At 27.9% G+C, this 56,952-nt stretch carries 68 protein-coding genes (1 of these 68 only partly in view); 43 read left to right on the top strand and 25 right to left on the bottom strand.

Features of this window, described 5'->3' with window-relative positions:
- The 4 genes from KJR01_RS06310 to KJR01_RS06295 all read right to left on the bottom strand — a co-directional run.
- A protein-coding gene (locus KJR01_RS06310; protein ID WP_214117823.1) for a RelA/SpoT-related domain-containing protein crosses the window boundary here: on the bottom strand, positions 1–515 show its 5' portion. It extends 523 nt beyond the left edge of the window; 515 of the gene's 1,038 nt are visible here — the first part of the coding sequence; it begins with the start codon at positions 513–515; its stop codon lies beyond the left edge, outside the window.
- Positions 516–738: 223 nt separating this feature from the next.
- The gene (locus tag KJR01_RS06305; RefSeq protein ID WP_250325156.1) at positions 739–1,179 is read right to left on the bottom strand and encodes a type II secretion system GspH family protein; all 441 of its coding nucleotides are present in this window, start codon (positions 1,177–1,179) and stop codon (positions 739–741) included.
- Between the two features lie 14 nt (positions 1,180–1,193).
- The gene (locus KJR01_RS10235; RefSeq protein WP_250325155.1) at positions 1,194–1,721 is read right to left on the bottom strand and encodes a type II secretion system protein; all 528 of its coding nucleotides are present in this window, start codon (positions 1,719–1,721) and stop codon (positions 1,194–1,196) included.
- Between the two features lie 79 nt (positions 1,722–1,800).
- Entirely contained in the window at positions 1,801–2,277 is a 477-nt protein-coding gene (locus KJR01_RS06295; RefSeq protein ID WP_214117821.1) for a type II secretion system protein, read from the bottom strand.
- Positions 2,278–2,552: 275 nt separating this feature from the next.
- Here KJR01_RS06295 and KJR01_RS06290 point away from each other — a divergent pair, with 275 nt between their 5' ends.
- The 3 genes from KJR01_RS06290 to KJR01_RS06280 are packed head-to-tail and all read left to right on the top strand — an operon-like array spanning position 2,553 to position 3,962.
- Positions 2,553–3,353 carry a ferritin-like domain-containing protein gene (locus tag KJR01_RS06290; RefSeq protein ID WP_214117820.1) on the top strand — a complete coding sequence of 267 codons (801 nt, stop codon included), beginning with the start codon at positions 2,553–2,555 and terminating at the stop codon, positions 3,351–3,353.
- Between the two features lies 1 nt (position 3,354).
- On the top strand, positions 3,355–3,594 hold the full coding sequence (locus KJR01_RS06285) for a hypothetical protein (protein WP_214117819.1): 240 nt from the start codon (positions 3,355–3,357) through the stop codon (positions 3,592–3,594).
- Positions 3,594–3,962: a hypothetical protein gene (locus KJR01_RS06280; RefSeq protein WP_214117818.1), complete on the top strand. Its 369-nt coding sequence runs from the start codon at positions 3,594–3,596 to the stop codon at positions 3,960–3,962. Before KJR01_RS06285 ends, KJR01_RS06280 begins: the two co-directional genes overlap by 1 nt.
- Before the next feature lie 17 nt (positions 3,963–3,979).
- On the opposite strand, the gene KJR01_RS06275 is transcribed toward KJR01_RS06280, so the two are convergent.
- Genes KJR01_RS06275 through pgp3 form a run of 3 tightly spaced genes read right to left on the bottom strand, consistent with a single transcriptional unit; the run spans position 3,980 to position 5,974 of the window.
- A complete protein-coding gene (locus KJR01_RS06275) occupies positions 3,980–4,270 on the bottom strand; it encodes a hypothetical protein (RefSeq protein ID WP_214117817.1) in 291 nt (96 codons plus the stop codon).
- A 1-nt stretch (position 4,271) separates the two neighbouring features.
- Positions 4,272–5,192, bottom strand: a complete 921-nt coding sequence (locus KJR01_RS06270) for an SAM-dependent methyltransferase (protein WP_214117816.1) — start codon at positions 5,190–5,192, stop codon at positions 4,272–4,274.
- Entirely contained in the window at positions 5,189–5,974 is a 786-nt protein-coding gene (gene pgp3 / locus KJR01_RS06265; RefSeq protein ID WP_214117815.1) for a peptidoglycan metallopeptidase Pgp3, read from the bottom strand. The genes KJR01_RS06270 and pgp3 overlap by 4 nt, the downstream gene beginning before the upstream one ends.
- 150 nt (positions 5,975–6,124) lie before the next feature.
- Between pgp3 and KJR01_RS06260 the strand changes: the two genes are divergently transcribed.
- The 7 genes from KJR01_RS06260 to KJR01_RS06230 all read left to right on the top strand — a co-directional run bounded on the left by KJR01_RS06260 (position 6,125) and on the right by KJR01_RS06230 (position 12,680).
- Positions 6,125–6,427 (top strand): HMA2 domain-containing protein, encoded by a 303-nt coding sequence (locus KJR01_RS06260; protein WP_214117814.1) that lies wholly within the window; start codon positions 6,125–6,127, stop codon positions 6,425–6,427.
- Positions 6,420–6,860 carry a hypothetical protein gene (locus KJR01_RS06255; RefSeq protein WP_214117813.1) on the top strand — a complete coding sequence of 147 codons (441 nt, stop codon included), beginning with the start codon at positions 6,420–6,422 and terminating at the stop codon, positions 6,858–6,860. The genes KJR01_RS06260 and KJR01_RS06255 overlap by 8 nt, the downstream gene beginning before the upstream one ends.
- A 12-nt stretch (positions 6,861–6,872) precedes the next feature.
- Positions 6,873–7,091 (top strand): hypothetical protein, encoded by a 219-nt coding sequence (locus KJR01_RS06250; protein WP_214117812.1) that lies wholly within the window; start codon positions 6,873–6,875, stop codon positions 7,089–7,091.
- A gap of 5 nt (positions 7,092–7,096) precedes the next feature.
- Positions 7,097–7,681 (top strand): YtxH domain-containing protein, encoded by a 585-nt coding sequence (locus KJR01_RS06245; RefSeq protein WP_214117811.1) that lies wholly within the window; start codon positions 7,097–7,099, stop codon positions 7,679–7,681.
- Positions 7,656–9,731: a heavy metal translocating P-type ATPase gene (locus KJR01_RS06240; protein ID WP_214117810.1), complete on the top strand. Its 2,076-nt coding sequence runs from the start codon at positions 7,656–7,658 to the stop codon at positions 9,729–9,731. Before KJR01_RS06245 ends, KJR01_RS06240 begins: the two co-directional genes overlap by 26 nt.
- Before the next feature lie 128 nt (positions 9,732–9,859).
- Positions 9,860–11,233, top strand: coding sequence for an anaerobic C4-dicarboxylate transporter (locus tag KJR01_RS06235; protein WP_214117809.1), 1,374 nt, complete (start codon positions 9,860–9,862; stop codon positions 11,231–11,233).
- 64 nt (positions 11,234–11,297) lie between these two features.
- Positions 11,298–12,680: a sodium-dependent transporter gene (locus tag KJR01_RS06230; RefSeq protein ID WP_214117808.1), complete on the top strand. Its 1,383-nt coding sequence runs from the start codon at positions 11,298–11,300 to the stop codon at positions 12,678–12,680.
- Positions 12,681–12,720: 40 nt separating this feature from the next.
- Here the strand turns inward: KJR01_RS06230 and KJR01_RS06225 are convergent, their stop codons facing one another.
- Positions 12,721–13,077 (bottom strand): hypothetical protein, encoded by a 357-nt coding sequence (locus KJR01_RS06225; RefSeq protein ID WP_214117807.1) that lies wholly within the window; start codon positions 13,075–13,077, stop codon positions 12,721–12,723.
- A gap of 187 nt (positions 13,078–13,264) precedes the next feature.
- Here KJR01_RS06225 and KJR01_RS06220 point away from each other — a divergent pair, with 187 nt between their 5' ends.
- The 8 genes from KJR01_RS06220 to KJR01_RS06185 are packed head-to-tail and all read left to right on the top strand — an operon-like array spanning position 13,265 to position 21,332.
- Complete coding sequence (locus KJR01_RS06220; RefSeq protein WP_214117806.1) at positions 13,265–15,346, top strand: FTR1 family iron permease; 2,082 nt, start codon at positions 13,265–13,267, stop codon at positions 15,344–15,346.
- Positions 15,343–15,879, top strand: a complete 537-nt coding sequence (locus KJR01_RS06215; RefSeq protein WP_214117805.1) for an iron transporter — start codon at positions 15,343–15,345, stop codon at positions 15,877–15,879. Before KJR01_RS06220 ends, KJR01_RS06215 begins: the two co-directional genes overlap by 4 nt.
- Before the next feature lie 59 nt (positions 15,880–15,938).
- Positions 15,939–17,336 (top strand): Fe-S-containing protein, encoded by a 1,398-nt coding sequence (locus KJR01_RS06210; RefSeq protein WP_214117804.1) that lies wholly within the window; start codon positions 15,939–15,941, stop codon positions 17,334–17,336.
- Positions 17,337–17,344: 8 nt separating this feature from the next.
- Positions 17,345–18,646 carry an ABC transporter permease gene (locus KJR01_RS06205; protein WP_214117803.1) on the top strand — a complete coding sequence of 434 codons (1,302 nt, stop codon included), beginning with the start codon at positions 17,345–17,347 and terminating at the stop codon, positions 18,644–18,646.
- Positions 18,633–19,772 carry an ABC transporter permease gene (locus KJR01_RS06200; RefSeq protein ID WP_214117802.1) on the top strand — a complete coding sequence of 380 codons (1,140 nt, stop codon included), beginning with the start codon at positions 18,633–18,635 and terminating at the stop codon, positions 19,770–19,772. Before KJR01_RS06205 ends, KJR01_RS06200 begins: the two co-directional genes overlap by 14 nt.
- Positions 19,773–20,423 carry an ABC transporter ATP-binding protein gene (locus tag KJR01_RS06195; RefSeq protein WP_214117801.1) on the top strand — a complete coding sequence of 217 codons (651 nt, stop codon included), beginning with the start codon at positions 19,773–19,775 and terminating at the stop codon, positions 20,421–20,423. It begins immediately after the preceding gene.
- Positions 20,416–20,877, top strand: a complete 462-nt coding sequence (locus KJR01_RS06190; protein ID WP_214117800.1) for a TlpA family protein disulfide reductase — start codon at positions 20,416–20,418, stop codon at positions 20,875–20,877. The genes KJR01_RS06195 and KJR01_RS06190 overlap by 8 nt, the downstream gene beginning before the upstream one ends.
- The gene (locus tag KJR01_RS06185) at positions 20,874–21,332 is read left to right on the top strand and encodes a TlpA family protein disulfide reductase (RefSeq protein ID WP_214117799.1); all 459 of its coding nucleotides are present in this window, start codon (positions 20,874–20,876) and stop codon (positions 21,330–21,332) included. The genes KJR01_RS06190 and KJR01_RS06185 overlap by 4 nt, the downstream gene beginning before the upstream one ends.
- A 161-nt stretch (positions 21,333–21,493) precedes the next feature.
- Here the strand turns inward: KJR01_RS06185 and KJR01_RS06180 are convergent, their stop codons facing one another.
- The 9 genes from KJR01_RS06180 to argF form a co-directional block, all read right to left on the bottom strand.
- The gene (locus KJR01_RS06180) at positions 21,494–24,952 is read right to left on the bottom strand and encodes an acyl-[ACP]--phospholipid O-acyltransferase (protein ID WP_214117798.1); all 3,459 of its coding nucleotides are present in this window, start codon (positions 24,950–24,952) and stop codon (positions 21,494–21,496) included.
- Between the two features lie 370 nt (positions 24,953–25,322).
- The gene (locus KJR01_RS06175) at positions 25,323–25,799 is read right to left on the bottom strand and encodes a GNAT family N-acetyltransferase (RefSeq protein WP_214117797.1); all 477 of its coding nucleotides are present in this window, start codon (positions 25,797–25,799) and stop codon (positions 25,323–25,325) included.
- A gap of 29 nt (positions 25,800–25,828) precedes the next feature.
- On the bottom strand, positions 25,829–26,185 hold the full coding sequence (gene rplS / locus KJR01_RS06170; protein WP_214117796.1) for a 50S ribosomal protein L19: 357 nt from the start codon (positions 26,183–26,185) through the stop codon (positions 25,829–25,831).
- The gene (gene trmD, locus KJR01_RS06165) at positions 26,175–26,891 is read right to left on the bottom strand and encodes a tRNA (guanosine(37)-N1)-methyltransferase TrmD (protein ID WP_214117795.1); all 717 of its coding nucleotides are present in this window, start codon (positions 26,889–26,891) and stop codon (positions 26,175–26,177) included. Before trmD ends, rplS begins: the two co-directional genes overlap by 11 nt.
- Entirely contained in the window at positions 26,891–27,409 is a 519-nt protein-coding gene (gene rimM / locus KJR01_RS06160) for a ribosome maturation factor RimM (RefSeq protein WP_250325154.1), read from the bottom strand. Before rimM ends, trmD begins: the two co-directional genes overlap by 1 nt.
- Entirely contained in the window at positions 27,402–27,647 is a 246-nt protein-coding gene (locus KJR01_RS06155; RefSeq protein WP_214117793.1) for a KH domain-containing protein, read from the bottom strand. The genes rimM and KJR01_RS06155 overlap by 8 nt, the downstream gene beginning before the upstream one ends.
- Positions 27,647–27,871: a 30S ribosomal protein S16 gene (rpsP, locus tag KJR01_RS06150; RefSeq protein WP_214117792.1), complete on the bottom strand. Its 225-nt coding sequence runs from the start codon at positions 27,869–27,871 to the stop codon at positions 27,647–27,649. Before rpsP ends, KJR01_RS06155 begins: the two co-directional genes overlap by 1 nt.
- A gap of 92 nt (positions 27,872–27,963) precedes the next feature.
- The gene (locus KJR01_RS06145) at positions 27,964–29,295 is read right to left on the bottom strand and encodes a signal recognition particle protein (protein WP_214117791.1); all 1,332 of its coding nucleotides are present in this window, start codon (positions 29,293–29,295) and stop codon (positions 27,964–27,966) included.
- A 74-nt stretch (positions 29,296–29,369) separates the two neighbouring features.
- A complete protein-coding gene (gene argF, locus KJR01_RS06140) occupies positions 29,370–30,305 on the bottom strand; it encodes an ornithine carbamoyltransferase (protein ID WP_214117790.1) in 936 nt (311 codons plus the stop codon).
- Between the two features lie 218 nt (positions 30,306–30,523).
- On the opposite strand from argF, the gene KJR01_RS06135 reads away from it, so the two are divergent.
- Complete coding sequence (locus KJR01_RS06135; protein ID WP_214117789.1) at positions 30,524–31,231, top strand: substrate-binding periplasmic protein; 708 nt, start codon at positions 30,524–30,526, stop codon at positions 31,229–31,231.
- Between the two features lie 14 nt (positions 31,232–31,245).
- Here the strand turns inward: KJR01_RS06135 and KJR01_RS06130 are convergent, their stop codons facing one another.
- Complete coding sequence (locus tag KJR01_RS06130; protein ID WP_214117788.1) at positions 31,246–32,808, bottom strand: amidohydrolase; 1,563 nt, start codon at positions 32,806–32,808, stop codon at positions 31,246–31,248.
- Positions 32,809–33,040: 232 nt separating this feature from the next.
- On the opposite strand from KJR01_RS06130, the gene KJR01_RS06125 reads away from it, so the two are divergent.
- From KJR01_RS06125 to KJR01_RS06100, 6 genes are all read left to right on the top strand, one after another.
- On the top strand, positions 33,041–33,748 hold the full coding sequence (locus tag KJR01_RS06125; RefSeq protein WP_214117787.1) for a transporter substrate-binding domain-containing protein: 708 nt from the start codon (positions 33,041–33,043) through the stop codon (positions 33,746–33,748).
- A 67-nt stretch (positions 33,749–33,815) separates the two neighbouring features.
- On the top strand, positions 33,816–34,961 hold the full coding sequence (locus KJR01_RS06120) for an MFS transporter (protein ID WP_214117786.1): 1,146 nt from the start codon (positions 33,816–33,818) through the stop codon (positions 34,959–34,961).
- Positions 34,962–35,020: 59 nt separating this feature from the next.
- The gene (gene rpmI, locus KJR01_RS06115) at positions 35,021–35,215 is read left to right on the top strand and encodes a 50S ribosomal protein L35 (RefSeq protein WP_214117785.1); all 195 of its coding nucleotides are present in this window, start codon (positions 35,021–35,023) and stop codon (positions 35,213–35,215) included.
- 80 nt (positions 35,216–35,295) lie between these two features.
- Positions 35,296–35,649 carry a 50S ribosomal protein L20 gene (gene rplT / locus KJR01_RS06110; protein ID WP_214117784.1) on the top strand — a complete coding sequence of 118 codons (354 nt, stop codon included), beginning with the start codon at positions 35,296–35,298 and terminating at the stop codon, positions 35,647–35,649.
- Between the two features lie 452 nt (positions 35,650–36,101).
- Entirely contained in the window at positions 36,102–36,737 is a 636-nt protein-coding gene (locus KJR01_RS06105) for a tetratricopeptide repeat protein (RefSeq protein ID WP_214117783.1), read from the top strand.
- 289 nt (positions 36,738–37,026) lie between these two features.
- Positions 37,027–37,641, top strand: a complete 615-nt coding sequence (locus KJR01_RS06100; protein WP_214117782.1) for a M48 family metallopeptidase — start codon at positions 37,027–37,029, stop codon at positions 37,639–37,641.
- A 7-nt stretch (positions 37,642–37,648) separates the two neighbouring features.
- Here KJR01_RS06100 and KJR01_RS06095 read toward each other — a convergent pair whose 3' ends face one another.
- From KJR01_RS06095 to KJR01_RS06085, 3 genes are read right to left on the bottom strand one after another with little or no spacing between them, the layout of a single operon-like run.
- Complete coding sequence (locus tag KJR01_RS06095; protein WP_214117781.1) at positions 37,649–38,860, bottom strand: Y-family DNA polymerase; 1,212 nt, start codon at positions 38,858–38,860, stop codon at positions 37,649–37,651.
- The gene (locus tag KJR01_RS06090) at positions 38,860–40,584 is read right to left on the bottom strand and encodes an EAL domain-containing protein (protein WP_214117780.1); all 1,725 of its coding nucleotides are present in this window, start codon (positions 40,582–40,584) and stop codon (positions 38,860–38,862) included. The genes KJR01_RS06095 and KJR01_RS06090 overlap by 1 nt, the downstream gene beginning before the upstream one ends.
- A gap of 5 nt (positions 40,585–40,589) precedes the next feature.
- On the bottom strand, positions 40,590–41,156 hold the full coding sequence (locus KJR01_RS06085; protein WP_214117779.1) for a hypothetical protein: 567 nt from the start codon (positions 41,154–41,156) through the stop codon (positions 40,590–40,592).
- Positions 41,157–41,198: 42 nt separating this feature from the next.
- Here KJR01_RS06085 and gltX point away from each other — a divergent pair, with 42 nt between their 5' ends.
- From gltX to KJR01_RS06065, 4 genes are read left to right on the top strand one after another with little or no spacing between them, the layout of a single operon-like run.
- Positions 41,199–42,599 (top strand): glutamate--tRNA ligase, encoded by a 1,401-nt coding sequence (gltX, locus tag KJR01_RS06080; protein WP_239803736.1) that lies wholly within the window; start codon positions 41,199–41,201, stop codon positions 42,597–42,599.
- The gene (locus KJR01_RS06075) at positions 42,596–43,843 is read left to right on the top strand and encodes a malic enzyme-like NAD(P)-binding protein (RefSeq protein WP_214117777.1); all 1,248 of its coding nucleotides are present in this window, start codon (positions 42,596–42,598) and stop codon (positions 43,841–43,843) included. The genes gltX and KJR01_RS06075 overlap by 4 nt, the downstream gene beginning before the upstream one ends.
- Positions 43,830–44,453 (top strand): uracil phosphoribosyltransferase, encoded by a 624-nt coding sequence (gene upp / locus KJR01_RS06070; protein ID WP_214117776.1) that lies wholly within the window; start codon positions 43,830–43,832, stop codon positions 44,451–44,453. The genes KJR01_RS06075 and upp overlap by 14 nt, the downstream gene beginning before the upstream one ends.
- Before the next feature lie 2 nt (positions 44,454–44,455).
- Entirely contained in the window at positions 44,456–44,848 is a 393-nt protein-coding gene (locus tag KJR01_RS06065; RefSeq protein WP_214117775.1) for a rhodanese-like domain-containing protein, read from the top strand.
- 37 nt (positions 44,849–44,885) lie between these two features.
- Here KJR01_RS06065 and KJR01_RS06060 read toward each other — a convergent pair whose 3' ends face one another.
- The 3 genes from KJR01_RS06060 to KJR01_RS06050 are packed head-to-tail and all read right to left on the bottom strand — an operon-like array spanning position 44,886 to position 46,473.
- Positions 44,886–45,140 (bottom strand): heavy-metal-associated domain-containing protein, encoded by a 255-nt coding sequence (locus KJR01_RS06060; protein ID WP_214117774.1) that lies wholly within the window; start codon positions 45,138–45,140, stop codon positions 44,886–44,888.
- Positions 45,137–45,409: a hypothetical protein gene (locus KJR01_RS06055; protein ID WP_214117773.1), complete on the bottom strand. Its 273-nt coding sequence runs from the start codon at positions 45,407–45,409 to the stop codon at positions 45,137–45,139. The genes KJR01_RS06060 and KJR01_RS06055 overlap by 4 nt, the downstream gene beginning before the upstream one ends.
- Positions 45,406–46,473: a transglutaminase family protein gene (locus KJR01_RS06050; RefSeq protein WP_214117772.1), complete on the bottom strand. Its 1,068-nt coding sequence runs from the start codon at positions 46,471–46,473 to the stop codon at positions 45,406–45,408. The genes KJR01_RS06055 and KJR01_RS06050 overlap by 4 nt, the downstream gene beginning before the upstream one ends.
- A 117-nt stretch (positions 46,474–46,590) precedes the next feature.
- Here KJR01_RS06050 and infA point away from each other — a divergent pair, with 117 nt between their 5' ends.
- The 13 genes from infA to KJR01_RS05985 all read left to right on the top strand — a co-directional run bounded on the left by infA (position 46,591) and on the right by KJR01_RS05985 (position 54,488).
- Positions 46,591–46,809, top strand: a complete 219-nt coding sequence (infA, locus tag KJR01_RS06045; protein ID WP_214117771.1) for a translation initiation factor IF-1 — start codon at positions 46,591–46,593, stop codon at positions 46,807–46,809.
- A gap of 95 nt (positions 46,810–46,904) precedes the next feature.
- Positions 46,905–47,726, top strand: a complete 822-nt coding sequence (locus KJR01_RS06040) for a hypothetical protein (protein WP_214117770.1) — start codon at positions 46,905–46,907, stop codon at positions 47,724–47,726.
- A gap of 1 nt (position 47,727) precedes the next feature.
- Positions 47,728–47,952: a hypothetical protein gene (locus KJR01_RS06035; RefSeq protein ID WP_214117769.1), complete on the top strand. Its 225-nt coding sequence runs from the start codon at positions 47,728–47,730 to the stop codon at positions 47,950–47,952.
- Positions 47,953–48,374: 422 nt separating this feature from the next.
- Entirely contained in the window at positions 48,375–48,488 is a 114-nt protein-coding gene (rpmJ, locus tag KJR01_RS06030) for a 50S ribosomal protein L36 (RefSeq protein WP_214117768.1), read from the top strand.
- 3 nt (positions 48,489–48,491) lie between these two features.
- The gene (rpsM, locus tag KJR01_RS06025; RefSeq protein WP_214117767.1) at positions 48,492–48,857 is read left to right on the top strand and encodes a 30S ribosomal protein S13; all 366 of its coding nucleotides are present in this window, start codon (positions 48,492–48,494) and stop codon (positions 48,855–48,857) included.
- 9 nt (positions 48,858–48,866) lie between these two features.
- Positions 48,867–49,259, top strand: a complete 393-nt coding sequence (rpsK, locus tag KJR01_RS06020) for a 30S ribosomal protein S11 (RefSeq protein ID WP_214117766.1) — start codon at positions 48,867–48,869, stop codon at positions 49,257–49,259.
- A gap of 29 nt (positions 49,260–49,288) precedes the next feature.
- On the top strand, positions 49,289–49,915 hold the full coding sequence (gene rpsD / locus KJR01_RS06015; RefSeq protein WP_214117765.1) for a 30S ribosomal protein S4: 627 nt from the start codon (positions 49,289–49,291) through the stop codon (positions 49,913–49,915).
- A 13-nt stretch (positions 49,916–49,928) separates the two neighbouring features.
- Complete coding sequence (locus KJR01_RS06010; RefSeq protein ID WP_214117764.1) at positions 49,929–50,930, top strand: DNA-directed RNA polymerase subunit alpha; 1,002 nt, start codon at positions 49,929–49,931, stop codon at positions 50,928–50,930.
- Between the two features lie 3 nt (positions 50,931–50,933).
- The gene (gene rplQ, locus KJR01_RS06005; RefSeq protein WP_214117763.1) at positions 50,934–51,284 is read left to right on the top strand and encodes a 50S ribosomal protein L17; all 351 of its coding nucleotides are present in this window, start codon (positions 50,934–50,936) and stop codon (positions 51,282–51,284) included.
- A 29-nt stretch (positions 51,285–51,313) separates the two neighbouring features.
- A complete protein-coding gene (gene cheQ / locus KJR01_RS06000) occupies positions 51,314–51,790 on the top strand; it encodes a cheVAW transcriptional regulator CheQ (protein WP_214117762.1) in 477 nt (158 codons plus the stop codon).
- 9 nt (positions 51,791–51,799) lie between these two features.
- A complete protein-coding gene (locus KJR01_RS05995; RefSeq protein WP_214117761.1) occupies positions 51,800–53,506 on the top strand; it encodes a M24 family metallopeptidase in 1,707 nt (568 codons plus the stop codon).
- 48 nt (positions 53,507–53,554) lie between these two features.
- Positions 53,555–54,022: a Cj0814 family flagellar-dependent secreted protein gene (locus KJR01_RS05990; protein WP_214117760.1), complete on the top strand. Its 468-nt coding sequence runs from the start codon at positions 53,555–53,557 to the stop codon at positions 54,020–54,022.
- Positions 53,967–54,488: a hypothetical protein gene (locus tag KJR01_RS05985; RefSeq protein WP_214117759.1), complete on the top strand. Its 522-nt coding sequence runs from the start codon at positions 53,967–53,969 to the stop codon at positions 54,486–54,488. Before KJR01_RS05990 ends, KJR01_RS05985 begins: the two co-directional genes overlap by 56 nt.
- Here KJR01_RS05985 and KJR01_RS05980 read toward each other — a convergent pair whose 3' ends face one another.
- Complete coding sequence (locus KJR01_RS05980; RefSeq protein WP_214117758.1) at positions 54,489–55,139, bottom strand: DNA alkylation repair protein; 651 nt, start codon at positions 55,137–55,139, stop codon at positions 54,489–54,491.
- Between the two features lie 177 nt (positions 55,140–55,316).
- On the opposite strand from KJR01_RS05980, the gene KJR01_RS05975 reads away from it, so the two are divergent.
- Positions 55,317–56,952: hypothetical protein (locus KJR01_RS05975; protein ID WP_214117757.1), on the top strand; the 1,636-nt coding region annotated here is incomplete at its 3' end.

Genomic DNA, 56,952 nt, shown 5'->3' with positions numbered 1-56,952 from the left:
GTAGCCCAAAAATGCTGCAATTGTGTTCTAAGTTGCAATTCTAAGGCTCTTTTTGTCGTATCTTGATATTCATAAATCTGATGGATTGAGCGGTATCCATCATCTTTTGGTTTATTGATATAATCACTAGTTCGTAAAAGTTTAAATTTTTTTATACCTTTAAGATAGGTTTGTTCCATAATTTGCTGAAAAGTTTTAGTATTGTCAAGATTGGTAAATACTATCCTAAGTCCTGCAATATCTTGCATTCTATCAAGCTTCATATCTGGAAATCTTTTTAACTTGTATTCAACAGAATTTAGCCTTTTTAATCTTCTTGCTACTACTATAGGGGTAATTTTATTTGTTTTTAGTTTTCTATTAATTGATGTTGCAAAGCTTGACATTATTTGAGCGTGAACACTTCTCCAAAAAGACACTATCTCATAGTCGTTTTCAGTGGCAATACCTATTCTTATATTATCTCCAGCTTTTCTTACTTGTTGTTTGGTTGCAATTATATCGTTTTCGCCCATTTTTACTCCTATTATTGTAATTTTTAATATCAAAATCAATGCTTTTTCGTAGTGTAGTATATCAAAAAGTAATTTAGTTAATATTAGAATTAAACAACATAACGAAATTTAAGACTATTTTGCGGATTTCATTATAGCTTGATTGTAAAAATTAAATAAGAATAAATAATAAATTGTAGGAATTTAAAATAAGAAATTCATTTTAAATTCCTAATTTAAATTCTTAATACACCACATTACTTCCACCAACAGGAATGTAAATAATATCACTTTTTGAAATATCTGTAAAATTATTATTTGTTTTTGAAATTCTTCCTGTTAGAATTTGTTTTAAAGATTCTAAGCCTAATAATTTATTGCATAATTCACTTCTAGTTTTTAGTTTTTTTACCACTATAAAATAATCATCAGTAGTAACTTCTAAACAATCAGTATTTTTAATAGTAAAATACTTATCATCTTTTAGACTTTGAGAAGTCATATCCTTTAAATTACTGCTAAAATTTGTTTGGGTTGTATAATAAGAGCCTAAATCACTAATTAAAATAGCAAGGTTTTGAGATGATTTTACTATTTCAGCATCATCTCTTGTAGCATTTAGTTTAGGAATTGCAACTGCTGCTAAAGCTCCTAATATTACAATAACAAATATAAGCTCTATCATAGTGAAGGCTTGTTTTACCATAATACTCCACTTCCACCTAGTCTAAAGTATATATCCGAAGTATCTAAAGTGCTTTTTGGTGTTTTAAAATCATGATTTGTATAACCATTACCAAATATACCTGAATTACTTATATTATCTATAAATTTTTGACAAGTAGGGTCTTTATCGCCAGCACCTTTTTTTGCTGAAAAAGAATAAAAGGCTTCGCCATTACTATTAGTCCCAAATTTTAGTAATAAGCATTCACAAGTATTATTTACTTTCATCCAAGCAGCACCACCAGCTCTTGCAGGTTCACAACTTTTATTATGATATAAAGCAACACCTGTTAAATCTTGTGGATTATTACTAGTAGGTAGTGTTCCTTTAGAGGTATAATAGCTCGTTATATCTCCAATTAAAGTTGTAAGATTTGTATTTGCTTTAGCTAATTCAGCGTCATCTCTCGTAGCATTTAGTTTAGGTATCGCGACTGCTGCTAAGATACCTAGAATAACTATTACGAAGATTAATTCTATCATTGTAAAAGCTTTTTTCATCTTTATCCTTTCAAATTTAAAAAAGCCTAGTTAGGATAAACCTAACTAGGCAACTAAAAATTATTTAGTTAAGTTTATATTACCAGCTTACACCACTTGCAGCGAAGTCAAAATCTACAGAATCATTTGGAGCTTTAATTGTTTTGGTTGCACCTGTTGTTGCATCAGTACTAGTTAAAATACTTTGAACTGAACTAAGTTTTAATGCATTTTGGCATACTGTATCTGAACTAGCTACTGCAGCAACTGTTAATTTTGAAGGTGTTTTAGTATCTATTGTAAATGTTAAACAACCTTTACCTTTAACATTTAAAGTTTTGTTGTCAGTTTCTAAAGCAACGTTTGTCATTCTCTTAATATCTGCTTGAGCTTCTAATTTGCCCTTAGAGGTATAATAAGATGCGAAATCACCCATAATTGTTGAGATATTTGTGCTTAGTTTTGCTATCTCAGCGTCATCTCTTGTAGCATTTAGTTTTGGAATTGCAACTGCTGCTAAAATTCCTAAAATTACGATTACGAAAATCAACTCAATCATTGTAAAGCCCTTTTTCATGGCTATCTCCTTAAAAAATAATTTCACTTTATTTACACAAATGTGAAATTAAAATCTATTAGATATATGAAAAATTCCATCGCAAAATCTAGCTAAATTAGACTTAGTTAAAATATTGATTTATTAATTTCGTAAAATAAAATCAAGATTTATAGACAATAAAAGAATTTAAATAGTATTTATTTAAATTCTTTTTAATAATCTTTGGTAAAACTATGTTTTTATCAAAGATTTTATAAAATAAAAAATCTCATTTATAAGCTTTAAGGACTAATATGAAAGATTATTCGCATACTTTATTTGATGTTTTAAGCGAGAGTGATTATGCTAAAAAATTAGCTAAATTTGATGATTTTTACGATGATTTTTTAAGCAATAACCTAGCTTATAATGAATACGAGCCTTTAGTTTTAGAAGAGCCAAGTTATGCAAAAAGCCTTGAGATTATTCACCCAACAAGGATTAAAAGACCAAAAGAACTAAGTTCTGATAATGCTTTAGCAAAGACCTTGCACCAAATAGCTCATATTGAATATTCAGCAATTGACCTTGCATTAGATGCTGCTTATAGATTTTATCATACCGGTGGGCTTTTGTTTGCGAGTGATTTTTTAGAAATAGCTAAAGAAGAATGCTTACACTTTAGTCTATTAAACGACGCTTTAAATGAGCTTGGATATAAATACGGAGATTTTGGGGTGCATACTAATTTATTTGACGCTATGAGAGCTACTAATTCTAGTTTTAAGGTTAGAATGGGGGTCGTGCATAGGCATTTAGAAGCTTGTGGGCTTGATGCTAATCCTTTTGTGGTTAAAAAAATAAGCAGCACAAAACACCAAATAAAATCAAAATTATTAGAAGTTTTGAAAATCATCTTGCACGATGAAATAAGCCATGTAAATAAAGGCGATAGATGGTATAAAAACGCAGGTGGGACAAATGAGAATTTTTGTGATTTACTCTTAGAATACAAACACCTAATAAGACCTATTAAAAATATGAATGAAAACGCTAGAATTATGGCTGGATATACCCAAGATGAATTAGATGAAATAAAAAAGAATTTTAATTAATATGCTAGAGAAAATATCAAATCAAATATCAATTTTAAAAGACTTAGAACTAATTTATAATAATACTAAAATTAATTTTGCAAAAGGCTTTGAATTCGCCTTAGATTACGATGAATTATTAGCAAAATTAAATGATTATAATTTAGAAGAATTAGAGCAAATCTCAATTAATTTAGAATATTTGCAAAAAAATTATATAAATGAAATATTGTTTTTAGAAAATGCACTTAAGGATAAATAATGTTAATTTATGGATTAGATTATATAAAAAATCAATTTACAGCTTTAGAATTTGAATTAGGACTTAGTGTAAATAATGTAAGTTGTGTAAAATTTAGCGAAGAAATATTATCAAAGCCAAATATTAAAAGAGCTATATTTTGCGATACTTTAAGTGAAGTTTTGCAATCAAATGCAGCACTTTGTGAATACATTATCCCAAATGCTAAAATCTTAAAAGACAGCGTATTTTTAGCAGAAAAATATTTATTTGATAGTAAGATTTTATCTTTTATAAAAGATACTAGCGATATTGAAAAAGCCGCTTTAATAGGCGTTGATGCGGTGCTTTTTTGCGATTTTAAAGACTGCAAGGATTATTATATTTAATCTAGGAATTTCCTAGATTAATTAGCAAAAATTCTAATCCCTACATCAATTACTACAAGTATTATTAATATACTTAATAAAGTAATTAATGCTGCGTTAGACTTAGGTTTTATCTCGCTTTTAGCTTTTTCAATTTTCTTTAATTTATCATTTAATTGATACTCAAATTTATTTTGCTCTTCGCTTAATTTTTTAATTTGTTCTTTTAACTCTTGATTTCTAGTTTTAAGCAAACTTGAAAGCTCGTTTTCTAATTCGTTGATAGTATTTGCATCAACTTTTATTAATTCTTTACTTGTTTTATCCATTTTAATCTCCTTTAATGTTTTTATTAAATTCTAAACAATGAAAATTATCGCTAAAGCCAAAAAATAGATATTTAATGGCATTTGCGTATTTAATATCGCTAAATTCATCTACTCCAAATTCCATCAAAGCTCTTGATTGTTTTTTAAAGCTATGTTTTAGATTAAGTTTATCAAAATAAAAGCACAATTCATCATAATTTACATTCCAAGTAATATCACAATTTGCAAATAATTCTTCTAAATTAGCGTTAAATGGGTCAATTAATTGATGATTTTTAAATATTCTTAAACTAAACTCATCATTTAAATATGTAGAAAAATAATCAAATGTTAAAAAATAAAATTCTTTACACTTCTTATCTAAAGCACTTAAAAAATCATATATCATAGGAGAAAATTCCAAGCGTTTTTCAAGTTTATCTTGTAAATATTCATAACTATTTTTATGCTCTTTAAAGATTATTTTGCCATTTTCAACGAAGCCAAATTTATGATTATCATAAAGCTCACAAGCAAAAGCGTCAAATAATTCATTTGCGATAAAAAAGGCATTATCACTACTAAAATCATCAAAATAATAATGTTTAAATTCCACATTCAAATTCTTTTTTTGTAAAGCCCTTAGATTGTCGTGTGGCTCTATGATTTTCACATTAATTTGCTTATAAATTTCAGGGCGTTTATCTTTTAAATATGTTAAAAAATCTTTTAATAAATACCCTTCATTTGCACCGATTTCTACTATATCAATAGGTAGTTTTAAAATCTTTTCATCAACTAAAAAAATAAATCTTTTAGCACACAAAAAGCCAAAAAGCTCTCCAACACTAACAGCTGTATAAAAATCCCCATCTTTACCAACTTTTACACCTTTTTTATAATACTCTTTACTCCAAGTATCAAAATATTTACTAAAAATCAATTAAAAGCCTTTGCGTTGAATTTATTTACAAAATCAAGTGGATCAACACTAACGCCTTTTATAGCAATTCCAAAATGAAGATGAGGCCCACTAACCCTGCCAGTATCTCCACTAAGTCCTATAATATCTGATTGTTTTACAAAATCACCCACTTTTACATTAATCTTGCTTAAATGATAATATTGCGAATAAATTCCGTATCCATGGTCAATCACAACGCTACCACCTGAATAATATCTATCTTTTGCAATAACTACTACTCCATCATTACTAGCTGGAATGCTAACTCCAATTGCTGCTCTAAAATCAGTGCCTGAATGATAACTCTTAAGAGTGTTTTCAAACACCCTAGCACTTCCAAAAGGGCTTGTAATAACGCTATCTAAAGGGATTATGAAAGGCTTATTAATATATACTTTTTCGGTGCTTTTTGCATAGATTTTCACTGCTTCATCGTATTCTTTAGCAATTCTTTCTTGAAGCTTTTTGTTTGGCTTAATAATTGATGGCTTTGCAAGTTTAATTTGCTCTTTTTTATATTCTCCTTCAAGCACTTTAAGGCTATATTCTTGATTGTCTAAAGTAATATTTAAAGTTTTACCACTAGAGCGATAATTTGGAGCTAAAATTAATAAGGTTTTATTATTTATCGGATATTTTGTGTAAGTGATTTCACTTTTACTAATTATTGGATTTTGAATGCTAATATCAACTTTACCATTTATTAGATTATTTGATAGCAAAAATGTTGTAAAAAATGAGATAAAAAATAATTTTTTCATAAAATTCCTTAGTAATTTAATATAGAAAAGATTAGCAAAATAGCATAAATATTGAGTTTTTGCCACTTTTTGATTATCATTATCTTATATATTTTATTTTATTTTAAGTTTTAGGGACTACAATCATTTTTGAAAACGAAAGGATTTTTAATGGATAAAGCTAAGGTTTTAAGTGAAGTTTTAGAATACATTACAATCACTCATCACACAAGTGGTAGATTAAGACTTGATATATCTAGCAAGATAAGAGAATTAAAAGACTTAGAAAGCTACAACATTGATGAAGTTTTTAATCTAAAAGGGATTAATGAAGTTAAAGTTAATAAAATCTTAGGCAAGGTTACTATTTTATATGATGATAAAATCATATCAAAACAAAGCCTTGATAATTTAATCAATGCAAAAAACATTGATGAGATTAACCTAGCTTTAAAGGAGCTTAACATTGCTTGAGCTAAGATTTGAAAACCAAGAGTTTTTGCAAGAACTAGAAAACAGCGATATAAGAAGAGCTTTTGAGCTAGATTTAACTAGCATAAAACTATATGAGTATTATGCTAATTGCTTTAATGATGGTATTTTAAAAGATATTTTAAATGCAAAAAAGCAATTAAATCAATTATTAATTAGTGATAATAATGCTTTATTAGTTGAGTGCAGTTTAAATGATGCTTATTTGCTACTTTTAGCAAAAGAATTTGAAATCGTTCAAGCTTATAAAATAGCGGCTAATGTTTGCAAAGATGAAAAGCTAAAAGACCTTATTTTTAGACTTTGGGCTAGTTCGGTTAATGAGTATCAGGTGGCTTTAAGAAAAAGCCTTGCGACTAATGAATTTAATGTAGATTCTTTAGTTAGTAATTTTTTAAAAGATATTTTAAAATAAAGGAAGATTATCATGCCAATTCCATTCATATTAGGTGCAGCATTAGGCGTAGCTGCAGTAACAATTTATAATAAAAAAGATAGTATTAAAAAAAGTATAAGTGAGTTTAATTCTCAAGATTTTGCAAAAAGTGCAGGAAAAATGACAGAAAATGCAATTTTAAAAATCTCAAAACTTAAACCTTGTTGCAAATGCGAGAAAGAAGTAGCTAAAAAAAGCTCTAAGAAGTAAAAATTATGCTTACATCAAATAGAGTTCCGAGTGATCATTTATTAAGCTCTAGTCTTAATAATTTTTTTACAACTCAAGATTTAAAAGCAAGTTTAAAGGTAGGAGTTACTAGCTATTTTGCAATTAAAACAAGCAATGATATAGCTAGGAAAGATTATAAAAACGCAATAGTTTCTGGAATTAGTGGAATTTTAATTAATCAATTTTTAGGAGAAAATAAAATGACAAATAATAATAATCCATATTTAAACAACAATCAAAATTACAATGTTAATCAAGGATATAATAATCAAAATTATTCTTATAATCCATATTTAAATAATGTTTCAAACAATAATTTAAATAATACTGCAAACAACAATCAAAATACGGGCTTTTTAAGTTCGCTAACAACTCAAGGAACAGGGCTTTTTGGCTCTCCTTTAGTAAAAGGAATTTTAATTGGTGCTGCGGTTACTTATTTATTAAGCAATAAAGATGCAAAAGATACTTTAGCAAAAGGTGTTGCAAAAATTCAAAGTTTTGCTAGTGCTGCTATTGAAGAATTTAAAGAGCAAGTAGAAGATGCAAAAGCTTCAATGCAAGAATAATTGTAAGGTTATTCATCACTCTAAAAATCGTCTTAGAATTAGGCTAAATACGCTTAATAATCTAAGCGATAATCATTTATTAGTAAGTGAGTTTAATCTTAATTTTTCTGGTGTTTTTGTAAGTGTTAATAATGCTTCAAAAAGCTTAGTTTTTACAAGTTCAAAAGAAATTGATAATAATTTAGCTCAAAAAATATTAGATTTTTTTAGCACTTATGAAATTAAGCAATTAAAAAAAGCAAAAGAAACTCCAAGTAAGGCTATGATTTATTCATCTATTTTAGCTTTAGCAAATAGCTATAAAACAAGCCCTATTTATGATGGTTTTGTTTCTAGTGCAACTGCATTGCCTTTATTAAAAGAAGGAACTTTAGAACTTATTGAAAATGGTTTAACTTCAAAAGTATTAGAAGCAGCAGCGGTAGGAGTTTCTTTATATAGAAAAGATTATAAAGCAGCAAATAGCACTAATTTAATGCTAAATATTGGCGAATATATTGAAGAAAGCGTAGTGGCAAAAAGTGATGATTTGATAAAAGAACTAGCAAAACCACAAATAACTCACGCTTGGGTAGAAGTTAATCAAGAGCTTGTTAAAAAAAGTGCGAAAGATTTGGTAGTAGGGGATATTGTAGTGGTATCTCAAGGAGATAATATAGCGGTTGATGGTTATATTGTTGATGGGATTGCTAGTATTAATCAAGTTTCTATGACAGGAGAAGCCCAAGCAGTTACTAAAAGTCGTGGAGATAGGGTTTTAAGTGGAACCGTTGTGGTTGAAGGTCGTATTAAAATATGGGCTGAAAGTGTTGGAGAAAATACATCAACGGCTAAGATTTTACATTATATGAAAGATTGCTTAGAAGAAAAATCAAAAATAGGGCAAAAAGCTTATAAATTAGCAGATAGTTTAGTGCCTGTTACTTTAGGACTTGCTGGACTTGCATATTTATATAAAGGAAGTGCAGCGATGGCTAGTGTGCTTCAGGCTGATTATTCTTGTGCTTTAAAACTAGCAACTCCTGTGGCATTTAAAAGTGCTATTTCTTATGCAGGAAGAAGACAGATATTGCTTAAAGGTAGCACTGCTTTAGAGAATTTAAGCTCGGTTGATACTTTTGTATTTGATAAAACAGGCACATTAACTTATGGGGATTTAAAAGTTGAAAGCGTTCATGTATTTAGTCCAAAATATGATGAAAAAACCTTACTAAATCTTAGTGCAAGTGCTGAAGAGCATTATTTTCACCCTGTTGCAGAAGCTATAGTAAAGGCTGCTAAAGAGCGTGGATTTTCTCATATTAATCACGGAGAAGTGGAGTTTATAGTAGCACACGGTGTTAAAACTAGCATTGATAATGAAGAAGTAATAATTGGCTCAAGGCATTTTTTAGAAGATGATGAAGGTGTTGATTTTTCTAGGGCTAATGCAAATATTAAAGAGCTTTTAGATAAAGGCTTAACTCTTTTATATGTAGCAAAATCTAAAGAATTATTAGGCGTAATTGCTATGAAAGATGAAATTAGAAGCAATGCTAAAGAAGTCTTAGCAAAGCTTAAGCAAAACGGCGTAAAAGAATTAGTAATGCTAACAGGCGATATTGAAAGTAGGGCTTTAGAAGTTGCAAAAGAACTTGGAATTGATAAGGTTTATGCAGAGCTTTTACCACAAGATAAAGCAAATATTTTAGCTAGTTTAAAAGCTCAAGGCAAAAAAGTAGCCTTTATAGGCGATGGTATAAACGACGCTCCGTCGTTAGTTCAGGCTGATGTTGGAATTTCTATGCAAAAAGGTGCTGATTTAGCAAAAGCTAGTGCTGATATTGGATTACTAAGAGATGATTTTGCTTGTATTTTAGAAGCAAAAGTTATAGCTAATGAAACTATGAAAAAAATTGATAAAAACTTTAGCACAACGGTATGGGTTAATTCATTCATATTAGGTGCTGCAACACTTGGTTTATTAAGTCCAGCAGCTACTGCATTTGCTCATAATGGCACAACTATTGGCTTATTGGCTAATGCTATAAAACATAAGCAATTATTTTAAATTATATTAGGAATTTGATTTTAAATTCCTAATTTTTCTTTTTAATTATTCTTTAAAATTTAAATCTTTTAATTTTTATAAAACATTAAAATAATTATGTGTAAAATTGGCATTTTAAAGGAGTTAAAATGAAAAACAAATATGTTTGGATTGTTGTAGCGATTTGCTTTTTGCTTTTTGCAAATGTTGTTGGATTTTTGGATTTAGCCATAGTTTTAGCGGCTATATTTTTAGGTGTTAGACTTGGTGGAATTGCCATTGGCTATACTGGTGGGATTGGAGTTATTTTATTAGGTATTTTGTGTGGTATAAAACCAGGCGAAATTCCAACTTCGGTAATTTTAATCATTATGTCAGTAATTGCAGCAATTTCGGCTATGCAATTAGCAGGTGGACTTGATTATTTGGTGCATATTGCTGAAAAAATACTTAGGAAAAATCCTAAAAAAATCAATTATTTAGCTCCTAGTATTACTTATTTTTTAACTATTTTAGCAGGGACAGGGCATACTGCGTTTTCTATGATACCAGTAATTGTTGAGGTTGCAAAAGAGCAAAATATTAAGCCAAAAGCTCCACTTAGCCTTGCAGTTGTATCAAGTCAAATAGCAATTACTGCAAGTCCTGTTAGTGCAGCTGTTGTTTATCTTAGCGGTGTGCTTGAGCCTTTTGGGTATTCTTATTTAACATTATTAAGCATTTGGATAGGTAGCACTTATTTAGCTTGTATGCTTAGTGCGTTTTTAGTAACTAAGTTTTCAAATCTTGATTTAAGTTCTGATGAGTATTATCAAGAATTACTTAAAAAAGGTGAAATAGCAAAAAAACAAAGCACTCAAAAAGAGATTATAAAAGGTGCTAAGACTAGCGTTGCGATTTTTGTTATTGGCGTTTTAGCTGTTGTTTGTTATGCGACTTATATTTCAGGCTTAAAAGCTGATGAGATAATTATTCCAAGAGATAGTGCTATTATGTGCGTAATGCTTAGCATTGCTACTTTTATTGTATTAAGCACTAAAATCAATACTTCAAAAATCATTGAAACAAGTGTATTTAAAAGCGGTATGAATGCTTGCGTTTGTGTTTTAGGTGTTGCGTGGCTAGGAGATACTTATGTAAGCGCTCATAGTAATGAAATAAAAGAATTTGCTAAAGGCTTAGTAGAACAATATCAATTCTTATTAGCTTTTGCCTTTTTCTTTGCTAGTATGCTTTTATATTCTCAAGCAGCAACTGCTAAAGCAATAGTTCCATCAGTAATTGTTGCACTTGCATTAAATGAAAACCCAGAAAACGCAAAAATAATCATCGCTTCTTTTGCAGCAGTTTCAGCACTCTTTGTGTTACCAACTTACCCAACATTACTTGGTGCGGTTGGAATGGATGATACAAAAACTACTAGGATAGGAAAGTATGTATTTAACCATTCTTTCTTTATTCCAGGCGTTTTAATGATTGCTTTAAGCGTTGCTTTAGGATTTTTATTTGTAAAATTTATTTAAAAAAAACTTGAAATTATCATTATTTTTTGTATAAAATGTATCCTTTTTCAAAAAAGGATACATTATGAAACGACTTACTTGGAGTAATAGACTTACATATATTTTGACCGTTGCAGGTGCTACTATTGGATTTGGAGCTACTTGGAGATTTCCTTATATGGTAGGAGAAAATGGTGGTGGTGCTTATGTTTTATTATTTATAATAGCTATGTTTTTAGTCGGTGTTCCTATTATCTTAGTAGAAAATATAATAGGCAGAAGAATGCATAAAAATAGCGTTGATTGTTTTAGTAAAAAATGGCAATTTGTTGGGTATTTAGGGCTATTTGGAAGCTATGCGATTATGGCTTATTATATGGTTTTAGGTGCTTGGGTAATTAGTTATATTGTAAATATTATTATGTCTATGTTTAATTTAGGCGGGCTTGATTTAACTTCAGTAATTACAGCAGAGCAAACTAGCTTACATTATCAAAAAAATATAGAAAATGACCCTTTAATGATAGGAATTTATACATTTATTTTTGTATTTATTAATTGGATTATTTTAAGGCGTGGAGTTATTGATGGAATTGAGCGTTCTGTTAAGTATCTAATGCCGCTTTTGTTTTTATGTCTTATTGCTATGGTTATTAGAAATGTTACTTTAGATGGGGCAATTGAAGGGATTAAGTTTTATTTATATCCTGATTTTAGCAAGATTACACCTAATATATTTTTATATGTTATAGGACAAGTATTTTTTGCTTTATCGCTTGGATTTGGGGTTATGATTACATTATCAAGTTACCTTGATAAAGGCGAGGATTTATTAAAAACAGCAATTATTACAGGTATTGTAAATACTCTTGTAGCGGTTTTAGCAGGATTTATGATATTTCCTTCTTTATTTTCTTTTGGATTAAGTCCTGATGCTGGTCCATCATTAGTATTTAAAACCTTACCAATAGTGTTTTCTCATATGCATTTTGGGGATTTCTTTGCTATAGTGTTTTTTGTTTTATTATTAACAGCTGCACTTACTACGAGTTTGCCTATTTATCAAGTAATTATTTCTGTATTAGAAGAAAAATTTAAAATCTCAAAAAATACAGCGATTAATTTAGTTTTAGGTGGAATTTTTATATTAGGAAATATTCCTGCTTTATTAAGTTATGGAGTGCTTGATAATGTTTTAATTTATGGAAGAAATATTTTTGATACATTTGATTTTATTAGTGGAAATATTTTATTTGTAATTACAGCTTTACTTTGTGTAATTTATGTTGCTTTTGTTTTAGGTAAAGATGAAGCTTTAAGAGAAATTAGCAATAATTATGAACTTAAAAATCCACTTTATAAAGCTTGGTTTTATTATATAAAATATTTTATTCCTATTGTAATTATTGTAATTTTTATAAGTGGTTTTGAGAATTTAAAATCATATATTTTGGGATTTTTTAATTAAATATTTTACGATTTAGCATTAGCTAAATCGTAAGTATAAATTATTTTTTGTTTTCTACTTTTTCTTTTTTGTTGTGTTTTGATTTTTTAGCTTCTTTACTTTTTTTATTTTTCTTAGCTTCTTTTTTTGCCTTTTTAATTTCTTCTTTTGTTTGTTTTACTTCTTCTTTAACTACTTCTTTTTTTTCTTCTACTTTATCGCTAACTTGTTTTACCACTTCTTCTTTAGCTTTTACTTCTTCTACTACCTTTTGCTCACTTTTTTCTAATATTTTTTCAGCTTTTGCGCCATTGATACATTCAGCACTTTTGCAATCTAAAACATCAACTGCAGGAATTTCAGCAGCACATAAATTAAGGCCTATAAAGGCAACTAATGACAAACATACTTTTTTCATTTTTATCTCCTTTTAAAAAAGTCGCGAAATTGTAGGAGCGAATTATTAAAAATGGTTAATAAGAATAAATTATTTTTATCAACATTAATTCTAATTGATAATAATGAAAAAAATAATAAGTATCATTTAGATTTTATTTATTTATAACTCATACAATAATGAGTAAAATTATTATAAAGGTTATTTTGTGAAAAAAATATTTTTGCTTATTTTTGCTATTTGTATATCTTTAATAGCTAGAGATGATGTTGATTATTTCAAGGAAAAAGATTTAATTATAGAAAAGCTAAATAAAGGTTTAGAAGCCTATAAAAAAGGTGATGCAAAAACTGCAAGACAACTTGCAAGTGAAGCTTATTTTCAACATTTTGAAAATATGGAAGGTCCTATTGGAAGAAATATTGGTAGAAAAGGCTATTTGATGGAGAGAAAATTTACCAATCTTCGTGGTTATTATGGGCGTGGAGAAAATATAGGCAAAATTGAAGCTTTAATAGATGGTTTGATATTTGATTTAGAAGAAGTAACGCCAGTTATACAAAATGGCTTTAAAATAGTTGCAGTAGCGTCTGATCCAAATTATGATAAAGCAAAAGCTGAAATGAATGCAAGAGAGAATTTATTAAAAACTTGCATTGAAGGTGAGATGATGTTTGGAGCAGATGAAAATAGTGCAAAAACTAAATGTGAAGAACAAAAAGCAGCAGAATTAGCCCATCTTAGCAAAGAAGCAAGTGGAGAAATCACAAAACCAACTATGCAAAAAGAAGTTTATGATAGTTTAGAAGACCTTCAAGCAGCAGCTGCGATTGATCCAAAATTACAATATGTATATGATTTATTAAGTGAGAAATTTGACGAAGCTATTCAATACAATAAGCAAGGAGAATTTACAAAAGCAGCTGATACAATTGGCGTTGCAAGAGAAGAAATATATATAAATACAAATATTGAAATTCTAATAAATGCAACAAAAAATCTTAATATGAGAAGCAAGTTAAGAAGTTTTGGCAGTGATATTCGCGAAGGAAAAGTAACTGAAAGCGATATGAGAGCTAGAAGTGAAGAGATATTAGATTCTATATTTGATGTAATGACTAAAATAGATGCTAGTAATTTAGATAAATTAAAATTAGTTGGATATGTTGATGAGACTAAGAATGTAGATTATACTCAAGTTGCAACTGATATTAAAATAGCTTTAAATAAAATAGTTCAAGACTATGAAACAATGGGAGAAAAAGCAAGTATTGATGCTCTTCAAAATATATATTTAGATATTTTTGAAGCAAAAGGAATGGAGAGTAAAATTGGTGCTGTTAATTCAAATATAAAGCTTGAAATAGAAGCAAAATTTACTAAAGGAACAGCACTAATTAAAAGTAAGGCTTCTAAAGATGAGTTAATTGCTAATTTTGATGAGTTAAATAAATTAATTGAAAGTCAGTTAGATAAAATCAATGATACAAGTGTTTGGTTTTTATTTATATCATCACTTACTATTATTTTAAGAGAAGGTTTAGAAGCTTTAATAATAGTAGTTGCAATAATTTCATATATTATTCAAAGCGGTAATAAAGACAGATTAAATATAGCTTATTCAGCACTTGGTAGTGGTGTTGTTTTATCGTTTATCACTGCTTTTATAGTTTCATATTTTATTAAAAATTCAGGACAAAGTAGAGAGCTAATAGAAGGTGTAACAATGCTAATTGCTGTTGTTTTATTATTTTATGTTGGCTTTTGGCTACTTAGTAATGCAAGAAATAAAAAATATGCAAGTAATTTAAAAGAGCAAGCAAGATTAGCTATTACAAATGGCAGTGCTAAAACATTATGGTGGACCGTGTTTTTAGCAGTATTTAGAGAAGGTGCTGAAACAATATTGTTTTATCAAGCATTATTGATTGATTCTGGTTCTAGTGCTGGACTTAGTGCTGTTTTAGGTGGTTTAGCTCTTGGTATTGTTATATTAGTAGTTTTATATTTCTTACTTAAAGCTGGTGCAATTAGAATTCCTATAAAACAATTTTTCTTAATAACCTCAATTATTATTTTTTATATGTGTTTTGCTTTTACAGGCAAAGGGATTATGGAACTTGTTGAGGGCAAGGTCTTAACTCCACATCTCATACCAATGCAATTTGAAAGCATTACTTGGTTAGGATTATATCCTTATTATGAGAGCTTAATTTTACAGGCAATAATCCTCGTCCTATTAATAGGAGGAGTTGTTTATATGCAAATCAAATCAAAGGAGAAACAATGAAAAAATCATTGCTTAGTTTAGTAGCAGGTGCTTTTTTAGCGTCTTCAGTGTTTGCAGGAGAAGTTGAAATTCCTACAATTGATGGTGCAGAAAGCTATAAATTACACGGAATGGAAATAGCAGCTGTGTATCTTCAACCAATTGAAATGGAGCCAAGAGGTATTGATTTAGCAGCGTCTTTAGCTGATATTCACTTAGAAGCTGACATTCACGCTCTTAAAGAAAATCCAAATGGTTTTCCTGAAGGTTTTTGGATGCCATATCTTACAATTGGCTATAAATTAACTAACCTTGATAATGGTAAAACAAAAGTTGGAAAACTTATGCCAATGGTAGCTGATGATGGTCCTCACTATGGTGCAAATATTAAAATGGATACAGGAATTGGTAATTATGAATTAGAATTTGTAATTGATAATCCTGAAAAACAAGGTTTTGGTCGCCACGTAGATAAAGAAACAGGTGTTGGCGAGTGGTTTGATACATTTAATGTTAAATACAAATTCAAATACACAGGAACACCTGATAAATAAAACTTAAAATATAGAAAGCTTAGGCTTTCTATAAAAAATATACAAAAATAAGGACAATAATGAGTATATATTTTGTGCATATATTTTTAGAGTGCTTTTTAGTTAGTTTTTTTACAGCTTTTTATGCTAAAAATTCATCATTAAAATTAAATATTATTTTTACTTTAGTTGGTTTTATTTTTGGATATATTTTATTTTATATATTCCACTATGAAAAAGTAGATAGAATAGGGGTATTAACAGCTAATATAATTTTATTAGTTACTTTATTTTTTAGCCTAATTAAATTAGTAATTTTTAAAAATAATTCTTTATTTGCTTATATATTAAGCTTTTTTATATCTTTAGCAGCTTCTTTAAAATACTTTTTATTATCAGTTGCTTATCCTATATTTTCATCAAGCTTATTAGATACTCAAGGGATTTTAAATTTTGGCTTTATTTTATTAGCTATTTTTATTTGTATTATTTTTTATATTAATTTTCTTTTTGCTAATTCAAATTCATTTTCAAAATCAAGAATTTGTATTTATGTAATTTTTGCAATTATGTTTTTAAATACTGCTTTTGCTGAGATTATGTATTATCTAATTAGAATTGGAGTTAGTGATAGCTCTATTTTGCTTAGTTATATTACTAAGAGTAGATATTATGCCGAGTTTTATTATTATATTTGCTTGATTTTAGGTATTGTTTATGTTGGCACTTGCTTAAAAAATAGACCAAAATATAGAGAAAAAGCTTGTGATTTTGACATAGAATATAGAAAAAATATCGCAAAAACTTTTAGTATAAATTCTCATTTTACTATTCATTTTATATTAAGTATTAGTGCTGCTTTAGTTATGTTATTTTATGATTTAGTAGATTCTAAACCTATTCAAGTTGATGAGCCAAAAATCATTACTCCTAAAAATAAAGATTATTTTGAATTTGATGCTAAAGATATTCAAGATGGTAAATTATATCGCTATGCTTATATTTCTAGTTCTGGTAAGGAAATTAGATTTTTTATAATTAATCGCCACGCAGGTAAGCAAACTCCTGTAGTAGTATTTGATGCTTGTAGTATTTGTGGGGATAATGGCTATGTTATGAAAAATAATGAATTATTATGTGTAGCTTGTAATGTTAGGATATTTTTACCTAGCGTAGGTAAAGAAGGTGGTTGTAATCCAATTCCTTTAAAATTTGAAGTTATCAATGATAAGATAATTGTAAAAGTAAAAGATGTATTAGGTGGGGAAAACTATTTTAGTAAAGTAGTTGAAATGCAAGTTCAAGACCCAGTAAATAAAGAAAAATTTCTAAACACAAAAGCTAAGAAAACCTATATTTATAATGGTATTAGCTATTATTTTAATTCTGATGAAAGTTATCAAGAATTTAAAAAAGACCCATCAAAATTTGTAAGCTCAAGTGATAAAGCTTTATTTTTGATTGAAAGAAGAAGTTAGGAGTAAAAATGTTTTTAAGAATAGTAAAAAAATCAATTTTAGGCAATCCTATTCAAAAATTATTAAGTTTTGCGACTATTTTTTTAGCTTGTTTGCTCCTTGCTTGTATGCTTAATATAACTCTTGGAGTTGGCAATCAGCTAGGAAAAGAGCTAAGAAATTATGGAGCAAATATTAGTGTTTTACCACAAGGCTCATCTTATAGTATTGAAGTTGGTAATAAAAGCTTTAAATTACAAAGCGAAAGTAAATTCCTAAATCTTGATGATTTGAGAAAAATTAAAGATATTTTCTGGTCAAATAATATAACAGCAATAGCTCCATTTAAACAACGCCAAGTAGAATTTCAAGGCAAAAAAATCAGTATCTTAGGCACATATTTTAATAAAGAATTAGTCATAGAACAAGATAAATTTGGTAATAAAACCGTGGTATTTGATACTGGATTTTTATCTCTTTTACCTTTTTTAAAGACTGATTTAAATTTTGTAAATGATAATAGTTTAGAAAATGAAGTAAATATAAGTGAAAAATTAGCAAATTCTTTAAATCTTAAAGCTAATGATACTTTTAAAGTGCTTATAAATGATAAAGAAGTAGAGTTAAAAGTAGTTGGCATTGTGAGTAATTTGGGTGATTATGAAGATAAAATTTTAATTAATATAGATAGATTAAATGATATTTTAAATGAGCCAAATACTTATGAAAGAGCAGAAGTATCAGCTCTAACAATTCCAGAAAATGACATAGCTCATAGGGCAAGATATGATATAAAGAGTTTAAATCAAGTAGAATTTGATAATTGGTATTGCACAGCTTTTGTAAGCTCTATTGCATATCAAATTGAAGAAAATTATAAAGGAGCAAGTGCAAAAGCTGTTAGTAAAGTAGCAGATGCTGAAAGCTCTATCGTTAAAAAAATTCAAGGTCTAATGGGAATTATTTTTATCATATCTTTAATTGTCGCAAGTATTGCAGAAGCGTCTTTAATAAATAGCGATGTTTATAGAAGAAAAAAAGAAATAGGTTTGTTTAAAGCATTAGGCGCTAGTAATTTACAAGTTTATTTGGTTTTTGCGATTGATTATTTGTTTGTTAGTTTAATTGCTAGTATTTTTGGTGCTGTGTTTGGATTTTTTGTAAGTGATATTATATCTTATAGCATTTTTTCTCATAGTATTGAATATAACTTCATAATTATATTTATTTGTATGTTTTTTGCTAGTTTGGTGGCTTTACTTGGCTCATTAATAGCTACTAAGAATTTTGTAAATCTTGAAATAGTTGAGGTGTTATATGAGCGTAAATAACTTTTTTTTCACACAAGTTAAAAAGAGTATAGTTTTTTCAAAACAAAGATTAATAATAGTTTTAATATCAATTTTTATAGGAACTTGCGTTACTAATGCTTTTTTAAATATATATTTTGATATTGACAATAAAATGAGCAAAGAGCTTAAAAGTTACGGAGCTAATATGCTAATTAGTTCTAAAAGTGATGATTATTTAGATATTAAAGAAGCTAATTTGATTAAATCAAAAATTAGTAAAGACAAATTATTAGCTTATTCTCCTTACTTATACTTTAGCCCTGTTTTTTCTACAAGGCAATTAATAGTAGCTGGGGTTGATTTTGATGAATTTAAAAAAATCAATAAGTTTTTATTAGTTAAAAAAGGTAGCCTAAGTCAAAGCGAATATTCAAAAGATAATAGTATTTATTTAGGTATAGACTTAGCAAATACTCTAAAAAAAGACATAAATCAAAAACTACCTTTAACAATAGTAAAAAATGGTATTCCTTATGAGAAAACTTATATTATAAAAGGGATTTTTTCTACTGGAGATGAGATTGATGCTATGGCTTTTATCAATTTAAATTCCGCTAAAGATTTATCGGGTATTAATGATAAATATTCTTATGTATCTTTAATAGTTGATGATGATTTTGAAAATCTATCAGAGCTTAGCAAAATAGCAGTAAGCAATAATGCAGAATTAAAACCAATTTTAAGTGTTAGTTTAAAAGAAGGAGCAATTTTAGAAAAAATAAAAGGTCTTATGTTTTTGATTTCTATTGTTATTTTAATAATTAGCTCAACAAGTGTTAATACAACTCTTAGTTCAATTATTTTTTCAAGAAAAAAAGAAATAGCATTGCATTTAGCTCTTGGGGCTAGTTTTAAAGATATAGCAAAATTATTTGCTTATGAAGTATTTATTTTAGCTGTTGTTTCATCTTTATTAGGCACTATTGGTGGGTATTTTTTAGCACAGATTTTAGGCAATATTATTTTTAATGCTAGTATAGATTTTAGATTAAGTGCTTTTGTGCTTTCAATTTTTATATCATTATTTTTTGCATCATTTGCTGCGTATTTTCCGATAAAAAAAGCATTGCAAATAGATATAGTAGGTAATTTAAGAGGAGAATAAATGAGTATTATTAAGGTTAGTAATTTACATAAAAGATTTGATAAAGCCCATGTTTTAAAAGGTCTTAATTTTGAATTAAATCAAGGTCGTTGGCTTAGTATTGTAGGTAAGAGTGGTAGTGGAAAAACTACGCTTTTAAATATTTTATCATTGCTTGATAATGCAAGTGAAGGCGAATACTTTTTAGATGGTATTAATGTAACTCATTTAAGTGAAGCTGATAAACAAAGAATAAGAAGAGAAAAAATAGGGCTTATTTTTCAACAATTTCATTTAATACCTTATTTAAGCGTATTAGAAAATGTTATGCTAGCTCAATATTATCATTCAAGTATTGAAGAAAATGATGCTAAGAAAATCTTAGATAAAGTAGGATTATTAGATAGATTAGAGCATTTACCTAGCGAATTAAGTGGTGGTCAGCAACAACGCCTTTGCATAGCTAGAAGTCTTATTAATAATCCAAATATTTTATTAGCTGATGAGCCTACTGGCAATCTTGATGAAGAAAATGGAGAAATAGTTTTAGATATATTCAAAAAATTAAGAAGCGAAGGCAAGACAATTATATTAATTACTCACAATCCTGACTTGGCTAAAAATGGAGATGAGATAATTACTATTAAAGATGGACTTATAGTGAATGAATAAAATTCTAATAGTTTTAATACTTTTGTTTTTTGTATCTTGCGAAGATAATAAGCTAGTATTAAATAAACAAGCTCCTAATATTCTTGCAAAAACTACAGCTTTAAATAAAATAGAATTAAAAAGACAAGGTATAGAATTGATAGAATTTTGGCAAAATGGTTGTGCTGCTTGCCTTAAAGTAATGGCTGGATTAAATGAATTTGCGAATGAAAATAATATTAGTATCTATGCAATTAATTCTATTGATGATTTAAATATTATTAAAAAACACGAATTAGAACACCAATATTCAAATATGATTTTTTTAAAAGATGAAGAAGACATTAGCTGGAGTAGGTATGATATTTTTGCTGTTCCGACTTTATTTATTTTAAAAGATGGAGTTTATGTGGATAAAGTATTAGGTGATAGAAGTTTGGAATTTTTAACTAATAAGATTAAGGAATATTTATGAGATTTTTTCTAGCAATTTTCATATTTTTACTTTGTGCTTGTAAAGATGAAGCAATGTTAGCTTTAAATTCAAAAGAGCCAATACATTTAAGTTATAGTGCGAAAGAACAAGCATTAAAGGGATTAAATGAGCCTTTTATGTTGTTTTTTTACACAAAGGATTGCGGTGTATGTGCTAAACAAATTCCTATCTTAAATGAGCTTAGTAAGGATTATAAAATTATTGCTGTATTAGGTGGTATGAGAGATTATGATATGGCAAAAGAAAGCTTAAAAGGTGTTACATTTGCTACTATTTATGAGAGTTTAGATGTTGAGTATTTAAGCAATGTAGTAGGTGGTGTTTGGGGTGTGCCTGCTATGTTTATTTACGATAAAGATGGAAAAATGGTTAAAAAATTTATATCGCTTACTCCAAAATCTGTCTTAGAAAATGAATTAAATATATTGATTTAATATTAAAAACGCATAAATAAAACCTAAAATATTTTTCATCTAAAAATAATTAAGAATTTCATTTGATACTTTAATATTCAAAAATTAGCAAAACTTTAATTAGTATTACAAAACTAAAAGGTTTAGAGTTTAAGTTACTCTTCCTTTTAGTATAAATTTTATTAATTGTTTTCTAAAATACTTTTAGCTAGGGCTTTTGCTTCTTTATAATCTACCTTTCCACTGCCTAATAATGGAATTTCTTTTATCAAAATATATTTACTAGGTTTATAAATTGCTAGTATTTCGCTTTGTTTTATTAAATCTACAAAATAATCAAATTTTTCTTCACTACATTCAATTAATAAAACTACCATCTCGCCTTTTTTATCATCTTCTAAAGAAGTAGAGCAGAGTTTTACTTCATCATTATTAATCACTTTAGCAACTTCGCTTTCAACAAGTCCTAAAGAAATCATCTCTCCACCAATTTTTGCAAACCTTGAATATCTATCTACAATGTATAAAAATCCATCTTCATCTAAATGTCCCTTATCCCCTGTGTTATACCATCTAATGCCATCTATTTCTTTTATAACTTCGGCAGTTTTTTCAGGATTATTTAAATATCCTTGCATTACTTGGTGTCCGCCTATTAAAATAAGTCCATCTTCGTTTGCTTTTAATTCTTCATAGCTTAGTGGATCGACTATTCTAATAGCAGTGCCAGGTAACGGCATACCTACGCTTTTATCTTTATTTGCTCTATGTAGTTGCCAATATGTGCTATCAAATTTATTAGGTAAATTCACACTTGCAACAGGCGTTGTCTCGGTAGCTCCGTAACCTTCGTAAATATTTTTTTTGAACTTTAGCTCAAAAGCTGATTTAATCTCGGGCTTTAATTTTTCAGCACCTGCAACTACAATTCTAAGGCTATCAAACATAATTTCATCTATTTTTTTATTTCTTGCATATATTCCTAAAAATGTAGAAGTTGCACACATAATGCTAACATTATTTTTTACTATAGTTTTTGCGACGCCTAAAGCATCGGTAGGGTCAGCACAAGTTGCACTTTTTATCCCTTCTATTAAAGGCATAAAGGTAGTAACGGTTAGTCCAAATGCGTGAAATGGCGGTAAAGATGAGAGTATTACATCATCATCTTTTGCACAAATTATACTAGAAATTGAAACAATATTGCTTAAAATATTTTTATGGCTTAGCATAACTCCTTTAGGCATTCCTTCGCTACCACTACTAAATAAAATCGCAGCTGTTTTTTCATTGCTTAAATTCTTAGTAAATAAGGCTTGTAACATAAAGCTAGGTAAGATACTTATTAAAAAGAGTTTAAAGACAATATCTAGCTTTTCTTTTTTTATTGCTTTTATTAAATCTTCTAAATAAATGATATTTACATTTTCTAATTCTAATTTAAAGCCTTTATTTTCTAGCTTTTCTAAGAATTTAGATGATGTATAAATATGCTTTATATTTGCACTTTCTTTTGCTTGATTGATGGCTTTTATTCCTGCGGTGTAATTTAGATTTACTATGGTTTTTCCAGCAAATAAACTAGCTAGATTTACAAGCGTTGAAGCAAATGAAGCAGGTAATAATATGCCTATATTTTCATCGTTAGGGATTTTTTTACTAAGCACTAGGCTTAATGCTAGGAGTTTTTTGTAGCTTATATCTCCTGCTAAAGGGTCGTTTATCGCTATATTTTGTGAGTATTTTTTAGCACTTATGATAAAGGCTTTTTCTATTGTTTTTAGATTATCGCTTTGAGTTTTTGTAGCTAAGAATGATAGTTCAAACACTTTAGCTTTTACTAATTCTTTACTTGAATGTATGCTAAGGGCTGTTCCGAATGCTATTGCTATTTCTCTTTTGCCGATTTTTTTATTTCTTAGATTGTATTCTTCATCACTTCTTGAAAACGAACTACCCCAAAGCCCGTGGATATAAAAAGGAATTATAATCCCATCATCTTCGCTTAAATCCTTGCACGCTAATTCAAATCCACTTTTAAATTCATTTAAATGTCCGTGTCTTGAGAGAGTTCCTTCAGGGAAAATACAAACAATTTCACCTTTTTTGATATAAGTTGCAATTAATTCTAAGGCTTCTTTACTTGCAGCAGAGCTTACAGGGATTACTCCAAAATGCTTTATAAACATTCTAATATACCATTTTTGATAGTATTTTCTCTCCATTACAAAATGCACTTTTTTAGGGATTGCCATTTGTATAATAGCCCAGTCAATAAAGGAAATATGATTGCCTAATAATAGCACTCCTTTATTTTGTGGAATATTTTCAAACCCTGCTACTAATAATCTATATTTTTGATAAAAAGCAAGGCTTACTATTATTCTTACTAAAGAAAAAGGCAGTTTTATTAATACATAAAAAGAGCCTAAAAAACTCACAACTACAATGAAATAAAACAAATATAAAACATCAATTTCTAAATAAGCAAAAAAAGTAGCAAGTATTACAAAACTTAGCATAAAAATATTTTGAATAAAATTATTTCCTGCTAAGACTATACCTAATTCATTTTCTTTAGCATTAAATTGTATTAAAGAATTAAGAGCGATTGTGAATATTGCTCCAGATATGCCAAATATAAAAAATACAAGTGCAAAGGCAAATAAATTATTAAGAAAGCTTATTAATAATGAGCTTAAAAATAATCCTAAAGCACCAAGCGGGATAAGCCCTAATTCAATGTAGTTTTTAGAAAATCTACCTGCAATTATTGAACCTATAATAACGCCTATTGCACTAGCTGCCATTACGCCTTGCACATAAAAGGTGTTTAATTCATTTAGATGAAACTTAGCAAATACAGGAAAAGATACTAAATATAATTGAGAAATAGCCCAAAAGAAGGCAATTCCTATTATACATAGCCAAATTACTTTATTTTGAAATATTAAGCTAAGGTTGTTTTTAAGCAAAACTCCTTTTAAATAATCGTTTTTATTGAATGCTAAATTAGAATTTTCGCTTTTAACCTGCGGTAATTTAGACGCTAAAATAAATTCTAAAACACTAAAAGCTACTAGCAATAAGCCTAATGGAGCTACTTGAGTTAATATATCCTTACTCGTGCTAAACTCGTTTAATAATAATTCAAAACCTAAAGAAAATACAAGCATTCCGCACAAAATAGCCACAATACTAACAGCATTTATAGCACCATTTCCCATAGCAAGTTGTTTGATACCAACTAGCTCTTTAATATAACCATATTTAGCAGGAGAATATAAGGCTGATTGAATACCCATAATAAGCGTCATTATAAAGGCTAGATAAAAATAACCATTGTAATAACTAAAACAAATGATTGATACTAAAAATATATTTGCTAAAGCAGTTATTTTCATAACTTTATTTTTAGGATATTTATCAGCTAAAAATCCTGATATTGAAAAGCTAAAAATATAAGGTAATAAAATTAAAGCATTAATAATTGCAGTTAAAAATAATTGCGTGCTTCCATCATAAATCTTATAAACCGTATTTTGAATGATGATTTTATGTCCTAAATCAACAAAAGCATTCAAAAACCCAACTAATAAAAATGCGATTATTCCATTGATTTTTAAAAAATCGTTTCTCATTTATAACCCCTAAGAAATAATTTATTTAACTATTTTTTTATTTTATTGTAAATTAGTTATAACGCTTTATAAGGTGGTTATAAAGATGGTTGGTTTGATTATTAATTGTTTTGGAATTTGAAAAATAAATGTATTTATGAGTATTTTTAGTTTTATTAAACGCTTAAAATATTTATAGGTAATAAAAGCTTATAATGCTAAAAGTAATTTAGCTAGAATTGTTTAAAAATCTAAAACTAAACAATAATTAGTGATTTTAAAGTTATTAAATTATTGATTTAGCTAAGGTATTAATTTAAGAATGTTAAATGTATGATTTAATTTCTTATTATTTATATTTTAAGTGATTTTTATACATAGTTAAGATAACTTATTTATTGTTTAAAAGGTTGTTTATATCTGATTTTTCAAGTCTATGTAGTAGCCATTCATCTTTTGTGTTAGCTCCTATTTTTTTATAAACTTCAAGACTTGGATAGTTGTCTTTAAGACAAACCCAATCAATTCTTTCATAATCATTTTGATTAGCTATTTTAGCTAGTTCTTTTATAAGTGCTTTTCCTATTCCTTTATTTCTGTATTCAACATCAACGAATAAATCTTCTAAGTAAATTCCACATTTTCCTAAAAATGTAGAGAAATTATTAAAATACAAAGCAAATCCAACAGGCTTTAAATCATAATAAGCTATTAAAACATAAGCTTTTTGTTTTATAAATAAGTTTTCTTTTAAAAGTTCTTTAGTAGCCACAACGCTACTTGATAAGTTTTCATAATCAGCTAATTTTTTAATAAATTCTAAGATTAAATCTAAATCTTTTTCTGAAGCTTTTTGTATTGTAATCATTCTATAAACGGAGAAAAATCTCCGTAATATTAGCGTTTAAGTTCTTTAATTCTTGCAGCTTTACCGCGTAATCTGCGTAGATAGAATAGTCTTGAGCGTCTTACTTTACCATGGCGAACTACCGTAATACTTTCTAGACTATCAGAATAAATTGGGAATATTCTTTCTACTCCAACACCATTTGCACCAATTTTGCGAACCATAAAAGTTTCACCTGTGCCTTGACCACGACGAGCTATACAAATACCTTCAAAATTTTGAACCCTTGACTTATCACCTTCTTTAATATGAATAGCAAGTTTTAATGTATCGCCAGCTCTAAAATCAGGAATATTTTTTCCTTCAATTTGTTTAGCTTCAAACTGCTCAATATATTTATTTCTCATAGTTTTTCCTTAAATTATTGTGCTTAGCAAGTAAATCCGGGCGGTGGAATTTGGTCTTGCAAAACGATAGATGATTTTTTAAAAGGCTAATATTAGCGTGATTACCCTTAACAAAACTTGAAATTGAATAAAATTTCTTAAAAATATTATTTTTTTTATATTCAAATATAAAAGGTTTAGTAAAAGATGGAGCTTCTAATAAATAATTTTCAAAACTTTCTTCTACTAAGCTTTCTTGTTTTATTACTCCATTTATATTTCTAGCAATTGCATCGCACATACAAAGAGCTCCTAATTCCCCGCCCGTTAGGACAAAATCACCTATGCTAAAAACCTCATTAGCATAATTTTCATACACTCTTTCGTCAATACCTTCATATCTTCCGCATACAAAAGTAATTTCATTTTTTAAGGCAAGTCTTTTAGCATCAATTTGTTTAAAAGGTTTTCCTGTAGGGCTTAAAAATATAATATGAGAATTTTTATAATTTTCTAAACAATCAAATAAAGGTTGGCAAGCCATAAGCATACCTGCTCCGCCGCTGATTTTCGTATCATCTACTTTATTATGTTTGTTTGTAGAATAATTTCTAGGATTGTCAAAATGTAGTTTTATAAGCTCTTTTTCTCTTGCAATTTTTAAAATGCTTTCATTAAAATAGTTTTCAATTAGATTTGGAAATAAACTTATAAAATTAAATTTCATTACGAATTTTCTAAAATACTTTTAGAATTATTTACCTTGATAATATCACTTACTGAAATTATAAAATTATTGTGAAAAGGTATATAAAAACTCTTAGCTAAGCCTAAATTTACTAATTCATCGCTAGTTTTTATCTCTAATAAATCATTAGCTCCTGTTTCTAAAATATCAACAACGCTACCTAAAAACTCATCATCTTGATATACTTTTAACCCAATAATATCAAAATAAAAATATTCATCTTTTTTAAGCTTAATATTTTTTCTAGTATTTTCAATATTAGAGTAAAGCTCCATATTTACAAGTTCTTTAGCCTTATTTATATCTTCATATCCTACAAATTGCACTAAAGAATTTGAAAAATCAAAAGATTTAATTATGAATTTTTTACCATTTTTATTAAAAAATTCAGCTTTAGGTTTAAATTGTTCGTAAAAATCACTTTTATTATGAAATTTTAAAAAACCAAGTAATCCGTGAGTTTTACCAATTTTAGCAACATAAACTAGATTATTCATCAAAAGTTTTTACCGTGATTTTATAATTTAATTTTTGAGTATTTTTGTGATTAACTGCTATTGTTTTAATTGCGGTTATGATTTTTCCTGATTTTCCAATAAGTCTTCCGGCATCTATTTTAGTAGCCATAATAACAATATCTATTAGGTTATTTTCTTTTTCTTCTACAAAAATTTCTAGCCGCTCAGGATTTGCGGCTATTGTTTTTGCATATGTAAAAATAAATTCTTTTACCATTATTTTGTAATTCTTGCTACACGATCGCTTAATTTAGCGCCTACGCTTTTCCAGTAAGCTAGTCTTTCAGCATCAAATTTGATTGTTTCAGGCTCGCTCATAGGATTGTAATATCCTATACTCTCAATCCAACCGCCATCTCTTCTTTTTCTGCTATCTGTTACTACGATACGATAAAAAGGACGCTTTTTTCTACCCATTCTTGTTAGTCTTACAACTGTCATTATTTTCTCCTTGATTGATTTAAAGATTTTTTATAAACAAAAATTGTCTATAAAAAAGCTTTAAATAAGTTTAAAGCTTTAAAAATTTTTAATTATTTTGGAAAATTTCCTTGATTTAGCATAGAACCTAACCCTTTCATACCACCTTTTGAAAGTTTTTTAGCGATTTTTGATGCATTTTCAAATTGTTTTAAAAATCTATTAACTTCCATTTGAGATAGACCTGCACCTTTTGCAATTCTTGCTTTTCTAGCATTGTTTAATAGGCTTGGAGTTTCTCTTTCTTTTGGTGTCATTGAGCTAATCATTGCCTTTATATGTATCATTTCTTTAGAACTTTCTAAATCTATATCTTTTACTTTATTAGCAATGCCACCAAGACCTGGTATCATTCCAACTAATGAACCTAAATTCCCTAATTTTTTTACACTTTCAAGTTGGTTTATAAAATCATTGAAATTAAATTCACCTTTTTTGATTTTTTTGCTTAAGATTTTTGCTTCTTTTTCATCAAAAACTGCTGAAGTTTTTTCCATTAAAGTTGCTAAATCGCCTTCTCCCATAATACGACCAACAATTCTTTCTGGAACAAAACTCTCAAAATCTCCTACCTTCTCACCAATACCTACGAATTTTAAAGGTAGATTTAATAATTTTGCTATACCTAAAGCAACCCCGCCTTTAGTATCTGCATCAAATTTACTTAAAATAACACCACTAATGCCTATTTTTTCATTAAATGTTTCTGCAGTTTTTACACCTTCTTGACCGCTCATAGCATCAGCTACATAAAAACTCTCATAAGGATTTATTATATCTTTTACACGAGCTAATTCATTCATTAAAGGCTCATCAATCGCTAAACGACCTGCAGTATCCACTAATAATACATCATATAAGCCATCTTTAGCTTTGTTAAGAGCATTTTTCGCTACTTCGCAAGGGTCTTTGCTATCCATTGAAAATAAATCAATTTCATTAGCTTCACATAATTGTCTTAATTGCTCTACCGCAGCAAGTCTTTGTAAATCACACGCTGCTACTAGAACTTTTTTCTTTCTAAGTTTTAAATAATTTGCTAATTTTATCGTGCTAGTTGTCTTTCCACCACCTTGTAAGCCTATCATCATTACAGATGTTAAACCACTTGGAGAAAATCTAAATTCGCTTATTTTATTTTCTGGTGTTAGTATGTTTGTAAGGTTATTTTTAATTGCATCTAAAAAATGCTTTTGACCGATTCCTTTTGCTTTTACTTCATTTTCTACATTAACTAATAATTCTTTCGTTACCTTAAAATGAACATCAGCCTTTAATAAAGACTTTTTAAGAGTTTCCATAGCGTTTTTTAACGCTTTTTCATCATCTATTGTTTTTAATTTATTTACCGCTTGCTTAAAAGAATCACTAATCAACTCAAACATTAAAAATATCCTTTAATTTAAATTTTAAAAAAGGGGTAATTATAACCCCAAATGCTTTATATTTGTTTAATAAATTATATATCTATATCACAAATAGTAGCAATCATAACAGCTTTTATAGTATGCATTCTATTTTCTGCTTGATTAAAAATTATATCAGCATTATTTTCAAATACATTTTCTGTAATTTCATTACCTTTTACTGCAGGTAAGCAGTGCATTATTATTGTATTTTTTCCAGTTTTTAAAAGCAATTCATCATTTACTTGATAAGGTTTTAAAATATTTATTCTATCTTTTGCTTTTTCTTCTTCTCCCATAGAGCACCAAACATCAGTATATATAATATCAGCACCCTTAATATCTTCAATATTATCGCTGATTTTTATACTTGAGTTATTCGCAAAACTTTTGCAAAGATTTATTAATTCATTATCAGGATGAAGTTCTTTAGGGCTAATATTTATGTAATTTAATCCTAATTTAGCACAGCCTATCATAAGAGAATTTGCCATATTGTTTCTACCATCTCCAATATATGCAAAATTAAGCCCTTCTAGTTTGTTAAAATGTTCGTAAATAGTTAGCATATCGGCTAGAATTTGAGTTGGATGAAATTCGTTTGTCAAACCATTCCAAACAGGAACATCACTATATTTTGCTAAGGTTTCTAAATCACTTTGATTAAAGCCGCGAAACTCAATGCCATCAAACATTCTACTTAATACCCTAGCGGTATCTTGTATGCTTTCTTTTTTGCCTAATTGTATATCGTTAGCACCTAAATATTCAGGATAAGCTTTTTCATCGTTACAAGCTACTACAAATGCACATCTTGTTCTAGTTGATGGTTTTTCAAATATTAAAGCTATGTTTTTTCCTTGCAAATGATTGCCTGTTATACCTTGCTTTTTCTTTTCTTTTAGCTCTTTTGCAAATTTAATAAGTGCTAGGATTTCATCTTTACTAAAATCTTTTAAAGTTAGAAAATCTCTGTTTGTTAGTTTCATTTTTTCTCCTTTTGTTACTAATTTATACAATTTTAAAATATTTTTGAAGAATTTATTTTAATTTATTGTAAAAAAGTTATTATAAAGCAATTTTTTTAAGGAGGACAAATGGAAAAATTACAAATAAATAAATCAAATCTGCGTTAAAACTTATCACTTCTTTTATTCTATTTTTTATTTTTTACATTTTTTATTTTATTAATTTTTAGGAGATTATTATGAAACAAATTTTTATAGCTACATTGCTAGCTTTAGGGCTTTTTGCACAAGAGATTTATAAGGTTGGCACAGGATATGATTATCCACCATTTGATTATATAGAAAATGGTGAAATTGTAGGATTTGAGATTGATTTAGTAAGAGCAGTAGCAAAGGAGTTAGATATTCAGGTTGAGCCTGTTACAATGCCATTTGATGGACTTATTGCGGCTTTAAAAGTGGGTAAAATTGATATTATTTCAGCAGGTATGAGTTATACTTCACAAAGAGCTAAAAATGCTGAATTTACAAAAAGCATATTTGATAGCAAAAATTATTATTTGAAGTTAAAAGGAAATGATAAAATAAATTCTTTAGATGATTTATCAAATGGTGCAATAATTGGGGCAAAAATAGGCACTCTTCAAGCTGACGAAATAACTAATTTAAAAGGTGTTAAGCCGTATTTAAACGAAGAATATATAGTGCTTATTAATTCTACTTTAAATGGTAAAATTGATGGTTTTGTAATGGAAGAGCCAGTCGCTAAAAGTTATATGAAAAAGTATCCAAATTTAGAAGTTTTTGCTACTTCTAGTATTGAAGGAATGAGCCTAGCTTTTAAAAAGGGTAATACAAAATTAAGAGATGATTTTGATAAAACTATTGAGAAATTTAAGCAAGATGGAACTTATTTAAAATTATTAGAAAAATATAATTTAAACTAATCCTTGAAAAAGGATTAGTAAATTCTTTCGCCTTTTAGCCAAGTTTGATGAACTTTTATATCTTTTATTTTTGTTTTATCAATACTAAAAATATCATTATCTAAGACAATAAAATCAGCGCTTTTACCATCTTCAATAGTTGTGCAATTTTTTAGCATTAGGATATTTTGTGAGTTTTTAGTTAGCATTAAAATTGCATCTTCAACTGATATTTCTTCATTTTTATTATAGTTTTTGCCGTTAGGATTAGTTCTTACAACAGCTGCATTAATACTTACAAATAAATTAAAAGGCTCGTGATGAATTGTAGCTGGTGCATCACTTGAAATGCTTAAATCTAAATGTTCTTTTAATGTGTTTAAAGCACAAATTGAATTAAATCTATCATCTTCTAACGCATCTTCATAGCTTGTATATTCAGCGTATTGAAATATTGGTTGTGTGCTTATAGCAATTTTTACTTTTAACTTTTTTATTTTTTCAATATGTTTTAAATTTAGCATAGAAGCATGCTCAAATCTAACGCTAGGATAATCTTTTAACCAATTTTCATAGCTTGTAAGATTATCAATTACTATATCTATAGCTTTATCTCCCATTAGATGAAAACTTATTTGGCAATTATTATTTTTGGCAAAATCAATGGCTTCTTTAATTTCATTAATATTACATACTAAATCCCCATAATTGTCGCTATTTTTATAAGGTTTATGAGTAAATGCAGTTTGTGATGAAATAGTGCCATCTACAAAGAATTTAATTCCATTAGTTTTAATATCTTCTAGGCTTTTAAATAAGCCAAATTCTTTAGCGTCTTTATAAACTTGATATAAATTAACTCTTTGTTTTAAACCCATATTTTTTGCTAATTTATATAATTCATAAGCTTTTAAAGGTTTAGAATAACACATCATATCACTAATATTTACTATTCCTAAACTTGCATAAATTTCGCCTAATTTTACTAATTTTTTTGCTTCATCTTCTAAGCTTTCTTTTTCCATTGCATTGCGAATTAACATAGATGCACCTAAATCATACATAATACCATTAGGAGTGCCATCTTCAAATCTGCCTATTTTTCCACCTTTAGGCTCTTTTGTGTCTTTTGTAATATTTGCTAGCTCTAATGCTTTAGAATTGCAAACGCAAGAATGACAGCAACTTCTTAATATAAAAACTGGTTGTGTTGAGCTTATCAAATCTAAATCTTTTATAGTAGGAGCTCTTTTTTCATCTAGTTTTGATTCATCATAACACCAACCTTTAATCCATTTATTTTCCTTACCATAATTTGGTGAAGTTTTTAAAAATTCTATTAATTGTGGAATATTTGTCACATAAGGTTTAGTGCAAGCTAGACTATCTATTATTTGTGATACATATGTTGGATGCGTGTGAGTATCGCTTAATGCAGGAATAACGCAGGCATTTTTTAAATCTATGATTTTATTGCAATCATTTCTATTTACATTATTGATTTCACAAAATTTAGAGTTTTTTATACTAAATTCGCTTATAAAATCATTTTCGTTTTTACCTGTAAAAACTTTAGCATTAACAAAACCTATTTTCATAATCTATTCCTTTATGTTACATAATGTTACATTTTTTATATTTAATTTAAAATTACACATATTATAATTAACATATTTTACTTTTTTGATTATTATAAGTCATATTTTTAAGGAGGACAAATGGAAAAATTACAAATAAATAAATTAAATCTGCGTTAAAACTTATCACTTCTTTTATTCTATTTTTTATTTTTTAAATTTTTTATTTTTATTAATTTTTTAGGAGATTATTATGAAACAAATTTTTATAGCTACATTGCTAGCTTTAGGGCTTTTCGCACAAGAGATTTATAAGGTTGGTCTATCGCCTGATTTCCCACCATTTGAGTATATGGAAAATGATGAAATTGTGGGGTTTGAGATTGATTTAGTAAGAGAAATTGCTAAGGAGTTAAATATAAAAATTGAGATTATTCCAATGTCTTTTGATGGTTTAATTCTAGCGTTAAAATCAAAAAAGATTGATATTATTGCATCAGGTATGAGTTATACACCTAAAAGAGCTAAAAATGTTGAGTTTTCAAATCCAATAATAGAAAGTGAAAACCACTATATCAAATTAAAAAGTAATAAAAAGCTAAATTCTTTAAAAGACCTTGAAAAAGGAGCTATTTTAGGCGCACAAATAGGAACTTTGCAAGCTGATGAAATATCTAATATTAAAGGTGTAGTTCCGTTTTTAAATTCTGAATACATTCCACTTGTATTATCTACTTTAAATGGCAAAATTGATGGTTTTGTATTAGAAGCTGCTGTTGCTAAGAGTTATACTAAAAATTATGATGATTTTGAAGTATTCGCAAAAACTCCAATAGCTGGAACTTGCATAGCTTTTCAAAAAGGCAATACTAAATTAAGAGATGATTTTAATAATGTAATTAACAAATTTAAAAACGATGGAACTTATTTAAAATTGTTACAAAAATATAATTTAGATTAAAATTTATGCCTAATATTTAGGCATAAATTTAAGTTTTTAGGTAATATTTTGGCTTTAAAGGAAAAAAATGAAAAAGAATTATTTTTTAATAAGTATTTTGTGTGTGGTTTTTATATCTTTAAACCTTAGAGCACCAATTACTGCAATAGGTCCTATAGTTGATAATATTATGAGTTATTATGATTTAAATTCTACGCAAATTGGGATTTTAAGTGCTTTGCCGCTTTTTTGTTTTTTTATTTTTTCTTTAATAGCTCCGATTTTACCAAATACAAAAGCTATGCTTTATGCGATTATTTTAATAATGTTTGGACTATTTGCTAGAGCGTTTTTTAATACCTTTTTCTTATTTTTTGGGACGATTTTAATAGGTTTAGGTATTGCGATTTTGAATGTTTTAATGCCTAGTTTTGTTAAAAATCACTTTAAAAATATTGGAAAAATTATGGCACTTTATGGAATGTTTTTAAGCATTTCTAGCTTAATAGGAGTTTTTGGGCATTATTTGATTGATTATATTGGACTTAGTGGAGCTTTATTTTGTTGGATTATATTTGCTATTATTGCGTTTTTTTGCTATCTGCCATTTATTAAAAATCATAGGCTTAATAGATATTCTAAAACTCAAAATTTCAGTGATTTTTTAAGTATTTTTAAAAACAAAAACGCTTGGATAATCACTGCTTTTATGGGGCTTCAAAGTTGTGTTTTTTATACGATAATTACTTGGTATCCTAGCATATTAGCTATTAGTATGAATAAAGATTATGCGACTAATATTGTTATATTATTTCAATTTTGTTCTATGTTTTCAGCTTATTTTATACCTAATAAAATGGCTCAGATTGAAAATAAAGCAATGCTTTTAACTTTAGTTTGTATTAGCAATATTCTTGCTTTTTTTATATGTTTATTAAGTTCAAATATTTATATTTTAATAATTTCAGCTTTATTATTTTCTATTCCTGTTGGTGGAATTTTTGGCGTTGCATTGATAATGATTGCTATTAAATCAAAAGATACAAAAACTACAATATATTTAAGTTCAATGTCTCAAAGTGTAGGGTATTTAATAGCTACTATTGGGCCAATAATTTTTGGATATTTTAAAGATATTACAAATAGTTTTAATACTTCAATTATTTTTATGATAATTATTAGTTTTTTGTTGCTAATTTTTTCTTTACTTTCAAATAAAATAAGCTATATATAAACTTTATTGTGATAAAATCGGCTCTTCTTTTTTAGAAAATTCAACAAAAAGGAAAGCTTATGCCAAAAATGAAGAGCGTAAAAAGTGCTTCTAAGCGCTTTAGAGTAGGCAAAAATAAAATTAAGCGTGGTTCAGCTTATAGAAGCCACATTTTAACTAAAAAGCCTGCAAAAAGAATGCGTGATTTAAGAACAGCAAAATTTGTTCATGCTACAAATGAAAGCCGTGTTCTTAAAATGCTTTGTATGAAATAAGAGTTTTTGATTTTTAATCATTCGTTACCCCCGTTTAGGGAAAGATTTGCTTTAAGCAAACGCCATTAAAAGGAGAAATTATGGCAAGAGTAAAAACAGGCGTAGTAAGACGCAGAAGACATAAAAGATTATTAAAGTTAGCTAAAGGTTTTTATAGCGGTCGTAGAAAACACTTTAGAAAAGCTAAAGAACAATTAGAAAGAAGCTTGGTATATGCTTACCGCGATAGACGCCGCAAAAAAAGAGATTTCCGTCGTTTATGGATTATTAGAATTAATGCAGCTTGCCGCTTAAATGATTTAAGCTATTCAAGATTTATGAATGGTCTTAAAAAAGCTGGTATTGAACTAGATAGAAAAGTTCTAGCTGATATGGCTATGAATGACGCAGCAGCTTTTGCTAAAGTTGCAGCAGCAGCTAAAAAAGCATTATAATTTCTTTCCTAGCTAAGATTAGCTAGGAATTTCTTTCTTTAACATTTAAATATTTTCCCTAGTAATTTTTATTTTTTTAATATTATTTTAAGAATAGGGAGGGGTATAATCTTTTTTCTTAATTCTCCTGAAGTTAATATTCTAGGAATAGGAGCTTCTAAAAAACTCAAAATCACATCTAAAATAGATGAATTAGAAATATATGAGATTAAACTAAATAAAGGAAATTGCAAACTTCATTATGTTTTATCAAAATCAAATCCTAAAAAATTAAAATACGGACAATCATTTTCACCTATACATTTTTGCGAGAATTTAAAACAAGCAGAAATTAAAACCAATGAAGGTGATTTTACTTATTCTTTTTAAGCTATAGATTTTCTATAGCTTAAAAATAAATATTACTATTTAAAAATATTTCGCTAAAATTACTACCTTAAAAAGGAGTTAGTATGAAAAAATTATTAATTTTATTATTTAGTGTTTGTATTTATGCCGTTGAGTGTGTGAGTTTAGAAGAATGTTTAAAAAATGCTAATTATTATCAGTTTGATAAAAATGATGAAGCAAACGCAGCTTTATATTATAAAGTTTCTTGCGAAGAATATGAAGATTATTTATCTTGCAAGGCTTTAAGTGATATTTATAAATATTCTGATAAATTGGAAAATAAAAAATTAAATAAAAAATACAAAAATTTAGCAATAAAATTGGTTAAACAATCTTGCAAAGATGATGATAATGCAAACGCTTGCTATGATTTTGCAAATTTTTGTGAAGTAAAATATACTCAATGTGATGATTTTGAAAAATTATATGAAAGAGCATTTAATTTATACGAAAAACAATGCAATAATAATGATTATTCATCTTGCTATTTTTTAGCAAATATGTATTTAAATGGAGTTAGCACTGATATTGATGAAGAAAAAGCTTTAGAATTATACAAATACGCTTGCAATAATAATGATAACAAAAGCTGCTATGAAGTATCTCAACTTTATGAAAATAAATCTCTTGAGTATTTAAGAAAATCTTGCGAATTAGAATTTAAATACGCTTGTGAAAAGTTAGATAATATAAAATAATTTTAAAAGTTCTTATTTTTTAAGAACTTTTTATTATTTGATATATTTTTAAAAACGAGTAGTTATAAAAGCATATAAATTACAACTATTTAAAATAATTTAATATTTTTATTATTGTTTTGTCATAATAATCACATTTACTTTAAAGGAATTTTATGAATATAGAAAAACACCAAAATATGATTAATTTTATTTGGAATATCGCAGATTGTCTAAGATATTTTAAGTTAAAATTAGTTTTGTTTTTAATGTGAGAAAGTTTATGGAAATAAAAATTACTAAAAAGCGGGTGAAAAATATTATTATAAAAGTTCGTGAGATTGGGCTTGTTGAAGTAGTATCGCCTTATTTTATAAGTAGAGCAAAAATTGATGAGATTTTAAGACTTAAAAAAGATTGGATAGAACAAAGATTAAACGAGCTTAAAACTACTAAAAAAGCAGAGCTTTTGAGTGGTAATTTTGTATTGTTTTTAGGACGAAAATATATTTTAGAATTTGATTTAAGAATTTCAAACAATGTAGAAATTCACAATGATAAAATCATTTTAAAATGCCTTGAAACTGATGAAAATAAAGAAAAATTACTTAATGATTTTTATAAAATTCAATCAAAAGAAATCTTTAGCGAAATTTTAAAAAGATTTTGTGTGATTGTTGGTAAAGATATAAAAGCTTTGAAAGTGCGAAAAATGAAAACTCGTTGGGGTTCTTGCAATACGAAAAAATCTTATATAAATCTAAATACCGAATTAATTAAAAAAGATATATTAGCAATAGAAGCAGTGATTATGCACGAATTAACACACCTTTATCACGCTAATCACTCAAAGGCTTTTTATGCCACGCTTTTAGGGTTTATGCCTGATTATAAAGAAAGAATTAATTTATTAAAAGATAGATAATTTATATTTATCCCCCATATTTTATACAGCTAATGCCAAATTTATCTCTTATAGCACTTAGGGTTTCATTTAATTTTTGATTTTTTGTGGTGTTTTGAAAAATATTTTCGCAATATGTTTTATCAAGATTATTAGCAGCAATTCCTATATAATAAACATTTACATTTTTCGTATTTTTCATAAGAATTTCAAATCCTTTTACGGCATTATCAATTAGATTTTTTTCATCAAATGGTTGTATAATTTCAATTCCAATATGCTCTAATTTATTGCCGTATTTAATACTTATTTCTATTTTTTTAGGATGATATTTGTGCTTTGAAATCCAAACACATAAATATCTAGCAAGTATTTTAACCCTTCGCCTTAACTCATCATAATCACTAATTGGCTTAAAGCTTTTTGATATTGCGTGGCTTTTAATATCTTTTATTTCTTCTACTTTTTCATTATCAATGCCTTTAATTCTTGCTATGATTTTTTTGCCATTTTTACCATATTTATCTAGCAAATATTCTTTTTGCAATAATTCATCTAAAGTATTTACCCCATAAGCTCTTAAATATTTTTGTATTTCTCTTCCTATGCCTGCGAAATTTTTTATATCTATTCCTTTAATGGCATTGCTTAAATCATATTCCATTCTAATGCCAAAAGGTTTTGCTAAATCGGTTAAAAATTTAGCTCCCCATTTGCTATTATTAATGCCTATACTAGCTGGTAAGCCAAATTTATCTAATAGTTCTTTTTGAAGATATTTTGCATAATCTAGCACTTCTGCGTCTTTTTTAAACCCTTCTAAATCTCCAAAAAACTCATCAATGCTAAATTGTTCAATTACGGGTATTTTGCTTTCTAAAAATTGTCTTACTTTAAAGCTTAGTTCTTTATAAAATCTAATATTACTTCTAGCTATTTTTAAATTCGGACATTTTTGATAAGCTATATTTAATTTATCTCCTACTTTTACGCCATATTTTTTAGCTTCATAAGATACGGCAATTGCAGTAAAATGCCTATAATCAATTACTTTATTTTCACTTCTTATAACTTCAATTGAGCTCATAAAAGCGATTTTATTATCTATATATTTTGCATCTTGATTGAAAAAATCTTCATCGCTTCCAGCATAAATCACACAAGGTGTATTGCAGAGTTCTTTATTTAATAGTCGTTGGGCATTTACAAAATAGCTATCAAAATCTATATGAAGTTTCATTAGAATTTGTTTTTATAAATATTTATAAATTCATTAATCGGTGTAGCACCTTTATGATAATAAAATCCTTGCAATTCATCACAACCTAATTGTTTTAAAATATTTACTTGCTCTAGTGTTTCAACGCCTTCTGCTACTACTCTTTTATTCATAGTTTTTGCTATTTTTATAATACCAATTATAATTGCTTTTGAGTTTTCATTAATTAAATCACAATCTTTACTATTTAATCCATCTATAAAGCTTTTATCAATTTTAATTGTATCAATAGGTAAATGATTTATATAAGAAAGGGAACTATAATCTTTCCCAAAATCATCAATACTTATTAAAAATCCAATAGCTTTTAATTTTTCTAATATAGTCTCACTACTGCTATTAAGTCTATATCTTTCTGTTATTTCTATATCTATTAAACTTGGATTTATATCGTATTTTTTAACATTTGCTAGCAAATAATTTATCATATCTTTATGGTGCAAGTGTTTTGCTGATATATTAATACTTATTGGAATATTTATTCCTTTATTTTTTAAAACTTGTATTTCTTGAAATACTTTTGCAATTACAAATTTTTCAAGTTTTATTATTAAATCAGTTTTTTCTGCAATTCTTATAAATTTTTCTGTATTTTCAAATTTATCATTTCGTTTCCAGCGAATTAATGCTTCTGCGCCTTTTACTAAATTATCATTTGCTCCGATTTTTGCTTGATAATATACATCAAGTTCACCTTTTTCTAAAGCCCTTTTTAAATCATTTTCTAATTTTGCTTCATTATCTATTTGTGTTTTAACTTCATCAGAATAATCGCAATACAATGTATCTTTTTGAACGCTTGAAAGTAAGGCTGCTTTGTAAGTATCGTTTATTATTTGGTTGTAATTTTCATTTGTTAATACACTAAAGCCAACCCCTATACTTTGCTCATAAATTCCATCACTTCCAAAATTAATACTTTCACTAAAGCATTCGTGCAACTTAATAGCCATATTATTAAAAGTTGTTTGTATTTCATCAATACAAGGAAATGCTAATAAAAAATCTCCATTGCCACTTATTTTGGCTATTTTAGAATTTAAAATAGTTGTAGAAAAACTTGAAAATCTACTTGCTAATTCTAATATTATTTTATCAGCTAAATCAAAACTTCTACTTTTTAATAGATTTTGATAGTCTTTAAGATATATATAGCTAACTATTATAGGACAATCGCTTTTTTCATAGAGTTCTTGTATGTCTAATAAGAATTTTTGTTTTTTAGGTAATTTGGTTAAAGAATTATAGTTTTCTTGATAGTATATATCATTTAAAACTTCATTTAAAGAATTTGCTATTTTTTGAAATTCGCTGTAATTTAGCGTATCGTTTAGCATTAAAGGTTTATGTTTTTTGACTGAATTTGCGAGAAGTTCTGCAAAATCATTAAAATTTGATTTTACTCTTTTTAATCTTTTTATATAAATTGCATTACTAATAACTGCAGCTACTAATACAGCGAAAGAAAATACTAAAAATTGAAAAATAGTATGGTCTTTATTTTGTTGTAGCCTAATTACTAAGCTATCATTTCCTATATTGTGAATTCTATGATGCTCTTCAATTCTTTTTGCCTCGCTAATATATCTATAAGTTCCAAAAATTCCACCAGCAATTTCAATTAGTAAAAAAGTTGTAATAATAAAATTCTTAAACGAGTTAGATAGAATTGATTTTGTTTTCATAGTACTCACCTAAACATTTTAATTGATGCCTTTGCTTCTTCTTTTTCCATATAATTACGAACTGATTCTTGAGCATTTTTATTCATTAAATAGCTTTTAATTTGTTCTTTTGCTACTTCATAACTTGCCCCATTCATCTTATCTTTATTTAAATTATAAAATCTAATTACTTCATCATCGCTTACATCTTTCATATAATTTTGAGCGATTAAATCAAATAATTTCTTTTTTAGAATTTCATCTTTTATATTTTCTGTTAGCATTTTGATTTTATCTTGGTTATGTTCTATGAAAGTAGATAAGCTAATATTATTAGCAGCAGCTATTTTTGATAATTCTTGATTGATTTCTAGTTCATTTGCAGCTAATTTGAATTTTTTAGCTAAAGATGTGCATATTTTATTTTGAATTAGCAATCTTAATGCGTCGTTTTGGCTTATATTCATATATTGTGAAATTTCTATAATATCAATATTTGTAATAGGCTCGTTATTAACACTTGCTATGATTGAAGTTATAGGACTTGCGTTCATAAATGCACCAAATACAAGTGCAAGCAAAATTTTTCTCATTATTTACCTTTAAGTGATTTTAAATGATTATAACTATAAAAAATTCACAAAAGGCTAATAATAATGATAGTTACAAGATTTGCACCCTCTCCGACAGGGTTTTTACATATTGGTGGATTAAGAACAGCACTTTTTTCTTATCTTTACGCTAAAAGAAATAATGGTAAATTTATTCTTCGTATTGAAGATACAGATATGGCAAGAAATAGCGAAGAAGCAACCAAAGCTATTTTAGAAGCTTTTAAATGGGTTGATTTAGAAGTAGATGGGGAAATTACTTACCAAAGTAAAAGATTAGATATTTATAAAGAATATATTCAAAAATTACTTGATAGTGGCAATGCTTATTATTGTTATATGAGCGAAGATGAGTTAAACTCATTAAGAGCAGAGCAAGAAGCTAGAAAAGAACGCCCTAAATATGATGGAAGATACAGAGATTTTAAAGGCACTCCACCAGAAGGAATTAAGCCTGTTGTAAGGATTAAAGCACCGCTTGATGGAGAAATAATAGTAAATGATGGAGTAAAGGGCGAAATTAGATTTAACGCTGCTGATATTTTAGATGATTTTGTAATAGCTCGTGCTGATGGCACTCCTACTTATAATTTCGTAGTGGTTGTTGATGATGCTTTAATGGGCGTAACTGATGTTGTTCGTGGAGATGACCATCTTTCAAATACTCCAAAACAAATAATAATTTATGAAGCTTTAGGCTTTAAGGTTCCTAATTTTTATCATTTAGCTATGATAAATGGAGAAGATGGCAAAAAACTTAGCAAAAGACACGGAGCAACCGATGTTATGGAATATAAGGCTTTAGGATACTTGCCTGAAGCTTTACTTAATTTCTTATTAAGATTAGGATTTTCAAACAAAGACCAAGAAATATTTTCAATGCAAGAAATGAAAGAATGCTTTACATTTGATAATGTTAGCAAAGGTGCAAGTACATATAACGCACAAAAATTAGAATGGATTAATGCTCATTATATAAAAAGCGTTAGCGATGAAAGATTAGTAAATGCTTGTAAAGATTTAGGATTTGATTTTTCAAGTGTTAAGAATTATTCATTCTTATTAACAATGTTAAGAGAAAGAGCTAAGACTTTAATAGATTTGATAAATAGTGCAAAAATTATTATAAACGAGCCAAATTCTTATGAAGAAAGTGGAGTTGCTAAGTTTGTAAATGATAATAGTAAAGCTTTATTTTCTAAGTTTGTAAATGATTTTAAAGGTGCAAATACTGAAGCAGAATTTGAATTAGCCGTTAAACAATTTTTAGATAGCAATAATGCTAAGTTAAAAGACATAGCGCAATTAATTAGATTAAGCTTAACAGGAACAACAATTAGTCCTAGTATTTATGCTATTATGGAGTTTTTAGGCAATGATGAGATTAAAAAAAGATTTAATAATTTTTTAAAGGAGATTTTATGAATAATTTAAAAGAAAGAGCATTAGAGTATCATTTAGGCGGTAAATTAGGCACTTTTATTAAAACACCTATGAAAGAATATGAGAGTTTAAGTTTAGCATATTCTCCTGGAGTTGCATATCCTTGCGAAGAGATTGCTCGTGATAGTGATTTAGCTTATAAATACACAAGTAAAGGTAATTTAGTAGCAGTTATTAGTGATGGTTCAGCTGTTTTAGGTCTTGGCAATATCGGTGGAATTGCAGGAAAACCTGTTATGGAAGGTAAGGCTTGCTTATTTAAAAAATTTGCAAATGTTGATTCTTATGATATTGAATTAAGCACTCAAGATACCGAAGAAATAATAGCAGCAGTAAAAGCTATTGCTCCTAGTTTTGGCGGTATTAATCTTGAAGATATAGCAGCTCCAAAATGTTTTGAGATTGAAGCAAGACTTCAAGACTTAGGTATTCCTGTAATGCATGATGACCAACACGGAACAGCTATTATTAGTGCGGCTGGGTTAATTAATGCTTGCGAAATAATTGGCAAAAAATTAGAAGATTTAAAAGTAGTTGTTTGTGGAGCAGGAGCAGCAGGGATTGCAAGTGCTAAGATATATAAGACTTTAGGGGTTAAAAAGATTTATTTAGTAGATTCTAAAGGTGTTTGCAATACTAAAAGAACAGATTTAAATGAGCATAAATTAGAATTTGTAAGAGAATGTGATGAGGATACTTTAGCCGATGTTTTAAAAGGAGCTGATGTTTTCTTAGGACTTAGTAAAGCTGGAGCTTTAAGCGAAGAAATGTTAAAAACTATGGCAGAAAATCCAATAGTATTTGCTTTAGCTAATCCTGACCCAGAGATTTTACCTGAACTTGCGAAAAAAGTTCGCCCTGATGTAATTATTGCAACAGGAAGAAGCGATTATGACAATCAAATCAACAATGTTTTAGGCTTTCCATATATTTTCCGTGGGGCTTTAGATGTTAGAGCTAGAAAGATTTCTATGGGTATGAAAATAGCAGCTGTTAAGGCTTTAAGTGAATTAGGACGCCTTGTAGTTAGCGAAAAAACTAAAAAATTATATGGTAAAGACTTAAAATATGGAAAAGATTTAATAATTCCAAAACCATTTGATGATAGGGTAAAAGCTTATGTTAGCACTGCAGTTGCTAAGGCTGCTGTTGATGAAGGCATAGCTTTAGTTAAAAATTTTGATGATAAAGCATATTTTGAAAGGTTATTGAATGAAAGTAATTAAAAATACACTAGTTTCAACTTATTTAGCGAAAATTAGAGATAAGAACACATCTTGTAGGGATTTTCGTGAGCATATAAAAAAGCTTAGTGGATTTGTTATTTATGAAGCTTGTGAATTTTTAAGCACAGAAAAAGTTAATATTCAAACTCCACTTATGCCTTGTGAGTGCGAAGTTATTAGCGATGATATTGTAATAGTGCCTATTTTAAGAGCAGCTCTTGGTATGAGTGATATTGCACTTGATTTATTGGGTAAAGCCAGTGTGGGATTTTTAGGTATTCAACGCAATGAAGAAACGCTTGAGCCTGAATTTTTCTTTGAAAAATACCCACAAGATATGCAAAATAAAACTGCAATTATAATTGACCCTATGTTTGCAACTGGCGGAAGTGCTATTGCAGCTGTTGATAGATTAAAATCAATTGGTGTCAAAAAAATAATTTTTGCAAGTATCATTGCAACTCCTGAAGCAAGAGATAGAATGAAAAAAGCTCATCCTGATGTAGCATTAATTACTGCTTGTTTGGATAAAGGATTGAATGAAAAAGGTTATATTATCCCAGGTCTTGGAGATGCTGGAGATAGGATATTTAATACTTTAAAGGCTTAAAAATGAAAAAAATATTATTAGGTTTAAGTTTATTTGTTTGTTTAAATGCTGAGGTAATCACACAAAATATCAAGGAATTTGATTTTACTAATAGTGATTATGCTGTAATTGATGTTAGAATGCCTAGTGAATACGCTGCAACAGGCGTTGTAAATAAAGCAAAATTGATAACATTTCTAAACGAAAATGGAAGTATCAATCCTGATTTTTTGAATGAAATTAGTAAAAATTATTCAAAAGATAGCAAAATAGCAATTATGTGTAGAAGTGGCAAAAGAAGTGCAATGGTAACTAAAATGCTTGAGCAAAACGGCTTTACTAATATAATAAATCTTGATGGTGGAATGAACGAATTATTAAAGACAGATATTAAATTAGTTCCATATCAAAATTAATTTTTAATCCTATTTTAAATTCTTTTTAAAATAGGATTTATTTAAGTATTCCTTGATAGCCTGTATTAAAAAGTGCTTGATTTATTATGCTTTCGTTAAGTTCTTTATCGCTTTTAATTATCGCTGTTTTATTTTCTAAACTAACATTTACTTTATTTACTCCATCAATTTTTAGTAGTGCCTTTCTAACAATTGCCGTGCATAATGGGCAATGTATTTTAGGAATTTCTAAAGTGTATTCATAAGCATTTAAAACACTTAACAATAAGCTTAACAATAATATTTTTTTCAAATCATTGCTCCTATAATTTCAGGATAAAATACGATAAATAATAATGCAAGTCCTATTAAAAATAATCTGATTTTATTTTTTTGATTTAGTTTTTTATAGACAAATATGCAATATAAAATGCAGGTTGCAATCCCCAAATATACTCTAAAAGGTGCTAAAAAATCAAAATTAACAAGGCTTACTCCAAATATCAAAAAGCTAATAGCTCCAACACAACAAAGGCTAGAGCTAATAGCTAAGATAAACATTGATATTAAATATTTTTTCATATTTGTTTTGAAGTGTATTCATATACAAATTCATTAGGTGAATAATAATCAATAGTATTTGAATCAACTTCAGCATATACATAGCCAAAATTATTAAGCGGTGCTTGAGCTGGGCGTGGAATTAGCACGAAATCTCTTTTGGTATTAAACTCGCACCAACACATTTCCCAATTACCGAATTGAAATTCTCTTAATTTTTGTATCCCACTATCATTATTATCTAGGTTTAAAGATAATTTAACTTTAGCTACATCAGCAGGATCGCAAGGAATCCACCCATAGCCTTTTAGATAAAACTCCGTCCTACAATGTTGAGCTTTTGTTATATTTTCTTTACTACCCATTGCAGCATAAAATCTACTCGCACCTAAACGAATTCCAAAGCACTCTCTAGCAGGAATATTAATACTTCTTAAAAGTGCTACAAAAACAGAGCTAATATCAGTGCATTTGCCATAAAGTTTTTTACTTTCTAAAATAGCCTTAGCATCACCAATTCCACACCCAATTACGCTCTCATCACGAGTAAAATTAAGTGCTACCCAATCATAAATAGCTTTTGCTTTTTCTAAATCGCCTTTTATACCTTTTGTAATTTTTAGTGCATATTCTTTTACTATTCCGCTAGTAAAAATATGTTCGCTTGGTTTTAGATATTGTGCGATACTTTCGTCTAATTTTTCGTTTTCATTAAAATTAACTTTAGAAAAATCAGTAATTCTATCGTGAGTTTTAATGCTAAATCGTGTTATTAATTCAGCTTTTACATTAGAAAAACTTGCATATAAACTATTAGTTTCAAAATCACTTAAATAAATTTCATTGTAATTTCCACTATTTACAATATCACTTGTAAGGTATTGATATGAGCGTGATTTTGGTAATGGAAGCCATATTTTGCTAACTTCGCCTAATTCGCTTAAATTATGTTTTAAGCTTACAATGTATTCTTTACTATCGTCTTTTGTTGCTTGAGTATTATTTACTAAAGGTGTTTCATTCGCACTTAGTAAAGTGTTTGCTGCAACTGCAGACGACAAAGTTAAAAATGTTCTTCTTTTCATAACTTTATCCTTGTGTGAAATAAACTTTTATTTTAAATTATTTTATTTAATAATAAATTTAGTTTTTTAATAGTTTTTATGTTATTATTGACCTTTACATTTTTACAAAGGAAAATTATGGCTAAAGATGATGTAATAGAAATTGACGGCGAAGTTATTGAAGCTTTACCAAATGCAACTTTTAAAGTTGAGCTTGATAACAAACACGTAATTTTATGCCACATTGCGGGTAAAATGAGAATGCACTATATTAAAATTATGCCAGGAGATAGAGTAAGAGTTGAGCTAACTCCTTATAGTCTTGATAAAGGACGCATTACTTATAGACACAAATAATTTAGCACTTTTTATGGTGCTAAACTTCTAAATTATTTTTTTACCATTCATTTATCTTGGGGGGGGGTATAATCACTCTTTTGAAAGGAGATTAAATGAGTGATTTAACAACAAATGAAAATCAAAATGAAAACAAATATGATTTGTTTAATGGAGTTTTATTAGTAGATGTTGGTTCCGTAACGCAATATAGCTTAATTCATATAAGCGAACTTGAAATTACGGTTACTTATAGTGTTAGTTACAAAGATGCAGAACAATCACTTAAAGATGTGGCTAGTTATTTAGGCTATAACTGTGTTTTAAACATAGTAAGAGACAATTATGTTGAAAGCACGGAAACTTTTGGGACTGCACGCACAGAAGGTAGTGTAGATGGTAAAATTAGTAAAGGTTGGTTTGGTTCTTATAATACTAATTCTAAAATCAATGCAGAAACTATAATTAATTCAGAAACTAAAATAAATAATTGCTTTAATATAAAAGGCACCCTTGCGATTATCGGTAAGCCAAACCCTAATGGTGAGAGCATAGATTTAGATGAGCTATCAAAAAAGGATGAAATAATTTTAAAGTGTGTTTATGCAGCTTATCCAGTTTATGATATTAATTGCGAGTTAGAAGAAGTTATAAAAAAACAAAATGAATTGGTTACTACAACCTTAGGAGAGGCAGGACTTGCTACTTTTTTATCATTCGTAGTTGGGTTTTTATCATTTGTAAAATTTATAAGTATTCCTGTGTGGCTACTTTTTTTCCTTTGGTGCAAATCAGCAGACAAAACAAGAGATACTTATAAGAATGCTTTGGCAGAACATGAAGAAAATTTCAAAAACATTGCAAGTAATTATGGTAGTGAATTAGCAGCTGTTTATAATTCTATTCCGTACGCAAGAATTAAACATATAGGAGATTAAAATGAATAGTTTAGAAGTTATAAATAATGTTTCAGAATTTAAAGAAGGTGAGTTTTGCCTAGCGTTTCATAAAATGATTTTTGAAAATAATGCAAATGCAACCGATAAAAATGTATTAATAAACATGGCTAGACCAGTAAGTTGCTTTAAAATGGCGATAACTATGACTATTGGAGCATTCATACTATATCCAGTTTTATATGCTATTGGCTATTTTTTCTTTTAGTTAAAACTACAATTTTTTAAATAATTTAGCACTTTAAATGGTGCTAAATAATTTTTATTATATGTTCTATTTTATTTTTATCTAGTATTTTTGAAACTTCGCTTATATTGGGATATTTCACATACTTTAAAAGTTATCTAAAACTTTATGAATTAAAAAAGTAAAATCTATAAATTAATTCTTAAATAATAGTTTGAGATTAGATTGCTAAGAAATTTTTAGAATTATCAAAGACAAATAAATTTAATATTTAAACCTATATTAATTTTGTTTTGATAATATTAGCACTTTTGCAATTTATCTGTGTGAAGAAGTAATATTTGAGTGAATTTTCCACCATTTAAATATTAGTTGGTAATTCGTGATACCTAAAAATGCAGATTGTAAAAAAGTGGAAAGCAAATTATTTTTTAGGAGACAAGATGAAAGTAAGACCATCTGTTAAGAAAATGTGCGACAAATGTAAAGTCGTTATGAGAAAAGGCGTTGTTCGTATTATTTGCGAAAATCCAAAACACAAACAAAGACAAGGATAAGGTATGGCTCGTATTGCAGGTGTTGATTTACCAAAGAAAAAAAGAATTGAATATGGCTTAACTTATATCTATGGTATAGGTTTATTTACTTCACGCAAAATTTTAGCAGCAGTTGGAATAGATCCAAACAAGCGTGTATATGAATTAAGCGAAGATGAAGCAGCAAATATTCGTAAAGAAATCCAAGAACATTATTTAGTTGAGGGTGATTTAAGAAAACAAGTTGCTATGGACATTAAAGCTTTAATGGATTTAGGTTCATATCGTGGTTTAAGACATAGAAAAGGTTTACCAGTGCGTGGTCAAAAAACTAAAACAAATGCTAGAACTCGCAAAGGTAAGAGAAAAACCGTTGGTGCAAAAGCGTAAGGATAGATAATGGCTAAGAGAAAAGTAGTTAAGAAAAAAGTAGTTAAAAAGAATATTGCTAAAGGTGTAGTATATATTAGTGCAACTTTTAACAATACAATGGTAACAGTTACAGATGAAATGGGAAATGCAATTGCATGGAGTAGTGCAGGTGGTTTAGGATTTAAAGGTTCTAAAAAATCAACTCCATTTGCTGCTCAACAAGCGGTTGAAGATGCTTTAAATAAAGCTAAAGAACACGGAATTAAAGAAGTTGGTATTCGTGTTCAAGGTCCTGGTAGCGGTAGAGAAACTGCTGTTAAGAGTGTTGGTGCAGTTGAAGGTATTAAAGTTACTTTCTTAAAAGATATTACACCATTAGCACATAATGGTTGCAGACCACCAAAACGCCGTCGTGTATAATATAAGTATAGGAATATAGGAGAAATAGTATGGCAAGATATACTGGACCAGTAGAGAAAATTGAAAGAAGATTAGGCGTTAGCCTTGCAATGAAGGGTGAAAGAAGACTAGCTGGTAAGAGTGCTTTAGATAAAAGACCTTATGCACCAGGTCAGCATGGTCAAAGAAGAGGTAAAATTAGCGAATACGGCTTACAATTAAGAGAAAAGCAAAAAGCTAAATTTATGTATGGTGTAAGCGAAAAGCAATTTAGAAAATTATTCCAAGAAGCTGCTAGAAAAGATGGAAATACAGGTTCTATTTTAATTCAATTCTTAGAACAAAGACTTGATAATGTTGTTTATAGAATGGGTTTTGCTACAACTCGCCGTTTTGCAAGACAACTTGTAACTCACGGACATATTTTAGTAAATGGTAAAAGAGTAGATGTTCCAAGTTATAGAGTATTACCAGGCGCTAAAATTGAAGTTGTAGAAAAAAGCAAAAACAATCCTCAAATAGTAAGAGCAGTTGAACTTACAAATCAAACAGGTATTGTTGAGTGGGTTGATGTTGAAAAAGATAAAAAATATGGAATTTTCACAAGAAAACCTGAGAGAGAAGAAGTTGTCATTCCTGTTGAGGAAAGATTCATAGTAGAGCTATACTCTAAGTAATAAGGAGTAGCAAATGAGAAAAGTAGTTACAACAGCTCATATGCCAAATGATTTTACTATTGAAAATATCGGCGAAAATAAAGCACGCATTAGTGCTTGGCCTTTTGAAATTGGTTTTGGCATTACATTAGCACATCCACTGCACAGGCTTTTACGCCTTAGTGCAATTGGCTATGCAGCAACTGCTATTAAAATTGATGGAGTAAGCCATGAATTTGATAGCAAAAGAGGTATGGTAGAAGATATTTCTTTATTTATTATTAATATTAAAAATATGCGTTTTAAAATTAAAAACGAAGATAGTAAAAGAGAAGAAGTAAGCTTTAGCTTTAAAGGGCCAAGAGAAATTAAAGGTAGTGATTTAGCTAATAATGTAATTGAAGTTGTAAATCCTGATAACTACATTGCTACTATAAATGAAGACACTGAATTAGACTTCACATTAATTATTGAAAAAGGTATTGGCTATGTAGCAAGCGAAGATTTAAGAGAAAAAACTGATAGTAGTTTTATAGCTCTTGATGCGTTTTTTACACCAGTTAGAAATGCAAATTATTCAATAGAAAAGGTATTACACGAAGATAATCCTGATTATGAAAAAATTGTATTTGAAATAACAACTGATGGTCAAATTACACCTGAAGATGCGTTTAAAAATGCTTTAGATGCTATGTATCAACAAATGATGGTATTTAATAAAATTGCAACTACAAGTCCTAGATTAATAGGGGAAGAAACAACTGAAGAAATTGATTTATCTCCTTTATTAAAAAGCGTTAAGGAACTTGGTTTAAGCGTAAGAAGTAATAATGGTTTAGAAAAAGCTGGCATTGAATTTATAGGCGAATTAGCTTTAATGAGTGAAAGCGATGTAAATAATTTAAAAAATGTTGGTAAAAAATCAGTGGATGAAATTACTACTGCTATGAAAGAAATAGGCTATCCGATAGGTTCAAATTCTGTAGATGCTTATAAAGATAAACTTATTGAAAAAATAAAAGAAATTAAAGGATAATAAATGAGACACGGACATGGATATAGAAAGCTAGGTCGTACTAGCACTCATCGTGCAGCTTTACTAAAGAATTTAAGCATTGCAATTATCAAAAATGGTAAGATTGAAACAACTTTAGAAAAAGCTAAAGAATTAAGATCATACATTGAAAAACTAATCACTCGTGCAAGAGTTGGAGATTTTAACGCTCATAGAGCAGTATTTGCAGCTTTACAAGACAAAGAATGCACAAATAAATTAGTAAATGAAATAGCTCCAAATTACAAAGAAAGAAATGGTGGCTATACAAGAATTATTAAAACAAGAACTCGCCGTGGTGATGCGGCTACTTTAGCTTATATTGAGCTAGTATAATAATTGAGTGCTTCGGCACTCAAAATATTATGAATAAAATAACACTCCCAAATAATCAAACTTTAGAAAACTATATATTGAACAAAGAACTTTTTACCCTAGCTGATATTTCTCAAAATGCTTATAAATTTTGGAAAAATATAAAATACGCACAATATCCAAATTCTAGAATTGTATTTTTAGATAAAAATACAATAGCTAAAAAATATGAGAATTTAATCCCTAAATGCTCTAATTTAAGTGGATTAGTATTAGCTAGTGCATTTTGTTCTATGAGTAATCTAGCGCCATCACATTTAAATCCAAATAATAATTCAAATCTTTTAAATGTAATAAAATTAGTAGAGATTGCAGGAATAAAATTTATTGATTTAAATGATTTTTTTACAAAGTTAAAAATACCTTTAAATTCTCATATTTATATAGAAAAATGTTGTTATTTTGCACCCGAGCCTTTTGAGAAAAAAATCAAACTCACAAATACTTTATGTTTAGGATATTACTAAGGAGATAAAATGCTTACGAAAATAAGAGATATTTTAAAAATCAATAATGCTGATTTTGCTTTAATACTAACGGCTGATTATCACTTGAGTGAGTATATTTCTGAATATTTTAAACTTAGAGAATTTATAAGTGGATTTAGCGGTTCTGCTGGCTCGCTTTTAATTAGCCTTGATGATGCAATTTTATTTACTGATGGTAGATATTTTTTACAAGCTGAAAATGAGTTAAAAGATAGCATTAGATTAATCAAAAGCCCTGATTATATAGACTATATTAAAAATAATCTAAGCACTAAAAAGGCTTTAATTGATTTAAAAACCATATCTCAAAATAATTACGAAAAGCTAAAAAACCTTGTTAATATAATAGATTATGATAATTTTTATAAAGATTTTTACGATAAACAACTCCCGCAAGAGCCAATCTATAAGCAAAATGAAAAATTCATAAGTGATTTAAGTTCTAATAAAATAAAAAAAGTCCAAGATGAATTAAAAAATAAAAACATTGATTATTGTGTAATCTCAAGCCTTAGCGACATAGCTTATCTTACAAATTATCGTGGTAAAGATGTGGAATTTAACCCCGTATTTTTAAGTTATATGATAATCTCACAAACTAATGCGATTTGTTATATAGAGCCAACAAAGCTTAAAAATATTCAAAAAGATTTAAATATAATTTATAAAAATTACGATGAGTTTTATTCGGATTTATCTAGTTTAAGTGGTAATGTATTGTGTGATTTTGCCAATACGAATGCAAAAATTATTAGCTTAATAAATGCAAATTTAGTAAATGAAATCTTGCCTAGCACCATACATAAAGCTTGTAAAAATGATATAGAAATAAAGCACATAAAACAAGCTCATATAATTGATGCCATTGCATTAACTAAGTTTAATTATTACTTAGAAAATACTAATTTAGACTTAGTTGATGAGCTAAAAATTGATGAAGTTCTAACACAATTTAGACAAGAAAATGAGTATTTTATCAGTAATTCTTTTGATACTATCGCAGCATTTAATGAAAACGCCGCAATAATTCATTATAAAGCAAACACAAAAACTTCAAAATTACTTAATAAATCAGGTTTATTATTACTTGATAGTGGGGCTCAATATGAGTGTGGCACTACTGATATTACGCGAGTTTTTAAGATAAAAAACGCAAGTTTAGAGCAAATTAGAGATTATACTTTGGTTTTAAAAGCACATATCGCAATATCAAAAACCATAGCACCTGAAAATATAAAAATGCCTTTATTAGATAGTATTGCAAGAAAAGAATTATGGCAATACGGATTTGATTATTTGCACGGCACGGGACATGGGGTAGGGTATTTTTTAAATGTTCATGAAGGGCCACAAGTTTTATCGCTAAATGCTAATATTAGCGAACATACTAAATTAAAAAGGGGTATGCTAACATCAATTGAGCCAGGTTTGTATCATAATAACAAATACGGAATTAGACTTGAGAATTTAGCAATTAGTAAGCATTGTTTTAGCAGTGAATACGGAGATTTTTTGAGCTTTGATATAGTTACGCTTTATCCTTTTGAGCTTGATTTGATTGATAAAAAATTATTAAATCAAGATGAGATTAATTGGCTAAATGATTATCATAAAAGGGTTTTTGATACCATAAGTGTATTTTTAGATGATGAGTTAAAGCAGTTTTTAGAATTTAAAACGAGAGCATTAAACTAAACTTTAGGAACATTATTTGCTATTAAACAAATAATTAAAGGAGTTTTAATGAAAGTAGAAAATATTGCAGTATTTAATGATACTAAAATCAAAAAAAGCAAACAAATATCATCTGAGTTTTTTACAAATGAATTAGCCAAAGTTACGACAAAAACTATATCAAATAATACGCCAACTTCACTAAGCACTTTAAATAATAGTATAAAAAATGAGCTTGATTATAAAAACGAATTAAATAAAGCAAAATCTAGCATTCAGTTTGGCTATAGCGTAGATAATGATGGTTTTTTAGGAGCTGATTTTAATAAGGCTGCGGGATTGCCAGATGATTTTAAAATCCACTCAAGCACACTAAAAGAAATAGTTAGATTTAATGAAAAAATGAATGTATATTCGGTGATGAAAGATTCGGGCAAGACATTTAGCAATATTGACTTAGCCGATACTATTAAGCATTATTATGATTTATTTACGCAAATTACTCACAACAATCAAGATTATCCAAAGTGGTATTAGTATAGATTTTGGTTATAGTAAGGTTAGCTTTGATTATATAAATGATGTTAGCAAATACAAAATCACAAATATTTACAAAAATAACGAAGAATTAGAATATGCAAAAAGCATAAAAGCAGATGGCTTTAGCGTAATAGAGCTTAGTTTTGAGCCAAAAAATATTAGCGTTGATAAAGAACTTGCTTTTAGCCCTGATTTTTCTATGTATAATGAAAAAGAAAAGAAATTCATAGGATTTTTACAAAGCATAAATCCATTTGCAAGTGATAGTGGGACAACAAGGCTAAGCAAAGATGCTTTAAAATATGCTTTAGCTATGCAAGATGATTACAATAATATAAATAAAGATATTAAAAAGCATAAAGATTTATTAAAAATGGCTGATGAGATTAAGCATTTAGGCATTGATGAATTGCTAAAAACTAATACCGAAGTGGCTAAGTTTTTAGACAAAACTAAGGCTTGATTAGACTAAAATCTGCATTAGTTTTGCTTTATTCTCTTGGCTAATTTGGTAACTATCTTTACATTTTTGCAAGGTCATTTTAAGTGTTTTAGCGTCTAATTTGTGCGAGCTTAAAAACGAAATGCCTAATTCAAATTCTTTAGCTAAAACTACTTGAAAATACCAAGCTCTAGCCATATTTATATAATATTCATCACTTTTTATATTAAATATAGCTTTTAACCCATCTTTATAAGCGATAAATTTCATATAACAAATTATCCCAAAACGAATTTTGTATATGTGGTTTTCGCAAATTAATTCATTTGCAAAATCTTTTATATCTTGATTTTTAAAGCTTTTAGGCACTAAAGTATCACAATTAGCCCAATTATCAACGAAATCTAAATAAAGCTTAGTGTATTTTAGTGCTTTTGAGAAGTCTTTTTCATAATTAATCCCATAGGCAATTATTTGTAGATATTCATAAAATTTCTCATCTTTTAAAAACTTATTAAAAAATTCATCAAAGGTATTTTCTTTTTGAAGTTTTTTTGCGTAGTCTTTTAATATATTTGAGCGAACTCCTAAAATTTCATATTTGCTAAAAACTAATTTTTTATGAAATTCTTTATAATTGTTATCAATAAATTTTGTTAAATACTCTTTCAACCTAGCTCCTTTTAAATGCTAATATAAATAATTGGAATTTAAAGATTATATTTTAAATTCTAAAACTAAACTTAAAAAGAAATTACTAATTAACAAATATTTACAAATTTTTATTATTTTCATAGATTTAAAGTTAAATTTTGATAATATTAAAAGATTTTAATTCAAGGAATAATTATGAGAAATAAACTAAGTTTATCTTTATTAACTTGTTTAGCAATCAGCGGGGGGGGGTATTTACACGCTGAAGAATTAAACACCTTATGTAATGGCAAGAACCCTTGTAATATTGATGGTAAAACTATAGAAGTTAAAACTCCATACAATACAACTCAAGATATTATTGGTAATGGAGCAACTCTTGATATTACTGGAAGTCTAACTTCTACTGGAAAAGTTGATTTAGTTAATAGTACTTTTAAAAGCAGCAGTGCAAATAGTAAAACTGATGTAGATACTATTATAGGAGATAAGTTAAAATTTAATTTAAGTTCAGCTAACAGCAACTCTTTTAAAGTAAATAATATGATTTTAAAAAATAATTCTACAATAGATGTTGTTGATGGGACACAAGCGATTAAAATAGGTAATTTATCATTAGATAATTCAATTATTAGAAAAAATGGAATAATGGATATTGATGTTTTTGAGTTATCTAATAAATCTAGTTTTACAAATACTTTTCGCAATGCTATTGTTGGTGAATTAAAAATAGATGAAACTTCTACTTTTCATAATTGGCAAGGTGGTTCTACTATAAAAAAAGTTACAAATAATAGCACGAATGGTTCAAATGTTACATTAAAATCTGAGGGTAGTGGTATTACTATAGGAGATTCTTCTAGTAATTTGCAAGGTAATATATCAAAAGTTAATATAGAGGGAACAACTGTTATATTTAGTAATTTATTATTAGATAATACTAGCAAAATAGATGTTAGTGGTAATATAGTTTTGGATAATAAAATTAATATTAATAATATGGATTTATCAAAAACGACTTCCACTCCAACTTCACATAAGATTGTTATAAAAGATGGTGCAAATGTTATAATTACCGATACAAATCTTACTAATCAATCTATAAATGCTAATAGTAAAAGCGATAAAAATGGTTCTTTAACAATTATTGGTGGAATATTCAAAGATGTTAGTATAGGTGGGGCAACGGGAGCTACCAATCTTGCAAATGTTACTTTAGATAAAGTAAATATTGAAAATAGCGGATTAAATAAAGATAACAATATAATAGCTCAAAATGTTACTCTTAATAATATTACAACTTCAAATAATGCAAATATTAATGCAAAAACAAAATTAGATATAAAAAATTCTAAAATAGATAATACAAACAAACTTACAGCAACTAATGCAGAAATAGGAACTTCTACAATAGGTGCAGATATTAATGTAACTAATGAGTTAAAGGCAACAAATGGTGCGAATTTAAACGGCAGTATAACTTCAGGCACTATTATTGCTGAAAATGGTTCTATATTTAATGGGAATACAAAGGCTAATGACAGCATAACTGCTAATAGTGGCTCAAAATTTGTAGGAACTACTACAGCAACTAATAAAATTACTTCAAGCGGTGCTACATTTGATGGAGTAGTGGAAGCAAAAGATTTAGAAAGTTCTAATAACTCTAAATTTAATAACAATATAACTATTTCAAATTCTATAACTTCAAGTGATACAACATTCGCAAAAAATGTAAGTGCAAATACAATCACTTCTACTAATTCAGTGTTTAACGGCACAACCACTGCAACTGATAGTATAACTGCTAATAGTGGCTCAAAATTTGTAG

Origin of the sequence: Campylobacter sp. 2018MI10, from assembly GCF_018501175.1 — a bacterium.
Lineage (GTDB): Bacteria > Campylobacterota > Campylobacteria > Campylobacterales > Campylobacteraceae > Campylobacter_E.
Note: the sequence above shows the minus strand (reverse complement) of the source record. Positions and strands in the feature narration are given on the sequence as shown.

Coding starts and splice junctions, on each gene's coding strand:
- KJR01_RS05995 (WP_214117761.1), top strand. CDS start 51,800: ATGCTTACGAAAATAAGAGATATTTTAAAAATCAATAATGCTGATTTT.
- KJR01_RS06305 (WP_250325156.1), bottom strand. CDS start 1,179: ATGATAGAGCTTATATTTGTTATTGTAATATTAGGAGCTTTAGCAGCA.
- KJR01_RS06250 (WP_214117812.1), top strand. CDS start 6,873: ATGCCAATTCCATTCATATTAGGTGCAGCATTAGGCGTAGCTGCAGTA.
- rplQ (WP_214117763.1), top strand. CDS start 50,934: ATGAGACACGGACATGGATATAGAAAGCTAGGTCGTACTAGCACTCAT.
- KJR01_RS06055 (WP_214117773.1), bottom strand. CDS start 45,409: ATGAAAAAATATTTAATATCAATGTTTATCTTAGCTATTAGCTCTAGC.
- KJR01_RS10235 (WP_250325155.1), bottom strand. CDS start 1,721: ATGAAAAAAGCTTTTACAATGATAGAATTAATCTTCGTAATAGTTATT.
- KJR01_RS06225 (WP_214117807.1), bottom strand. CDS start 13,077: ATGAAAAAAGTATGTTTGTCATTAGTTGCCTTTATAGGCCTTAATTTA.
- KJR01_RS06205 (WP_214117803.1), top strand. CDS start 17,345: ATGTTTTTAAGAATAGTAAAAAAATCAATTTTAGGCAATCCTATTCAA.
- KJR01_RS06040 (WP_214117770.1), top strand. CDS start 46,905: ATGAGTGATTTAACAACAAATGAAAATCAAAATGAAAACAAATATGAT.
- upp (WP_214117776.1), top strand. CDS start 43,830: ATGAAAGTAATTAAAAATACACTAGTTTCAACTTATTTAGCGAAAATT.
- rpsK (WP_214117766.1), top strand. CDS start 48,867: ATGGCTAAGAGAAAAGTAGTTAAGAAAAAAGTAGTTAAAAAGAATATT.
- KJR01_RS06145 (WP_214117791.1), bottom strand. CDS start 29,295: ATGTTTGAGTTGATTAGTGATTCTTTTAAGCAAGCGGTAAATAAATTA.
- KJR01_RS06155 (WP_214117793.1), bottom strand. CDS start 27,647: ATGGTAAAAGAATTTATTTTTACATATGCAAAAACAATAGCCGCAAAT.
- KJR01_RS06065 (WP_214117775.1), top strand. CDS start 44,456: ATGAAAAAAATATTATTAGGTTTAAGTTTATTTGTTTGTTTAAATGCT.
- KJR01_RS06135 (WP_214117789.1), top strand. CDS start 30,524: ATGAAACAAATTTTTATAGCTACATTGCTAGCTTTAGGGCTTTTTGCA.
- rpmJ (WP_214117768.1), top strand. CDS start 48,375: ATGAAAGTAAGACCATCTGTTAAGAAAATGTGCGACAAATGTAAAGTC.
- trmD (WP_214117795.1), bottom strand. CDS start 26,891: ATGAAATTTAATTTTATAAGTTTATTTCCAAATCTAATTGAAAACTAT.
- rplS (WP_214117796.1), bottom strand. CDS start 26,185: ATGAGAAATAAATATATTGAGCAGTTTGAAGCTAAACAAATTGAAGGA.
- KJR01_RS06085 (WP_214117779.1), bottom strand. CDS start 41,156: ATGAGAAAAATTTTGCTTGCACTTGTATTTGGTGCATTTATGAACGCA.
- KJR01_RS06075 (WP_214117777.1), top strand. CDS start 42,596: ATGAATAATTTAAAAGAAAGAGCATTAGAGTATCATTTAGGCGGTAAA.
- KJR01_RS06215 (WP_214117805.1), top strand. CDS start 15,343: ATGAAAAAATCATTGCTTAGTTTAGTAGCAGGTGCTTTTTTAGCGTCT.
- KJR01_RS06185 (WP_214117799.1), top strand. CDS start 20,874: ATGAGATTTTTTCTAGCAATTTTCATATTTTTACTTTGTGCTTGTAAA.
- KJR01_RS06245 (WP_214117811.1), top strand. CDS start 7,097: ATGCTTACATCAAATAGAGTTCCGAGTGATCATTTATTAAGCTCTAGT.
- KJR01_RS06125 (WP_214117787.1), top strand. CDS start 33,041: ATGAAACAAATTTTTATAGCTACATTGCTAGCTTTAGGGCTTTTCGCA.
- infA (WP_214117771.1), top strand. CDS start 46,591: ATGGCTAAAGATGATGTAATAGAAATTGACGGCGAAGTTATTGAAGCT.
- KJR01_RS05985 (WP_214117759.1), top strand. CDS start 53,967: ATGATTTATTTACGCAAATTACTCACAACAATCAAGATTATCCAAAGT.
- argF (WP_214117790.1), bottom strand. CDS start 30,305: ATGAAACTAACAAACAGAGATTTTCTAACTTTAAAAGATTTTAGTAAA.
- KJR01_RS06295 (WP_214117821.1), bottom strand. CDS start 2,277: ATGAAAAAGGGCTTTACAATGATTGAGTTGATTTTCGTAATCGTAATT.
- KJR01_RS06285 (WP_214117819.1), top strand. CDS start 3,355: ATGCTAGAGAAAATATCAAATCAAATATCAATTTTAAAAGACTTAGAA.
- KJR01_RS06090 (WP_214117780.1), bottom strand. CDS start 40,584: ATGAAAACAAAATCAATTCTATCTAACTCGTTTAAGAATTTTATTATT.
- KJR01_RS06280 (WP_214117818.1), top strand. CDS start 3,594: ATGTTAATTTATGGATTAGATTATATAAAAAATCAATTTACAGCTTTA.
- rpmI (WP_214117785.1), top strand. CDS start 35,021: ATGCCAAAAATGAAGAGCGTAAAAAGTGCTTCTAAGCGCTTTAGAGTA.
- cheQ (WP_214117762.1), top strand. CDS start 51,314: ATGAATAAAATAACACTCCCAAATAATCAAACTTTAGAAAACTATATA.
- KJR01_RS06275 (WP_214117817.1), bottom strand. CDS start 4,270: ATGGATAAAACAAGTAAAGAATTAATAAAAGTTGATGCAAATACTATC.
- pgp3 (WP_214117815.1), bottom strand. CDS start 5,974: ATGAAAAAATTATTTTTTATCTCATTTTTTACAACATTTTTGCTATCA.
- KJR01_RS06195 (WP_214117801.1), top strand. CDS start 19,773: ATGAGTATTATTAAGGTTAGTAATTTACATAAAAGATTTGATAAAGCC.
- KJR01_RS06235 (WP_214117809.1), top strand. CDS start 9,860: ATGAAAAACAAATATGTTTGGATTGTTGTAGCGATTTGCTTTTTGCTT.
- KJR01_RS06130 (WP_214117788.1), bottom strand. CDS start 32,808: ATGAAAATAGGTTTTGTTAATGCTAAAGTTTTTACAGGTAAAAACGAA.
- rpsP (WP_214117792.1), bottom strand. CDS start 27,871: ATGACAGTTGTAAGACTAACAAGAATGGGTAGAAAAAAGCGTCCTTTT.
- KJR01_RS06180 (WP_214117798.1), bottom strand. CDS start 24,952: ATGAGAAACGATTTTTTAAAAATCAATGGAATAATCGCATTTTTATTA.
- KJR01_RS06190 (WP_214117800.1), top strand. CDS start 20,416: ATGAATAAAATTCTAATAGTTTTAATACTTTTGTTTTTTGTATCTTGC.
- KJR01_RS06290 (WP_214117820.1), top strand. CDS start 2,553: ATGAAAGATTATTCGCATACTTTATTTGATGTTTTAAGCGAGAGTGAT.
- KJR01_RS05990 (WP_214117760.1), top strand. CDS start 53,555: ATGAAAGTAGAAAATATTGCAGTATTTAATGATACTAAAATCAAAAAA.
- rpsM (WP_214117767.1), top strand. CDS start 48,492: ATGGCTCGTATTGCAGGTGTTGATTTACCAAAGAAAAAAAGAATTGAA.
- KJR01_RS06105 (WP_214117783.1), top strand. CDS start 36,102: ATGAAAAAATTATTAATTTTATTATTTAGTGTTTGTATTTATGCCGTT.
- KJR01_RS06050 (WP_214117772.1), bottom strand. CDS start 46,473: ATGAAAAGAAGAACATTTTTAACTTTGTCGTCTGCAGTTGCAGCAAAC.
- KJR01_RS06035 (WP_214117769.1), top strand. CDS start 47,728: ATGAATAGTTTAGAAGTTATAAATAATGTTTCAGAATTTAAAGAAGGT.
- KJR01_RS06240 (WP_214117810.1), top strand. CDS start 7,656: ATGCAAAAGCTTCAATGCAAGAATAATTGTAAGGTTATTCATCACTCT.
- rplT (WP_214117784.1), top strand. CDS start 35,296: ATGGCAAGAGTAAAAACAGGCGTAGTAAGACGCAGAAGACATAAAAGA.
- KJR01_RS06200 (WP_214117802.1), top strand. CDS start 18,633: ATGAGCGTAAATAACTTTTTTTTCACACAAGTTAAAAAGAGTATAGTT.
- KJR01_RS06120 (WP_214117786.1), top strand. CDS start 33,816: ATGAAAAAGAATTATTTTTTAATAAGTATTTTGTGTGTGGTTTTTATA.
- rimM (WP_250325154.1), bottom strand. CDS start 27,409: ATGAATAATCTAGTTTATGTTGCTAAAATTGGTAAAACTCACGGATTA.
- KJR01_RS06260 (WP_214117814.1), top strand. CDS start 6,125: ATGGATAAAGCTAAGGTTTTAAGTGAAGTTTTAGAATACATTACAATC.
- KJR01_RS06230 (WP_214117808.1), top strand. CDS start 11,298: ATGAAACGACTTACTTGGAGTAATAGACTTACATATATTTTGACCGTT.
- KJR01_RS06095 (WP_214117781.1), bottom strand. CDS start 38,860: ATGAAACTTCATATAGATTTTGATAGCTATTTTGTAAATGCCCAACGA.
- KJR01_RS06210 (WP_214117804.1), top strand. CDS start 15,939: ATGAGTATATATTTTGTGCATATATTTTTAGAGTGCTTTTTAGTTAGT.
- KJR01_RS06010 (WP_214117764.1), top strand. CDS start 49,929: ATGAGAAAAGTAGTTACAACAGCTCATATGCCAAATGATTTTACTATT.
- rpsD (WP_214117765.1), top strand. CDS start 49,289: ATGGCAAGATATACTGGACCAGTAGAGAAAATTGAAAGAAGATTAGGC.
- KJR01_RS06175 (WP_214117797.1), bottom strand. CDS start 25,799: ATGATTACAATACAAAAAGCTTCAGAAAAAGATTTAGATTTAATCTTA.